The sequence below is a fragment of the Kosakonia sp. N21 genome (assembly GCF_050587465.1).
In the GTDB taxonomy this organism is placed as follows: Bacteria; Pseudomonadota; Gammaproteobacteria; order Enterobacterales; family Enterobacteriaceae.
On sequence record NZ_JBOBHR010000004.1, the window covers coordinates 342,021 to 399,691 of the forward strand.

Consider the following 57,671-nt stretch of genomic DNA (forward strand, 5'->3'; position numbering starts at 1 on the left):
AACATAACCGCCGTAGGCTTCAACAATCGCCTGATGCCCAAGGCAGATGCCGATAATCGGCAACTTACCGCGCATGCGGGTCAGCAGTTCCGGCATACAACCCGCTTCGGATGGCGCGCCTGGCCCAGGAGAGAGCATCAACACCGGATTTTTCATGGTTGCCAGGCGATCAATTAAGGTTTGCGCGGGGACATGGTTGCGGTAAATCACCACGTTATGTCCACTCGCACGCAGCTGATCCGCCAGGTTATAGGTAAATGAGTCGATATTATCGAGCAGCAGAATGTCAGCCATCAGAACGTCTCCTGTGCATGATGTGCGGTGGCGATAGCGCGCAGAACCGCGCGGGCTTTGTTGCGGGTTTCGTCGGCTTCAGACTGCGGCACTGAATCCAGCACCACGCCTGCGCCGGCCTGCACGGTGGCGATGCCATCTTCAACCCATGCTGAGCGGATAACGATGCAGGTATCCAGATCGCCGTGGGCGGTAAAGTAACCCACTGCGCCGCCATAACTGCCGCGACGTGCGCCTTCCGCCTGAGCAATCAGTTGCATCGCGCGGACTTTCGGCGCGCCGCTCAGGGTACCCATGTTCATACAGGCGCGGTACGCGTGCAGCACGTCAAGATCCGCGCGCAATTCGCCCACCACGCGGGAAACCAGATGCATGACATAGGAGTAGCGGTCGACCTTGGTCAGATCGGCGACATAACGACTGCCTGGGGTACAGATCCGCGCCAGATCATTACGTGCTAAATCCACCAACATCAGGTGTTCTGACAGCTCCTTGTGGTCGGTACGCATATCGAGTTCGATACGGCTGTCGAGATCGCGATCCAGGGAACCGTCCGGGCGACGCCCGCGCGGGCGCGTACCTGCGATCGGGTAAATTTCGATCTGCCGATTGTTGGCATCGTACTTCAACGAACTTTCCGGTGACGCGCCGAACAGGGTGAAATCATCGTCCTGCATATAGAACATGTACGGACTGGGGTTGCTCTTTTTCAGCACTTCATAGGCCGCCAGCGGTGACGGGCAGGGCAAGGTGAAACGGCGTGAAGGCACCACCTGGAAAATTTCCCCTGCGCGAATCGCTTTTTGCATTTCGCGCACCACCGAGCCGTACTCTTCATCGCTCTGGTTGGTATCACAGCGCATATGTTCAACGGTAACCACTGGTAGCGGCGGTGCGTCGAGATCCAACTGCTGGCGCAGCGCCTCAATACGCTGGGTCAGGCGGGCTTTCTCGCTGGCGGCGTCGCTGAACAGACTGCACTGGATGCGGGTTTGCTGTTTCTGGTGGTCGATCACCAGTAAGGTTTCTGCGAGATAGAAACAGTAATCCGGGCAGCGGCGGTCGTGGGTAAGGGCCGGTAAATCTTCAAAGCCGGCGACCAGGTCATAGGCAAACAGCCCGCCAAAAAACATCGCTTCGCGTTCATCGGCCGGCACCACCACCAGGTCCTGCAACAGGCGGAAGGCGTCAAAAACCGAGAGTGAACAGAGGCGGGCATCTTCATCAAGCAGCGTGCTGACAGGCGGGAAGCGCAGCTCACGTCCATCAGTGGAAATCGTATTTTCTACACCGGCCGGAAGCGCGGCATCCAGCAGGGGCAATAATGCTGCGCCGTTAGCGGTCAGGGCTCTGATAGTGACAGTGTCACCTAAAGCGGTAATTCGCAGTGCAGCATCGACCAGCAGCAGGCTTTTTAAATCATTTTTGCTGTCGATATCCGCAGACTCCAGCAGTAATGTTGCCGGGCGTGCGCCGCAGAGCTGGTGGAACAGCGCCGTTGGGTTACCCCGATAGGCGGCGTTGCTGGTCAGAAGTTCGAGTGCCGGTTTTTGCGTTTGCATAATCGCTCTCATTAATTTGTTCAAAAAAAAGCCCGCTGTATGAGCGGGCCGGGGTATCGGTATGCTGAATGCGCACGTGATCTCACAGCCCTGTCAGGGAGTGCGCCACCAACGATTAGCGGAGAAATGTGCATTCATTTTAGGATACCTTGTCGTGTGAACTTGCGTACTAGTTAACTGGTTCGGTGAGGGAATGTCAACCCTCGGATTCAGAAAAACATGGCGAACCGTTATGATATGGGACAAACAGTTATCCTGATAAATTAGCGGAGCCGCTTTGAGCGACACGAATTACGCCATTATTTATGACCTCCACAGCCACACGACGGCTTCCGACGGTCTGCTTTCCCCGGAACAACTGGTGCATCGCGCCGTCGACATGCGTGTGGGCACGCTGGCGATCACCGACCATGATTGCACCGACGCCATTCCTGCGGCGCAGGCAGAAATTGCCCGTGCGGGGTTAAACCTGCAACTGATTACCGGCGTGGAGATCTCCACGGTCTGGGAAAATCACGAAATTCACATTGTTGGCTTGAATATCGACATTGACCATCCGCAAATGCGCGACTTTTTGCAGGCGCAATCAGAACGGCGGTTGCAGCGTGCGAAGCTTATCGCTGAACGCCTGGAAAAGGCGCACATTGCTGGTGCGTGGGAAGGGGCACAACGCCTGGCGCAGGGCGCTTCGGTAACACGTGGCCATTTCGCCCGTTACCTGGTCGAAATGGGTAAGGCAAATACGATGGCTGACGTCTTCAAAAAGTACCTTGCCCGCGGGAAAACCGGATATGTTCCTCCGCAGTGGTGTACAATAGAACAAGCTATTGAAGTGATTCATCATTCTGGCGGAACGGCAGTACTGGCCCATCCCGGGCGTTATAACCTGTCCGCTAAATGGTTGAAAAGACTGCTGGCGCATTTTGCTCAAAGCGGCGGTGAGGCAATGGAAGTTGCCCAATGCCAGCAGGCTCCTAATGAACGTGCACAGCTAGCCCTTTATGCACGTCAGTTTGGTTTGCTGGCGTCGCAAGGATCGGATTTCCACCAGCCCTGCCCGTGGATCGAACTGGGGCGTAAGCTCTGGCTCCCTGCCGGGGTTGACGGTGTCTGGCAACGCTGGGAGCAGCCGCAGAACACCACAGAGAGGGAAGTATGAGTCAGTTTTTTTATATTCATCCGGAAAACCCGCAACCGCGCCTGATTAATCAGGCGGTGGACATTGTGCGCAAGGGCGGTGTGATCGTCTATCCCACCGACTCCGGTTATGCGCTGGGGTGCAAAATTGAAGATAAAAGCGCGATGGAGCGAATTTGTCGTATTCGCCATCTGCCGGATGGTCACAACTTCACGCTGATGTGCCGCGATTTGTCCGAACTCTCGACCTATGCGTTCGTAGACAATATCGCCTTTCGGCTGATCAAAAATAACACTCCAGGCAATTACACCTTTATCCTCAAGGGGACGAAGGACGTGCCGCGTCGTTTATTGCAGGAAAAACGCAAGACCATTGGTTTGCGTGTGCCGTCGAATCCGATTGCACTGGCCCTGCTGGAAGCGCTCAATGAACCGATGCTTTCAACCTCTCTGATGCTGCCGGGCAGTGATTTTACTGAATCGGATCCCGATGAAATCAAAGATCGTCTGGAGAAGCTGGTGGATTTGATCATCCATGGCGGCTATCTCGGCCAGCAGCCAACAACGGTGGTGGACTTAACGGATGATGCGCCGGTGGTGATCCGTGAAGGTGTTGGCGACGTTAAGCCTTTCTTATAGCGGCGCAAGTCGCTATACTACGCGGCCATTTCAGCGGCATTGCCGTACTGATGACCCTATTCGACGCCTGTGAAGGCGACACCTGAAGGATGCTCTATGAGCGAGAAACTACAGAAAGTGCTGGCGCGAGCTGGCCACGGTTCCCGCCGTGAAATCGAATCTATTATTGAAGCCGGCCGCGTCAGCGTGGACGGCAAAATTGCGACACTGGGCGACCGTGTGGATGTGACGCCGGGGCTGAAAATCCGTATTGATGGTCATCTCATTTCGGTCAAAGAGTCCGTTGAGCAGATTTGCCGCGTGCTGGCGTATTACAAACCGGAAGGTGAGCTCTGCACGCGCAACGATCCGGAAGGTCGTCCGACAGTGTTTGACCGTCTGCCGAAACTGCGCGGTGCGCGCTGGATCGCGGTAGGCCGTCTCGACGTCAATACCTGCGGTCTGTTGCTGTTCACCACAGACGGTGAACTGGCAAACCGATTAATGCACCCGAGCCGTGAAGTTGAGCGCGAGTATGCTGTGCGCGTGTTCGGCGAAGTTGATGACAATAAAGTGCGCGAACTGGCGCGTGGCGTGCAACTGGAAGACGGTCCGGCCGCCTTCAAAACCATTAAATTCAGCGGTGGCGAAGGGATTAACCAGTGGTACAACGTAACGTTGACCGAAGGCCGTAACCGTGAAGTGCGCCGCCTGTGGGAAGCGGTTGGCGTGCAGGTGAGTCGTCTTATCCGCGTTCGTTACGGTGACATTCCTCTGCCAAAAGGTCTGCCGCGTGGCGGCTGGACGGAATTGGATCTCGCGCAAACCAACTACCTGCGTGAGCTGGTTGGGCTGGAAGCGGAAACGCAGTCGAAAGTGGCGGTAGAAAAAGATCGTCGCCGCATGAAAGCCAATCAAATCCGTCGTGCCGTGAAACGCCACAGCCAGCCAGCAGGTAACCGCCGCGCTGCAGGTGGACGCACGAAGAACGATTAAAATAAAAAAGGGGCGAAAGCCCCTTTTTTGTTGCAGGAAACAGCAGTGAAAAACAGGGCGCGGTGTTAATAATCGATGCCGATTTGCGCTTTTACGCCCGCTTCGAAGGCATGTTTGACCGGGCGTAATTCACTGACCGTATCAGCAATTTCCAGGATATCCCGGTGACAACCCCGGCCAGTGATGATCACTGTCTGCGTCGCCGGGCGGTTAGTTAATGCCGTCAGCACTGTCTCCAGTGGCAGATAATCGTAGGCCACCATATAGGTCAGTTCATCCAGCAACACCAGATCAAGCTGCGGGTCCGCCAGCATACGCTCGGCATGTTGCCATACAGCGAGGCACGCTGCGGTATCGCTTTCGCGGTTCTGCGTATCCCACGTAAAACCGGTCGCCATGACCTGAAACTCTACGCCCAGCGGTTCCAGCAAGTTACGTTCGCCGTTTGGCCAGGTACCCTTAATAAACTGAATGACGCCCACTTTTTTGTTATGCCCAACCGCGCGGGTCGCGGTGCCGAATGCGGCGGTGGTTTTGCCCTTACCGTTGCCGGTGAAGACAATAATAATCCCACGCTCATCCTGTGCCGCGGCAACGCGGGCATCAACACGATCTTTTACCCGCTGTTGGCGCTGTTGATAACGTTCATCGCTCATTGTGACATTCCTGGTTTGCGCCCGGGCTGCGCATCAAAGCTCATACCCGTTTTGCGGCGGCTGTCATCGCCCATCAGCCACAGGTAAAGCGGCATGATATCGGCAGGTGTTTTTAGTTTTTGCGGATCTTCCGTCGGGAAAGCACTGGCGCGCATGTTGGTGCGTGTACCGCCTGGATTGATGCAGTTGACCCGTAACCGGTTCTGGTACTCCTCTGCCAGCACCTGCATCATGCCTTCCGTCGCGAACTTCGAGACGGCATACGCGCCCCAGTTAGCACGCCCTTGTCGCCCAACGCTGGAAGAGGTAAACACCAGCGAGCCACTTTCAGATCGCAGTAATAAAGGAAGCAGCGCCTGGGTGAGATAAAACGTGGCGTTAATATTGACCTGCATGACCTCATCCCAGACGGCGGGAACCTGCTCGCTCATCGGTGCGACATCGCCCAGCACGCCTGCATTATGCAGTACGCCGTCGAGGCGTGGCGCATCAGCGGCAATGGCCTCCGCCAGTTGTTGGCAGGTTTGCGGTGTGCAGGTTGCCATATCCAGCGTGAACCACTGCGCGTGCTGGCCTTCTTGTTCACGGATAGTCTGCGCGACCTGGCGCAATTTTTCTTCATTACGCCCCAGCAGGATGACGCTGGCGCCGTAACGGGCGTAAGTCAGGGCCGCTTCTTTACCGATACCATCGCTGGCACCGGTCACAAGAATGATTCGGTCGTTTAAAAGATCGCGTTGTGGCTGATAGTGCACGCTGTCTCCTCAGGCCCGGGCCTGTATTTCACATCATATGTTGGCTTTATGCCTTAAACAGAGGGGCATTTCAATCGGTCAAGCGGAGAGTTGGACAAGGTTTACGCCGCAGAGTCGTAAAAAATTCAGTCACATGCCGCAAAAGGTCAATCGCTTACGCGAGACGCGCCGAAAGGGCTCATGTACACTGGAGCGATTGTTGAGTGGTGTAATCGAGGTGGTACGCGTGGAATTACTGTCTGAATATGGTTTGTTTTTGGCCAAGATCGCGACCGTAGTTGTGGCGATTGCGGTGGTCGCGGTGCTTATTGTTAACCTGACGCAGCGTAAGCGCCAGCGGGGTGAACTACGGGTCACTCGTCTGAGCGATCAATATAAAGAGATGCAGGAGGAGATGTCCGCAGCATTGCTGGATGACCACCAACAGAAACAGTGGCAAAAAGCGCGCAAGAAAAAGCTGAAGCTGGAGGCTAAAGCGGCAAAAGCGAGAGCCAAAGCCGGGGAAGCGGATGAAAAAGGGAAATCCCGCGTTTATGTGCTGGATTTTAAAGGCAGTATGGATGCCGGCGAGGTTAGCGCCCTCCGTGAAGAGATCACGGCCGTGTTGACGGTAGCGAAGCCGCAGGATCAGGTGATTGTCCGTCTGGAAAGCCCTGGCGGCGTGGTTCATGGTTATGGTCTTGCTGCATCGCAGTTGCAGCGCCTGCGTGACAGGCAGATCCCGCTGACTATCGCCGTGGATAAAGTGGCCGCCAGCGGTGGCTATATGATGGCCTGCGTGGCGGATAAAATTGTCGCCGCGCCGTTTGCCATCATCGGCTCTATTGGCGTGGTTGCGCAAATCCCGAACTTTAACCGCTTCCTGAAAGGGAAAGAGATCGATATCGAACTGCATACCGCCGGGCAGTTTAAACGCACGCTGACGCTGTTAGGTGAAAACACAGAAGAAGGGCGGCAAAAATTTCGTGAAAGTCTGAACGAAACTCACGATCTGTTTAAAGGCTTCGTTAGCCAGATGCGTCCCGGTCTGGATATTGAAAAAGTGGCGACCGGCGAACACTGGTACGGTTCGCAAGCGCTGGAGAACGGCTTAATTGACGCGATTGGCACCAGCGATGAACTGCTGCTCGGGCTGCTCGAAGACCATGAGGTCATTGGCATTCGTTATCAACAGCGGAAGAAACTGATGGAGCGTTTTACCGGCAGTGCGACAGAGAGTATCGACCATTTGCTGATGCGCTGGTGGCAGCGAGGGCAAAAACCGCTTATGTAAACAAAAACGCGAGGCTTCGGCCTCGCGTTTTTGTTTAATCAATCAGATGATATTTTTCAGAGAGTTCGTGAGCTAAGTATTTGAACATATTAAATACCGCTGTGCTTTTCGCCGTCGGCAAACCCTGTTCATCCAGATAGTATTCACCGCTGAACACCAGTACACCGTTACGCTGGGTAACATTTGTGGCCTCTATACCGGCAAGGGTGTCTTCATGATCGCGGATAAGTTGATTAGCCAGTTCAAGCAGAGCCTGGCGGTCAATAGGCTGAGATGTACCTTGCATTTTTCTACTCCTTAAAAATTCTGTCAGTCTACGCCGGGCACCGCTCAGGAGCAAATTTTCCCTGTTTTTGCAATGGGTTTGCTCAGCGGTTGTGCTGGCGTGATTTGATTTTGCATGCTAATAAAGTTGCGTAACAAATTTTATCAGGTACAGTGTGACGCTTTCGTCAATCTGGCAACAGATTTGCTTGACATTCGACCGCAACATCGTCGTGCACCATCGCCATCAGGTTAAAAAGCCTGTCAGGTCAGTCACATAAACGCTTTGTTTAACGCGCCTGACTCAGCGTTGGGGTTGATATCCTGCGACGGCGCCGCTATATCTGTGAGGCGCTCCGGCAGGGGGTGTGAAGCAAAGTGCGATGTATTGCTGGAAGAATTTAATTAGGTAAAGGTGAATATGGGTAAAGCTCTCGTTATCGTTGAGTCCCCGGCAAAAGCCAAAACGATCAATAAATATCTGGGTAATGATTACGTGGTTAAGTCCAGCGTAGGTCATATCCGTGATTTGCCGACCAGTGGCTCAGCACCTAAAAAGAGCGCAGACTCAGCCTCCACCAAAACGGCTAAGAAGCCTAAAAAGGATGAACGTGGCGCTCTTGTCAATCGCATGGGGATCGACCCATGGCATAACTGGGAAGCGCAGTACGAAGTGCTTCCGGGTAAAGAAAAGGTCGTTTCCGAACTGAAATCCCTGGCGGAAAAAGCCGACCACATCTATCTCGCAACCGACCTTGACCGCGAAGGGGAAGCCATTGCATGGCACCTGCGGGAAGTGATCGGGGGTGATGAAAAGCGCTACAGCCGCGTTGTATTTAACGAAATTACCAAAAATGCTATTCGTCAGGCGTTTGAAACGCCAGGCGAACTCAACATCGACCGTGTCAATGCGCAGCAGGCGCGCCGTTTTATGGATCGTGTTGTGGGCTATATGGTTTCTCCGCTGTTGTGGAAGAAAATCGCCCGCGGTCTGTCGGCCGGTCGTGTGCAATCCGTTGCTGTGCGTCTGGTGGTTGAACGCGAGCGCGAGATCAAAGCCTTTGTCCCGGAAGAGTTCTGGGAAGTTGACGCGACGACGGCGACGCCGGGTGGTGATTCACTGCCATTGCAGGTCACGCACGAGGGTGATAAAGCGTTCCGTCCGGTAAATCGCGAACAGACCATGGCAGCCGTAAGCCTGCTGGAAAAAGCGCGCTATACCGTACTCGAAAGAGAAGATAAACCGACCAGCAGTAAGCCTGGCGCACCATTTATCACCTCTACACTGCAACAAGCGGCAAGCACGCGTCTTGGTTTTGGCGTGAAGAAAACCATGATGATGGCGCAGCGTCTGTATGAAGCAGGTTACATCACCTATATGCGTACCGACTCCACCAACCTGAGTCAGGACGCGGTGAGCATGGTGCGCAGCTATATTACGGACAATTTCGGCAAAAAATACCTGCCGGAACATGCCAACCAGTACGCCAGCAAAGAGAACTCTCAGGAAGCACACGAAGCGATTCGTCCTTCCGACGTCGGTGTCCTGGCGGAATCCCTGAAAGATATGGAAACCGATGCGCAGAAGCTTTATCAACTGATCTGGCGACAGTTTGTGGCCTGTCAGATGACGCCTGCGCAGTATGACTCCACCACGCTGACCGTGGGGGCGGGCAATTTCCGCCTGAAAGCCCGCGGCCGCATTTTGCGCTTCGATGGCTGGACGAAAGTGATGCCTGCGCTGCGTAAAGGCGATGAAGATCGCACGTTGCCGGCAGTGAATAAAGGCGACGAATTGTCGCTTGTCGAACTGACGCCTGCGCAGCACTTTACCAAACCGCCTGCGCGCTTTAGTGAAGCGTCTCTGGTAAAAGAGCTGGAAAAACGCGGTATCGGTCGCCCGTCCACCTACGCGTCAATCATTTCGACGATCCAGGATCGCGGCTATGTGCGCGTTGAAAACCGTCGTTTTTATGCTGAGAAAATGGGTGAAATCGTCACCGATCGCCTGGAAGAAAATTTCCGCGAACTGATGAATTACGACTTCACCGCTCAGATGGAAGACAGTCTGGACCGTGTAGCCAATCATGAAGCGGAATGGCGCAAAGTGCTGGACAGCTTCTTTGGCGACTTCTCCCGTCAGCTTGAACAGGCGGAACAGGATCCGGAAACCGGCGGTATGCGTCCGAATCAGATGGTGCTGACCAGCATCGACTGTCCGACCTGCGGTCGCAAAATGGGTATCCGTACTGCCAGCACCGGTGTATTCCTTGGCTGTTCTGGCTATGCATTGCCGCCGAAAGAGCGCTGCAAAACCACCATTAACCTGGTGCCGGAAAACGAAGTCCTGAACGTGCTGGAAGGCGATGATGCTGAAACCAACGCCTTACGTGCCAAACGTCGCTGCCAGAAATGCGGCACGGCGATGGACAGCTACCTGATCGATCCGAAGCGTAAACTGCATGTCTGTGGTAACAACCCAACCTGCGATGGCTACGAAATCGAAGAGGGCGAGTTCCGCATTAAAGGCTATGACGGCCCGATTGTTGAATGTGAGAAATGTGGTTCTGAAATGCACCTGAAGATGGGGCGTTTCGGTAAATACATGGCTTGCACCAATGATGAGTGTAAAAACACGCGTAAAATTCTGCGCAATGGCGAAGTTGCGCCGCCGAAGGAAGATCCGGTGCCGCTGCCAGAGCTGGAGTGTGAAAAATCGGATGCGTATTTCGTGCTGCGCGATGGTGCGGCTGGGGTGTTCCTTGCTGCGAATACCTTCCCGAAATCACGTGAAACCCGTGCGCCGTTGGTAGAAGAGCTGTTCCGCTTCCGCGATCGTCTGCCGGAGAAACTGCGCTATCTGGCCGATGCGCCGCAGCAGGATCCTGAAGGCAACAAGACAATTGTGCGTTTTAGCCGGAAAACGAAGCAGCAGTACGTTGCCTCGGAAAAAGACGGTAAAGCAACGGGATGGTCTGCGTTTTATATCGACAATAAATGGACTGAAGCTAAAAAGTAATAAATTTCAGTCACATACCCTCCAAAAGGCCGGCTATCCGGCCTTTTTTATTCCTCCATTATTATTCTTTGTTCGCTGCTATACACAGATGCTATAAATGATATAGTGGTTATAGCTATCTGCTTTTTTATTATGAAATCGTATTAAGCGATTACCCGTTTGCGTACTCCGGATGGTCTGTTATGAAATTACAACAGCTTCGTTATATCGTTGAGGTGGTGAATCACAATCTCAACGTCTCTTCAACGGCGGAAGGGCTTTACACCTCTCAGCCGGGTATCAGTAAGCAAGTCCGCATGCTGGAAGATGAACTTGGCATACAAATTTTTGCCCGCAGCGGCAAGCATCTTACTCAGGTCACCCCCGCAGGGCAGGAAATCATCCGTATTGCGCGTGAGGTGTTGTCCAAAGTCGACGCGATCAAATCGGTGGCAGGGGAACACACATGGCCGGATAAAGGCTCGCTGTATGTTGCGACCACGCATACACAGGCACGTTATGCGTTGCCTGGAGTGATAAAAGGCTTTATTGAGCGCTATCCCCGGGTGTCGTTGCATATGCATCAGGGGTCGCCGACACAAATTGCCGAGGCCGTTTCTAAAGGCAATGCGGACTTTGCGATTGCCACTGAAGCGCTGCATTTATATGACGATTTGGTGATGTTGCCATGCTATCACTGGAACCGTTCGATTGTGGTGACGCCCGATCATCCGCTGGCTGCCAGGCAGTCGGTGAGCATTGAAGAACTGGCGCAATATCCATTAGTGACCTATACCTTTGGTTTCACCGGTCGTTCTGAACTGGATACTGCCTTCAATCGCGCCGGTTTAACACCGCGAATTGTCTTCACCGCCACAGATGCAGACGTTATCAAAACTTATGTAAGGCTGGGGCTTGGCGTGGGTGTGATTGCCAGTATGGCCGTCGATCCGGTATCGGATCCTGACCTCGTGAAACTGGATGCGCACGAGATTTTCAGTCATAGCACGACCAAAATCGGCTTCCGCCGTAGCACCTTCTTACGCAGCTATATGTATGATTTTATTCAACGCTTTGCGCCGCATTTAACGCGTGATGTTGTCGATACTGCTGTTGCATTGCGTTCTAACGAAGATATAGAAGCAATGTTTAAAGATATTAAGTTGCCACAGAAATAATGACGAAGGGTATCTTCGGTATTGAAAAGATACGCTTAACTCTGCCCAAAGTTAAATTAGAATTATCATCATCTAATTTCTCAATCACCCGCACGGGTGATTGAGCTCACAATGCTAAGCCCGCACTGTCGCTAATTTGTGACAAAAATAGAAACTAAATTGCAGCTCTGCAAATTTCTCACTTCAATTATTTATTTCGGGTCAAAAGATTAAATCTTTCTTTGGAAATGGTGAGTAAATTCACTGGATTTTCGGCTAAAGTTCTTTTAGGATTTGTCTCAACCCATGATTAATTTTACCGATTGTTGGTGTTCAAAATGATAAGTGATGTCGATTGTACGAGGTTAGCAATGCCATCAGGAAGTGAAGAGCCGCAAAGGGACCCTGAGCTTAAGCGTAAAGCCTGGCTGGCGGTATTTCTTGGCTCTGCCGCATTTTGGGCAGTCGTTGCGTTATTGATCTGGAAATTCTGGGGTTAAAATGGCAATAGCAGGCCGATTCGAACCAGTGAAACATGTATGTCAACTTCATGACACGCCTACAAAAGCGAAAAAGAAACCTGTGACCACTATTCCTGCTTCATGGAAACTGTCGCCGCAGCAACAAGCTTTTATAGACGCCTTTGCAGAAGACACGACCAGGAAACAATAAATATATCATCAGAATAAACAGGGAGAATTATCTCTTTATTCTATGAATGGTCTTTTGTACTCATTGATTAATACACGGCATAAATGAATTGAGTAGTAACTCAGTTTTAATGAATAGATTTTCTGGTAATAGATTCATGCATAATGGTTACGGAATGAAATATTGGTCGTGGATGGGTGCGTTTTCTGTTTCTGTCCTTTTCTGGAGTGAGCTCGTTTGGATGTTCCTCCAGTAATCAAGTAATCTCCTGAAAAACCTCGCATCTGCGAGGTTTTTTTATTTCTGCTCCTGCCGTCCGCTTTTGCCGTATGTGGCAATTTGGGTTGTTATCAAAACGTTACGATAAGTTTGTGTTATCTTTAATTACAGACCCTGAAGACTATCAGGGCTTCCCAATCCCTGTGATTAAGGAGGAGCATATGTCGTCGACCCTACGCGAAGCCAGCAAGGATACATTGCAGGCAGAGAATAAAACCTGGCGCTACTACAGCCTGCCGCTGGCCGCAAAGGAACTTGGGGATATCTCGCGATTACCCAAGTCACTCAAAGTGTTACTCGAGAACCTCCTGCGCTGGCAGGATGATGATTCCGTAACGGAAGAAGATATTCGTGCTCTGGCGGGATGGTTGAAAACGGCCCATGCTGACCGTGAAATTGCCTATCGTCCGGCAAGGGTGTTAATGCAGGATTTTACTGGCGTGCCCGCCGTTGTGGATTTGGCGGCCATGCGTGAAGCGGTAAAACGCCTGGGGGGCGATACGGCGAAAGTGAACCCGCTTTCACCCGTCGATTTAGTGATTGACCATTCCGTGACTGTCGACCATTTCGGTGACGACGAAGCATTTGAAGAAAACGTGCGTCTTGAAATGGAACGTAATCATGAACGCTATGTTTTTCTGCGCTGGGGCCAGCAGGCATTCAGCCGTTTCAGCGTGGTACCGCCCGGCACCGGCATTTGTCACCAGGTTAATCTCGAGTATCTCGGCAAAGCCGTGTGGAGCGAATTACAGGACAAAGAGTGGGTCGCTTACCCGGATACGCTGGTCGGCACTGACTCACACACCACCATGATCAATGGTCTCGGCGTGCTTGGCTGGGGCGTGGGCGGCATCGAAGCGGAAGCTGCGATGCTTGGCCAGCCTGTTTCAATGCTGATCCCGGATGTTGTGGGCTTCAAACTGAACGGCAAATTACGTGAAGGGATTACCGCGACGGACCTGGTGCTTACCGTGACGCAGATGCTGCGTAAGCACGGTGTCGTCGGTAAGTTTGTTGAATTTTATGGCGATGGTCTGGACGCGTTACCGCTTGCGGATCGGGCAACTATCGCCAATATGGCGCCGGAATATGGCGCAACCTGCGGCTTTTTCCCCATCGATGGCGTGACGCTGGAATATATGCGGCTTAGCGGGCGCAGCGAAGAGCAGGTTGCGCTGGTTGAAGCGTATGCGAAAGCGCAAGGGATGTGGCGCAACCCAGGGGATGAGCCGGTGTTTACCAGCACACTGGAACTGAATATGCAGGATGTTGAGGCAAGTCTGGCGGGCCCCAAACGCCCGCAGGATCGCGTTGCACTCAGCGATGTTCCTAAAGCCTTTGCTGCCAGTTCCGAACTGGAACTGAACACCGCGCAAAAAGATCGGAAACCAGTCGATTATGTCCTGAACGGTCACCAATATCAGTTGCCGGATGGCGCGGTTGTCATCGCTGCCATTACCTCGTGCACCAACACATCAAACCCCAGCGTACTGATGGCTGCCGGTTTGCTGGCAAAAAAAGCGGTAACCCTCGGGTTGAAACGCCAGCCGTGGGTAAAAGCATCACTGGCACCGGGATCGAAAGTGGTCTCTGACTACCTCGCGCAAGCGCATTTAACACCGTATCTTGATGAGCTTGGCTTTAACCTGGTTGGCTACGGGTGCACCACCTGTATCGGTAATTCCGGTCCGCTGCCGGAGCCGATTGAACAGGCTATTCGCCAGGGGGATCTTACGGTGGGGGCGGTACTTTCCGGTAACCGTAATTTTGAAGGGCGCATTCATCCACTGGTCAAAACAAACTGGCTGGCATCACCGCCGTTGGTGGTGGCGTACGCGCTGGCCGGGAATATGAATATTAATCTGGCTACCGATCCGTTGGGGCACGATCGCAAAGGTGACCCGGTCTATCTGAAAGATATCTGGCCATCCAGCCTGGAGATTGCCCGGGCGGTTGAGCAGGTTTCGACAGAGATGTTCCGCAAGGAGTATGCCGAAGTCTTTGAAGGTACGCCGGAGTGGAAGGCGATTGAGGTTGAACGCTCGGACACCTACGGCTGGCAGAGCGACTCAACGTATATTCGTCTTTCGCCCTTTTTTGACGATATGGGGGCGCAACCTGAACCGGTCAAGGACATTCACGGTGCGCGGATCTTGGCCATGCTGGGGGATTCGGTGACCACCGATCATATTTCGCCGGCAGGCAGTATCAAAGCGGATAGCCCGGCAGGGCGCTACCTGCAAAGTCATGGCGTGGAGCGGCGCGACTTTAACTCCTACGGTTCCCGGCGTGGCAACCATGAAGTGATGATGCGTGGTACGTTCGCCAATATCCGTATCCGTAATGAAATGGTGCCGGGTGTGGAAGGCGGTATGACACGCCATCTGCCGGGGAGCGAGGTTGTGTCGATTTATGACGCCGCAATGCGCTACCAGCAAGAGGGAACGCCTCTGGCAGTGATCGCCGGTAAAGAGTATGGCTCGGGTTCCAGCCGCGACTGGGCGGCAAAAGGGCCGCGCCTGCTGGGTGTCCGGGTGGTGATTGCCGAGTCGTTCGAACGCATCCACCGCTCGAACCTGATTGGTATGGGGATCCTGCCTCTGGAATTTCCGCAAGGGGTGACGCGTAAAACGCTGGGACTAACCGGTGAGGAGAAACTCGACATCGTAGATCTGAGTGATATTCAGCCCGGCGCTGCATTACCTGTGACGCTGACCCGGGAGGATGGCTCACAAGAGGTGTTGCAGTGCCGATGCCGGATTGATACATCAACCGAACTGACGTACTACCGCAATGATGGGATCCTGCATTACGTGATACGCAATATGCTGAACTGAACAAAAAGGCCTGCAGATGCAGGCCTTTTTTACGCTGTTTGTTACACACTACTTCAGCAGGTGGCCCATTTTCTCGGCCTTGGTGTCGAGGTAATGGGCATTTTTCGGGTTACGTCCAACAATCAACGGCACGCGCTCAACAATATTGATGCCTGCTTCGGTGAGGATTTCAACTTTGCGCGGGTTGTTGGTCAGCAGACGCACTTCATCGACACCCAGGAGTTTGAACATATCAGCGCACAGGGTGAAGTCGCGCTCGTCGGCGGCAAAACCAAGCTGATGGTTTGCTTCCACGGTATCGTAGCCCTGATCCTGTAACGCATAGGCGCGGATTTTATTCAGCAGGCCGATGTTACGACCCTCCTGACGATGATAGAGCAGCACGCCGCGGCCCTCTTCGGCAATATGGTTCAATGCTGCTTCAAGCTGGAAACCGCAATCACAACGCAAGCTGAAAAGCGCGTCTCCCGTCAGACACTCCGAATGCACACGCGCAAGAACGGGCAACTGCCCGGAAATATCACCAAAGACAAGGGCCACGTGATCCTGCCCGGTTGCCAGTTCTTCAAAACCCACCATCAGGAAGTCGCCCCAGGGGGTAGGCAGTTTGGCTTCTGCCACTCGTTTAAGCTGCATGTGAATCTCCGGATTATGTTGGCGCACTGCGCACCTGTAGCCTGTTGGCCTTCTGTATAAACGTATTTTGCCACAATGCCCGCATCATCGCCTACTTGTGACCAACATATTGCAGCATAAGCGCACGAATACGTTGGTTCCTGCGGGAATGCCATTTTTCAGTTATGATTGTGACGCTTACATGAAAGGAGAAGACATGCTGTCAATTGCAAAACGAACAACGGCGGGGGCGGCGATTTTACTGATTATGCCGCTGGCAGTGTGGATCTCCGGCTGGAACTGGGAACCTGGTCAGTCGAACGCGTGGTTGCATTTTCTGTTCTGGATAACCGAAACGGTTACGCAACCTTGGGGGATAATCACCCATGGGGTGCTTTGCGCGTGGTTTCTCTGGTGCCTTCGTTTTCGCCTGAAGCCTGCGCTAATGTTGTTTGCCATTCTCGGCTGCGCAATTTTGCTGGGGCAGGGCGTGAAATCGTTCGTTAAGGAGCGAGTCCAGGAGCCACGTCCTTTTGTTATGTGGCTGGAAAAAACGCAAAATATTCAGGTTGATGAGTTCTATGCTCTAAAACGTAAAGCCAGAGGGGAATGGGTGAAAAGTCAGCTCTCCAGCCAGCATGATATTCCGGCATTTTTACGCAAACATTGGCAAAAAGAGACCGGTTTTGCCTTTCCGTCCGGGCATACCATGTTTGCGGCCAGTTGGGCCTTGTTGGGTGTTGGGCTGTTATGGCCGCGCAGACGCACCTGGACCATCGCGATTTTACTGGTGTGGGCAACAGGCGTAATGGGGAGCCGTTTACTCTTGGGGATGCACTGGCCGCGTGATTTAGTGGTGGCGACACTGATATCCTGGCTACTGGTGACGGTGGCAACCTGGCTGGCGCAGCGCCTCTGTGGGCCTTTAACACCGCCGGTTGAAGAAGTGCAGGAAATCGTCGAGCGGGACCAGGAACCTTGATTTTCGTAGGTTAGCCCCCAAATCAGAATTTAACGTCACGCATTACCATTTCGCGCCGGGCGCTAAAATGGTAGTTTATAGGGCTGGTTACTCGCAGTTGCCCATATATTCATCGCTCGGAACCACATAACGGGATGTAATGTGAAATATTTACTCATTTTCTTACTGGTGTTAGCGATTTTTGTCGTCTCGATTACGCTGGGTGCGCAAAACGATCAGCAAGTGACGTTCAACTATTTGCTCGCCCAGGGCGAATACCGCATCTCTACGCTGCTGGCAGTGCTGTTTGCTGCTGGGTTCGCGATCGGCTGGCTGATTTGTGGCCTGTTCTGGCTGCGTGTACGCGTTTCTCTTGCGCGCGCCGAGCGTAAAATCAAACGTCTTGAGCATCAGCTTATCCCTGCGACAGATGTTCCGGCTGCTACCGGCGCACCGGCAGTGAAGGAATAATATTCTATGCTGGAGTTGTTGTTTCTGCTGTTACCTGTCGCCGCTGCCTATGGCTGGTATATGGGGCGCAGAAATGCTCAACAGACAAAGCAGGATGAGGCGAACCGGCTGTCACGTGAATACGTCGCCGGGGTTAACCTTTTACTGAGCAACCAACAGGACAAAGCGGTCGACCTGTTCCTCGATATGTTGAAAGAGGACACCGGCACCGTTGAAGCGCATCTCACGCTGGGGAATTTGTTCCGTTCGCGCGGCGAAGTCGATCGCGCTATCCGTATTCACCAGACGCTGATGGAAAGCGCATCGTTATCTTATGATCAGCGTTTGCTGGCGGTGCAACAGCTTGGCCGTGATTATATGGCGGCCGGGATGTACGATCGCGCCGAAGATATGTTTAACCAACTGGTGGATGAAACCGATTTTCGCGTTAGCGCATTGCAGCAGCTATTGCAGATTTATCAGGCGACCAGCGACTGGCAGAAGGCCATCGATGTTGCTGAGCGACTGGTAAAATTAGGGAAAGATAAACAACGCACAGAAATTGCCCATTTTTACTGCGAATTAGCGTTGCAGCAAATGGGCAATGACGATATGGACAGAGCGATGGCGCTGCTGAAAAAAGGCGCCGCCGCCGATCGCGATAGCCCGCGCGTCTCCATCATGATGGGGCGGGTATTTATGGCCAGCGGGGATTACGCTAAAGCTGCCGACAATCTGTTACGCGTCATTGATCAGGATAAAGAACTGGTCAGCGAAACGCTGGAGATGCTGCAAACTTGCTACCAGCAATTGGGTAAAAATGATGAGTGGGCGGCATTTTTGCAGCGGTGTGTGGAAGAGAATACCGGTGCAACCGCGGAACTGATGCTGGCGGAGATTAAGGAACGACGCGAAGGCCCGGACGCGGCGCAGTTGTATGTAACGCATCAGCTTCAGCGTCACCCGACGATGCGCGTCTTCCATAAGCTGATGGATTACCACCTGAATGAAGCGGAAGAAGGGCGGGCAAAAGAGAGTCTGGCCGTGCTGCGTGAAATGGTTGGCGAGCAGATTCGCAGTAAGCCGCGTTATCGCTGCCATAAATGCGGCTTTACCGCTTTTACCATGTACTGGCATTGTCCATCCTGCCGCGCCTGGTCGACGGTGAAACCGATTCGCGGCCTCGACGGGCAGTAATTTTTTAAAAGTCCGCATTTTAGTTACAACATACTCATCTGTTTGATTCTATCAATGCGGCAACTGTGCCATTTCATTGTCTGGCAGGACTGAAATGGCCGCTGTCATTTACAACCCTGCGCAGGTAGAATGCTCGCCGTTTATTCATTTTGCGCCTGAGCGGGTGCCCTCATTTCAGAAGGTCTGATCATGACGTCTACTGCTTTCCCGACTTCCCGTGCTGTTACTGCTTCCCCGGTTGTCGTGGCTCTCGATTATGATAACCGTGACAAAGCCCTGGCGTTTGTCGACCGTATTGACCCTCGCGACTGCCGACTGAAAGTAGGCAAAGAGATGTTCACTCTGTTCGGGCCGCAACTGGTTCGCGAGTTACAACAGCGTGGTTTCGATATTTTCCTCGACCTGAAATTCCACGATATTCCTAACACCACGGCGCACGCAGTGAAAGCTGCCGCCGATCTGGGCGTATGGATGGTGAATGTTCATGCGTCTGGCGGCGCGCGCATGATGACCGCAGCAAAAGAAGCCTTGTTATCATTTGGCAAAGACGCGCCGCTGCTGATCGCGGTGACGGTATTAACCAGTATGGAAGCCAGTGACTTACTCGATCTTGGCATTCAGGCCACGCCCGCCGAACATGCTGAGCGGCTGGCAAGACTGACCCAGCAATGTGGTCTGGATGGCGTGGTGTGTTCCGCGCAGGAAGCGGTGCACTTTAAAAGCGTGTTGGGCCATGATTTTAAACTGGTCACGCCAGGTATCCGTCCGCAGGGAAGTGACGCCGGTGATCAGCGCCGTATTATGACCCCGGAACAGGCGCTGGCAGCGGGTGTAGACTATATGGTTATTGGTCGCCCGGTTACGCAATCCGCCGATCCGGCGCAAACCCTGAAAGCGATCAACACCGCGTTAGGTAAGGGGGCATAATGCGTGATGATAATAGTCGTCTGGTGTACTCGACAGAAACCGGGCGCATTGATGAGCCGAAAACGCAACCGGCCCGTCCTAAAGGCGATGGCATTGTGCGCATTCAGCGTCAAACCAGCGGGCGCAAAGGAAAAGGCGTGTGCCTGATTACCGGCATTGATGAAGATGATGAGTCGCTGGGTAAGCTGGCGGCAGAATTAAAGAAAAAATGCGGGTGTGGCGGGGCAGTCAAAGATGGCGTGATCGAGATACAGGGTGACAAACGTGATTTACTTAAGTCATTACTCGAAGCCAAAGGAATGAAAGTCAAACTTGCTGGTGGATAAAACAGAAAAGCCGTGGCAATGAACCACGGCTTTATTTTTATACCGGATAAAACTCAGACCTGAAAAGAAAGTATCGTTATTTTGCTGTAGTCGCCGTGTCGCTCACCAATTACTTACCAATCTGGTGGCCAATGATCCCACCGACAGCCGCGCCGCCCAGCGTACCGAGCGTACTACCGTCAGTCAGCACCGCACCGCCTAGCGCGCCCGCACCCGCACCGATGGCGGTATTACGATCGCGTTTAGACCAGTGACCACAGGCGCTCAGGGACATTGCCAGGGTAACTGCCAGTACTGCAGCGGCCATTTTTTTGCTTGTTAACATCATCATACTTTCTCCTGAATAATCGATTCACGGAAAGATATTCTCTTTAAGTATAGTCTTTGGGGGCTGCCTTAAAGCCATTCCGTGAAACCTTGCTGCGCAGGTGTAATACAATCACGTAAGTGATAGTCACTTCCTGTTATATCGCTAATATCAATTTTACGCCGCGGCTCGTTACAGGACAGGTAAATAGTCTTAATCACCAGGTCGGAATACTCTCAGATAAGAGGGGGTTAGCCCGCTTTCACGGGCTGAGGAATTTAGCGGATCGCGCCAGGTGCGACGATGTCGACAATCAGACCCGCTTGTTGCAGTTGGAGGTGGGCTTCGGCAGCGAGATGACTGTCGGTGATCACCCGCTGGAAGCGCGCAATCGGACCGAGGGTGTAAGGGTGTACTGCGCCGAACTTCGAGCTGTCTGTCAGGACAATGGCATCGCTGCCTTTTTCCAGCACGGCGTTAACAACATCGGTGCGCATCATATCGCGCCCGGTAAACCCCGTTTCCGGCAGCCAGCCATCAATACCGATAAACGCCTTACTGAAATGCACTTGCTGAATGTACTGACGCGTCAGCGGGCCCACCATACTTTCGCTTTTTTTCTGGTAAATGCCGCCGAGCAGAATCACTTCGGAAAGGGAATCTTTCAGCAAATGCGCAATATAGCTGCTGACCGTGATAATGGTGATATCTCGCTGCTCGCCAAGTTTACGCGCCAGCAGGGCATTACTGCTGCCATTCTCAATAAACACCGTTTCTCCCGGACTCACCAGCGAGGCGGCGAAGTCCGCCAGCTCCCGTTTTACGGTGTAATTATTCATCATGCGCGTTTCAACGTCGTCGCTGTCCAGCGGTACAGCAAAACCATGCATACGGCGCAGATAGCTCTGTTTTTCCAGCGTGTTCAGATCCTGGCGAATAGTGACTTCAGAGACACCGGTCATTCGCGCAAGATCCGCAACGCTGATCCGGCCTTTATCGATGACCGTCTGTAAAATAAGTTGTTGTCGGGAATTCATAGCCACAAATTTCTGATTGTTCGTCGAGAGGATGAAATCGCCATAACGGGCATCGCTTTCCTGGCTACCGCGTGATGGCGAAAGGAAGAAATTCAAATTTCCCAGGGCGTCTTAGGTGCACCGGAAGAAGACGTTTTGTCATTGTTGTCGGGATCTAATAATTCCGCTTTGAGAATTTCCAGGTTGCGAATGGCGGATTGATAATCCCCGGCAACCAGAATATCCAGCACGGTATCGATCCGGCTGGCAAGTTGCTTCACATCGATGTCTGCCATACCTTCACCTTAAAATCGAAAAATGAATAAATTCAATGATGCAGAAAACAGTGTAAAAAGAGAAGGGTAAAAAGCGAAATCTCAAAAACTTATAAGCACTCATTATATATTCGATAAGTGACATGCAGTCACCTGCGAGGGGATTAGGTTTGCACTCTTTGAAAGCAATGACGGTTATCAACCACGCTACGTACAAACTGTTTACTGATGATGAGCGCGTGATGAAACTTTCCTGCTCGCAGTCGCAAAACCGGCATGTCTCAACCGTTTCAGTCAAGCCAGTCAGGGCGTTTTTCGCGCCAGATAGCGCTTAAACCAGCGCTCGAATGCGGCAGCGGGCATGGGCTTAGCAAATAAAAATCCCTGCCGCTCGTTGACGCCGTTTTTGGTCAGAAAGGCGTCTTCTTTTGCACTCTCCACACCTTCAGCAATCACCTGCAGATTAAGCGCTTGCGCCACAGCGACAATCGCCCGCACCAGCGACTGGGATATCGGCTGTTTATGAATATCACGTACAAACGATTGATCGAGTTTGATGGCATCAAGGGGAAAACGCGCGAGTTGCGACAGAGACGAATAGCCCGTACCAAAATCGTCGAGGTGAACCTGTGCCCCCAGTTCGCTGAACTGATTAATTACCGACAGGGCGAGTTCTTCATTCTCAATCAGGCAGCTCTCCGTCAGCTCCACATCAATCGGGCAATAATCGAAGTTAACATCTTTCAGCGCCTGCTTAAGGTCGCTAAAAATCGACTGATCGGCCAGTTGACGCGCTGAGACATTCACCGCCACGCGCAAATGAATGCCTTTGTCTCGCCATTCCGCTACCTGGCGCACAACGTCAAGCATCACCCAGCGTCCTAACGGCACAATCAAACCAGACTCTTCGGCATAAGCGATAAAGTCCAGCGGCGGGATCAACCCGCGCTCGGGAGATTGCCAACGTACCAGTGCTTCGAGGCTACGAACTTCGCCGCGCCAGGTGATTTTCGGTTGATAGTGGATGACCAGTTGATTTTTTTCGAGTGCTTTGCGCAGGTTGGTATCGAGCCAGAGGTATTCAAATACCCGTTGGTTCATTTCCGGCGAGAAGACACAGAATTTACCGCGCCCGCTCTCCTTGGCGGTATACATGGCCGTGTCGGCATTACGGATCAGGCTTTCACGGTCGTTGCCGTGCTGTGGGGCAAGTGAAATCCCCAGCGAACACCCACTGTAAATCTCGATTAAGCCGATGCGAAAAGGTTGGCGTAAACGTGTCAGGATCCGCGATGCCATAGCCTCCAGCACGCTTTGAGATGTGTCGGTCGCCAGTATGATAAATTCATCGCCGCCAAACCGTGCCAGCACTTGCCCTTCATCAAGACAACTTAAAATTGTCAATGCCACGGCCTGCAACAGCTGATCGCCGAACATATGGCCATAGGCGTCGTTCACTTTCTTAAAGTTATCCAGGTCCAAATAGACGATGCCAACCTGTGTATCACCACGATGGGCAATAGCATCGCTGATGCGTTCCTGAATCGCATTGCGATTAGGTAAACCGGTCACGGTATCGGTGTTGGCTAAGAGGCGTAAGCGCTCCTGGGCATGGCGCTCTTCCGTAATATCCGTGCCGGAGCAGATAAGAAATATTTCGTTCTTACCGCTACCGCTATGGACGAATCTATTGCGGAACAGAAACAGGCGTTGTCCTTTGCGGGTTTTGATCCAGCGTTCGACTTCGTAGGGACCACCATTATGAAAAAAAGACGCGATACTGCGTTTCGATGCGGCTGCTTCACTACGACTCATGAATAATTTAAAGACGTTTTGCCCAATCACCTCTTGCTCTTTCATACCCGTGTATTCTTCGCTAAGGCGATTAAAACGCTGGATGTTGCCGCGACGATCGAGGATCACGATCACGGAGTTGGCTTCAGAGACCACTTGCTCAGCAAAAGAGAGCCCCTGCACCAGGTCACGGGCGACCGATTGGGTGTCATGCCACGCGGAGGCGCTGCCTGCCCACGCTTTGCGGCTGATTTTGCGTCCAACAAGATGTACCGACACGGCTTCGCCATACAAGACGATATTCAGGGTCAGGCTGGAGGTGATCACCGTCATTTCACGGATCTGTTCAGCCTGAGCATCGCTTAATGCCACCACCAGGCTGGCATCGGAACCTTCGTCCGGGGAAAAGTGCAGGGCGTTGCTATTGGCAGTCAATCGCCAGAACGGGCTGTTAGATCCCAGATAACGAAACAGCAAATTTTCTTCCTGTTCGTCTTTCATGTTCTCTCCCAATCCACGTGAAAGCGCAACCGGTACTCATTTAGCGATGGAGAACCACCTGTTAAAGACGGGGGAAACAGGCAAGAGCGTGTTGTTTCTTGTTATGTTGCACCGCGAAAACGCGTCTGTCAGTCAACCTGTCTGAAGGTTGCTAATCGCTTAAATACGCAGTGAACGCACAGTTGCCTGTGTTGTTATTGTGGTCGTTTTTGCAGATTTGTGTGAGGGAGGAGAAAAAAAATGCGTGGCGTATCGCAATCAAAAAAAGCGCCTTCCGGGTCAGAAAGGCGCTATGTAACGATGCCGTTAGATGGCAGGGCGGGCGATAACGCTGCGGGTTTCCATCCGGACTTCCGCAATGGTGACATCAATAACGTCAGTCACTTTGAATGCGGTTTCGCCTTTGATTTGCACGGTACCGCTCTCCTGGCTGCACACCAGTTCATCACGTACAGCATGAATAAACGGCGCCGGAATAAATGCGACCGCGCCATTATCCACCAGACGAACACGCATGCCGCCGCGGCTGACATCGATAATTTCCGCAGAGAACCGGGTATCGGTGCCGGCTTTGTTCTGCAGGAAGCGGGCATACAGCCAGTCGCCGACATCGCGCTCCGCCATGCGGTTAAGACGACGGCGCTCAGCCATTTGCACGGTTGTGTCATCCTGCGGGCGTTTTGGCGTTTCACCTTTAATAATGGCTTTCAGCAGACGATGGTTAACCATATCGCCATATTTACGAATCGGCGAGGTCCAGGTCGCGTAGGCTTCCAGACCCAGACCAAAGTGCGGGCCCGGTTCGATGCTGATCTCAGCAAAGGACTGGAAGCGGCGAATACGGCTATCAAGGAAGCCCGACGGCTGTGCATCCAGTTCGCGGCGCAGTTTACAGAAACCGTCCAGCGTCAGCACTTCTTCTGCATCAACATGCATGCCGTGCGTTTTCAGCATGGCCGCCAGTTGTTCGCTGTTAGCCGGGTCAAAGCCCATATGCACGTTGTAAATACCGAAGCCCAGCTTGTCGCGTAATACACGGGCGGCACAGATGTTGGCGGCGATCATCGACTCTTCAACGATACGGTTAGCCACGCGGCGCGGTTCCGCCACGATATCCAGCACTTCGCCTTTTTCGCCGAGGACAAAACGGTAATCCGGACGATCTTTAAACACCAGTGCGTGCGTTTGACGCCACCCAGCACGGAGCTGGCTTACGCGGTGCAGCAAACGGATTTGCGCAGCAATGGCGTCGCTCGGTGGCTGCCATTCACCGCTGTTTTCAAGCCAGTCGGAGACATCGTCATAGGCCAGTTTGGCTTTTGATTCGATGGTTGCGGCAAAGAATTCAATATTGCTGTCGATGGCGCCTTCGCTGTCCAGCGTCATACGGCACACCAGCGCCGGGCGAACTTCATTCGCGCGCAGGGAGCAGAGATCGTCAGACAGTTCGCGCGGCAGCATCGGGATATTAAAGCCCGGCAGGTAGTTGGTGAAGGCACGAATTTTAGCCGCGTCATCCAGCTTGCTGCCTTCGGCGATCCAGGCTGTCGGGTCGGCGATGGCAACCGTCAGTTGCAGTTTTCCGTCGCTTGTTTCTTCAACGTACAGCGCATCATCCATATCTTCAGTGCTGGCGCTGTCGATAGTGACGAAATCCAGTGCGGTAAGATCCACACGCTGCAAACCGTCATCCAGCATTTCGGTAGCAACGCCGTTCGGCGCTTCTTTTTCCAGATTGTGGCGTGCGAGCGTCACCCACCACGGTACAAAATGATCTTCTGCGAAGGTAATAAACTGCGTCAGCTCAGCGTAAAAACCGCGATCGCCTTTCAACGGATGGCGACGCATCTCGGCGACAGCCCAGTCGCCTTCTTTAAAATCGTGCTCAACGCCGCGGGCCGCGCGGCAGGGAATCGCGTCTTTCAGCAACGGATGGTCTGGCACGATAGAAAGACGGTCATCTTTCTTCTGCACTTTGCCGACAAAACGGGTGAGGAACGGTTCGACCAGTTCTTCAGGCTCTGCACTTTCGCGCTCTTTTTCACTGTGGATGACGGCAATGATCCGATCGCCATGCATCACTTTCTTCATTTGCGGCGGCGGAATGAAATAACTTTTTTGCGCATCGACTTCCAGAAAGCCAAAGCCTTTTTCCGTGCCTTTGACGACGCCTTCCGCACGCGGCGTCTGTGAGTGAAGTTGCTGTTTTAGCTGCGCAAGCAGCGGATTGTCCTGGAGCATAGTTATGTAGTTTCGTGGCCAAAAGAGCGGCTGACAGTTTTACGCGATTCTGCCTGTCGCAGCAAGCGCTCTTTCAGCAAAATCTGTACAGGCATAAGGGTAAGCTTACGCCACTGCGCCACACTCGCCGCGCATTTTACGCTGTCTGACCGAGCGCGATTTTCAGGCGGTTTAACCAGCCGCAGAGGGCGCACTCCGCCAGCAAGCTGACAACGGCGCGGCGGCTAAGATCCTGCTCAGTCATCAGCGAAAGTGACAGCGGGCTAAACCTGTCTGGCGTGCAGGTCAGCAACTGAACGGCCTGTATCAGCGCGCTTTCTTGCGCATTACCGGCGAACACGCGCTGTAACTCTCGCCCACCTTCACGCAGCGCCGATTCCCGTTGTGCACCGTCTTGCCAGCGACGTAACTGCTCAGCAAAACAGTGCTCGCTGCCATTAATCCGCGCAGTGTAAAGCGCCACCAATGCCGCGAGTTGCGCGTCGGGTCGCTGCTGCGCCACATGGTCTGTTATCTCGCCCAGCTCGTTAAGAATCAGGTGCTCGTGGGCCAGCAATGGCGCCAGTAACCGCAGCTCCGGTAAGGGTTGCCAGCGGGAAAGCGATTCCATTTGCGGGGCGCTGGCAATACGTAATTCCACCGGGTCGATACCGGCTTGCCACGGCGCTTCTGTCCGGGAAAAACGCTCCGCATCGGCTTCCTGCTGTGTATCCATACCCGGAATAAAACGCACCGGATGACCAAGAAGCGCCTGTAGCACAGCCACGATGCGGGCCTGGAAGGCAATAAACCCAATAATCTGATTGATCATCACCAGGTCGTACAACGACAGGCCCACTTCTTCGAGCTGCTGGCGCGCACGGGCGTCAATCACCGAGGGCGACGCCGCAAGTTGGCGGGCGTACTGGGTTATTTGCGCCAGTCGGTAGTTGCTTTCCCTTGATGAGTCCGGACCGGGTAACGGCGCAAGACGCGCAGCATAGTGGTTGCATAAACGCTGAACGCCAAATACCTGGGCGACGGTGAGCGCGGTACTGAGACGATCATAGGCGCTGAATGTCCGTAAGCGATTAACCGCTACCCGCTGAGGAAACAGCAATGAATAGAGTTTGCGTGCGGGGATAACGATGCTGTCGATGTCGGCTAACAGTTCATCCGGCAGAGTCAGATCGAGCAGGAAAGGGTCGTTTACAGTGGCCGCTTCGGGAACCAACGGTAGCGCGTGAGCCCGGCGGGCAGTTGACTGGGTTTCATGATACCAGTGGTTTTTGCCTGAAATCCGGCGTTGTTCCATGGTCGTTCCTTGGTCTGAAAGTGGCGATCCGGATACGACGTCAGGTCTGTTGCGCCGGATCTTTTTTGCTGCTTAATCCTGGCGTAAGGGGAGAGAGGGATGAAAGATTGTTAGGTGATAATAAATATCAGAATGGCATATCGAGGGAAAACGCCCCTTCAGAAGAAGGGGCGAGGGGCATTATTTGATTTCCAGCTCGTTCATGGCAGCGATGTTGAACCCGCCATCAACGTGAACCACTTCACCGGAGATGCCAGCAGAGAGGTCAGAGCACAGGAACGCAGCCGAGTTGCCCACATCTTCGATGGTCACCGTGCGGCGAATCGGGGTAACGGCTTCGCAATGCGCCAGCATTTTACGGAAGTCTTTGATACCGGAGGCCGCCAGCGTACGGATTGGGCCAGCGGAGATACCGTTAACGCGCACGCCTTCCGGACCCATCGCATTCGCCATATAGCGTACGTTGGCTTCCAGAGATGCTTTCGCCAGACCCATCACGTTGTAGTTCGGGATGGCGCGCTCAGCACCCAGATAGGAGAGGGTCAGCAGCGCAGAACCCGGATTCAGCATCTCGCGGCAAGCTTTTGCCAGCGCAACGAAGCTGTAGGAGCTGATGTCGTGAGCAATTTTAAAGCCTTCACGGGTAACAGCATTCACATAGTCGCCATCCAGCTGATCGCCCGGCGCAAAACCGATGGAGTGAACGAAACCGTCGAACTTCGGCCAGACTTTCGCCAGGTCAGTGAACAGGGCATCGATGCTTTCGTCTTTAGCAACGTCGCACTCCAGCACAATGCTGGAACCCAGCTGGGCGGCAAACTCTTCAACGCGGCCTTTCAGCTTGTCGTTCTGGTAGGTGAAAGCCAGCTCAGCGCCTTCGCGGTGCATAGCCTGCGCGATGCCGTATGCGATGGACAGTTTGCTGGCGACGCCAGTTACCAGAATGCGCTTACCGGAAAGAAAACCCATAGCTCTAATCCTTATATTCATTGTTGTGGCGATCGTCATCGTGTTCGGACGATCGTCGTTAAAACGCGGCGATTCTATCATGAGTCGCCGGATGAGTTAATCCGACCACTGAATCTATTGAATCAACGGTCTTTTCGCCATGCATCGGCTGTTAATGCCTCGCCAAAATGCCCGGCAATTAAGCGTTTTGTTAAATCATGCAGCGGGGACGCAAGCACATCGGCGGTACTGCCGCGCTCAACCACTTCGCCCTGGTGCATGACAAGAACCTGATCGCTGATATGTTTCATCATGCCAATGTGCTGGGTGACGTAAATATAAGAGATACCCTGTTTTTCCTGTAATTCCAGCATCAGATTGATTAACTGCGAACGCATCGACATATCCAGCGATGCCAGCGCTTCGTCCGCAATAATCACTTTGGGGCGCAGGATCAGCGCCCGCGCCAGCCCCAGACGCTGTTTCTGTCCTGGCGCCAGCATATGCGGATAGTAGCTCACATGATCCGGCAACAGTCCGACCATGCGCAGTGTTTCCAGAATGCGCTTGCGCCGCGCATCAGGGTCGAGATCGGTGTTCAGACGCAGCGGAAAATCCAGGATTTGCGAAAGACGCTGACGTGGGTTCAGCGATGTTGTCGGATCCTGAAAAATCATACGAATATGCTGGCTGCGAAACGTATAATCCCCGTAATGCAACGGTTTGTCGTCAATCACCAGTTCGCCGGAGCTGGGCTCCACCATCCCTGCCAGCATTTTGGCCAGCGTCGATTTTCCGGAACCGTTCTCGCCGATAATGGCCAGCGTTTGCCGCTCCCGCAGCGTAAAACTCAACGGTTTCACGGCCTCCACGGTCTGACGGCGGAACCAGCCGGTGCGATAACGGAAGGTTTTGCTCAGATTGCGGACTTCAAGCAAGGTCTCGACCATCTCACTCACTCTCCATATTCAGCGGGAAATGGCAGGCGTAAAGATGGTTTCTTGCCCCCGTAAGTCGGGGCTTCTCAATACATTTACGCTGGGCATAAGGGCAACGCGGCCCGAGGCGACAACCAATCGGCAACTGTTCGAGTAACGGAATCGCGCCTGGCATGGTGTTGAGGCGGCTTTTATGCGGCATAGCGCTGCCAAAATCGGGAATAGCGCGAATGAGCGCCTGAGTATAAGGGTGATGCGGCGTAACGATCAGCTCTTCGCTGGGAGCGGTTTCCACCGTTTGCCCGCAATACATCACGTTGATGCGATCTGCCCAGTTGCTGAGCATCTGCAAATCGTGGCTGATCAGCATAATCGTGGTGTTGTTATTCTGGTTAAGACGGGTAAGCAGACGGAAAATCTGCGCCTGGGTCGTCGGCTCCATGGCGTTGGTTGGCTCATCGGCGATCAGCAAACGCGGCTGGTTAGCCAGCGCAATGGCAATCATCACTTTCTGACATTCACCTTCCGTCAACTCGTAAGGAAAGCTGCGCATCGCATCTTTATGATCTTTAATACCGACGCGGTGCAGCAGTTCGATGGCGCGGCGTTTACGCCAGCCAAACCGTTGCAATAAGCTGCCTTTCCATGTCCAACGGGGGATATTTTGCATCAACTGCTTGCCGACGCGTTCCGACGGATCGAGACAGGATTGTGGCTCCTGGAAAATCATCGACACGTTATGACCCAGCAGCTTACGCCGCTCCCGCGCTGACAGGCGCAGCAAGTCGATATCATCAAAACGCATGCGGTCGGCGGTAACCCGCCAGTTCTCTTTAGTGACGCCGCAAATCGCTTTGGCAATTAAGCTCTTCCCGGAACCGGATTCTCCCACCAGCCCGCGAATTTCACCTTCGGCGAGGGTCAGACTGACGCGATCGACAGCTTTAACCCAGTTTTCACCGGTCTTCACTTCGATGGTCAGATTGCGGATATCAAGAAGCGGCATTATTCCACCCCCGCATTGATCGCGCGGCGAACACCGTCGCCGAGTATGTTCACCAGCAATACGCTGATCATAATGGCCGCGCCTGGCAGCATGACCGTCCACGGGGCCACATAAATCAGCTCCAGTGCGTCACCCAGCATTGCGCCCCATTCCGGGGAGGGAAGCTGTGCGCCCAGATCGAGAAAACCGAGGGCGGCAATATCGAGGATTGCCATCGACAGGGCGCGGGTGATTTCCGTGATCATGCCGGAGGTGATATTCGGCAACACCGCAAACCACAAAATATTCATCGTCGATGCGCCATCGAGTCGCGCGGCCACCACATACTCTTTCTCCAACTCGTCATGCACCATGCTGTAGACCGAACGCACCATGCGCGGCAGCAGCGCCAGCCAGACCGCAAACATGGCGTGGGAGAGGTGCGGGCCGGAAAAGGCCACCACAATAATGGCCAGCAGCAGCGTTGGCAGAGACAACAGCGTATCAAGAATGTGGTTTAACACTGCCGAGCGCAGACCGTGCGTCGCCCCGGCAAATACACCGAGTACCAGTCCGCACAATGTGGCAGCCAGTGTCACCAGAAATGCGCCGCCAACCGTGGGGGCCGCGCCGCTCAGCAGACGACTTAAGACGTCGCGGCCGAGATCGTCCGTACCGAGGAAGAAGGAAACGTCCCCGTAGCGCGACCAGGAGGGCGGCAGCAACTGATAACCGAGGAATTGCTGGTCAAGGCCGTAAGGCGCAAACCAGCCGCCGAACACGCACAGCACCAGCAGTGCGCCGCAACCGTACAGGCCGATCATCGCCGTGGTGTCGCTGTAGAATTTGCGCCACACGGTGCGCAACGCGCCAGGCGGGCGCTTTTCGCTGTAGACGCTATCGTAAGGCATACCATTCCTTATGTTTCAACGGGTTCGCCAGCGCGCCCAGAATATCGGAAATTACGTTAACGATAATCACCAGTGAGCCAATCACCATCACACCTGCGGAAATAGCCGCATAGTCCTGCTGGCGAATGGCATTGATCAACCAGCGGCCGAGGCCCGGCCAGCTAAAGACCATTTCGGTGATCATTGCCAGCGTCAACATGGTGGAAAATTGCAGACCCAGTTTTGGGATCACCGGTGGCAGGGCATTATGCAGCACATGGCGGCGCAGGATCGTTAACATTGACTGCCCACGCGTCGCCGCGGCTTTGATGTAGTTCTTATCAAACACCTCAATGGTGCTGATGCGCATCAGACGGATCACTTCGGTGGTTGGCGCGACCGCCAGCGTCAGCACCGGCAACACCATATGGCGCAGGGCGCTGATGATCATCTCTTCGCGCCACGGCGAGTCGGACAGCCAGGCGTCGATAATGGCAAAACCCGTAATGGTCTTCACTTCATACAGCAGGTCGAAACGCCCGGAAACCGGCAACCAGCCAAGATTAAGCGAGAAAAAGAGCGTCAACAGCAACGCCAGCCAGAAGACCGGAATCGAAAAACCGAGCAGGGCGATGGCGCTGATTAGCCGGTCCTGCCATTTACTGCGCATCACACCCGCCAGCATACCGACCGGGATCCCCACCAACAACGCAGAGCCAAACGCGAGAATGCACAGTTCCATGGTCGCCGGGAACACCTCTTTAAGCTGCCCGGCAATCAACTGACCATCAATGCTGGAAACGCCAAAATCCCAGTGCAGGAGCCCGTTAAACCAGAACACCCAGGCATTCCACAATGTCGCCCCCTGGAGTGGTGCATGCGGTGTGAAATAACTGAGACTGAACCCGATAAAGGTCAGTAAAAACAACGTCACCAGCAGCAGCAACAAACGGCGCAGGGTAAAAATAATCATGGCGGCGAGACCTCTTGTTTTTCCCGCGAGACTCCGGCAAAAGAGGCGCTGCCAAACGGACTCAGCACCAGCCCTTTAATATCGTAACGATAGGCCTGCAAGCGCAGAGATGACGCCAGCGGCAGCACCGGCAGCTCGCGAGCGAGGATTTGTTGTGCTTCGTCATAAGCATCAATACGTGCAGCTAACTGCTGAGAGGCCAGCGCTTTTTGCAGCACGTCGTCAAATTCGCGGTTACACCAGTGGGCAAAGTTCGTTTGCGAGGTAATGGCCGCACAACTGAGCATTGGGCGGAAAAAACTGTCCGGATCGTTACTGTCTGTTGCCCAACCCGACAGCGTTAAATCGTGGTTCATGTCCATCAGACGCGCTTCCTGGAAACGGCCTTCAACCGGGACGATCACCACTTTTACGCCGACCTGCGCCATATCCGCCTGAATAAGCTCGGCGGTTTTCAGTGGGCTGGGGTTCCACGCTTGCGAAGTGGTGGGGACCCAAAGCTGCAACGTCATATGTTCCAGCCCCAGCGCTTTCAGGCGTTCACGCGCTTTCGCCGGGTCATACTCGGTAATTTTTGCTTCGTTATCGTAAGCCCATGAAGCACGCGGAAGAATCGACGCGGCCGTTTCGGCAGTACCGTAATAGATCGACTGCATCAGCCGTTGGTTATTAATGGATAACGCTAACGCATGGCGCACGTCCGGGTTATTTAACGGCGGTTTGTCGGTATTAAAGGCAAGATAGGCGATGTTCATTCCCGGGCGCAGCGTCAGGCGCAGACGCGGATCATCACGCAGAATGGTCAACTGGCTGGCGGCTGGCCACGCCAGCACATCACACTCGCCGGTTAACAGTTTGGACAGGCGGCCAGTGCCACCGGAGCCCTGATCGACAACGACCTGCGGCATCAATGGCTTGCCGCGCCAGAACTTTTCGTGACGTTGTAACCGAATGTATTGCCCGGCGCGGTATTCATCCAGTTGATAAGGACCCGTGCCCACCGGCTGCCGGTCAATCAATTCCTGATGGTCGTCTTTCGCCAGTTGCGCAGCGTATTCCGCCGACATCACAGAAGCATAGTGGGTGGCCAGGTGCCATAAAAACGAGGCATCCGGTTTTTTCAGCCGGAACTCAACGGTACGGTTATCCAGCTTGCGTACGCTGTCGATGGAGTCAGCAAATTGCAGACTGTCAAAATAGGGAAAGCTGCCGCCGTTAACGTTATGCCACGGATGATTGCGATCGAAAATGCGCTGGAAGGTAAACACCACGTCGTCCGCATTCAACGCGCGGTGCGGGGTGAACCAGGCTGTGGTCTGGAAAGCCACGCCGTCACGCAGGTGAAAACGGTACGTTGCGCCGTTATCCAGCACTTCCCAGCTCTCAGCCAGCTCCGGCACCAGCCGATAGGTGTAGGGATCCACATCCAGCAGTCGGTCATAAAGCTGTGCCGCCAGCGTATCAACAATCAGACCGCTGCTCGCCTTCTGTGGGTTAAAGGTGCTGACCTGACCATTTACGCAGTAGACAAAGCCGCTATCGCGGATATCCGCGTCACGGGCTGGCGGTGCCGCAGCGTGCGTAATGCCTGTCGCCAGGCTCGCGGTCAATAACAGGGAAGAGAAAACCAGACGCATGATTTCTTCAACGATTTTAAATTCATGAGCAAAGTGTATCGCACTTGCCATAGCTTCGTACAAATGTCTGCTGACGACTGCTGTTATTGTCGGCGATTTCAGCTTATTTGATGCTTTTTCAGCAGCGCTCTCAGTTGGTGATAGGTCAAACCTAATAATTCTGCCGCGCGTTTTTGGTTAAATTTTGCCTGCTGCAAACTGGTTTCCAGCAGTTGCTTTTCCTGATCGTGCTGAAATTTGCGCAAATCCAGCGGCAATACGGGAGCGGCAGTTGTGCTTTGTTCCGTTTGTGGAGAGGTGGCACCCTCGCGGTTAAAGGGATCGAGGATAATAGTATCCAGCGGTGTTTCGCTGCTGCCGTGCCGGTAGACCGACCGTTCAACCACGTTTTTCAGTTCCCGGATATTGCCCGGCCAGGGGTAATGGAGCAGTACGTCGCGGGCGCGCTCGGTAAACCCCGGAAACAGCGGCAGCGACAGCTCACGGCACATCTGGATCGCAAAGTGATCCGCCATCAGCATGATATCACTCTGCCGACGGCGCAGCGGCGGTAGCAGCACAACGTCGAATGCCAGCCGGTCGAGGAGATCCGCCCGAAAGGTCCCGTCACGCACCATTTGCGGCAGGTCGGCATTGGTGGCGCAGACCAGCCGGACATTCACCTGCAGCGGCTGGCTGCCGCCAACGCGTTCCAGTTCGCCATATTCAATGACCCGCAGCAGCTTTTCCTGTACCAACATGGGCGCGGTGGCCAATTCATCAAGGAATAACGTTCCGCCATCGGCACGCTCAAAACGGCCCGGATGGCGTTTTTGCGCGCCGGTAAATGCGCCGGCTTCGTGACCGAACAGTTCCGAATCCAGCAGGTTTTCATTCAATGCCGCGCAATTAAGGGAGATAAATGGCCCCTGCCAGCGGGAGGAGAGAAAGTGCAGCCGGTTAGCAATCAGCTCCTTACCGGTACCGCGCTCGCCGATAATCAGTACGGGTTTATCAATTGGCGCCAGACGTGAAACCTGCTCCAGCACCTCAATAAAGCTATTGGCTTCGCCGAGCAGGTTATCCTTGTGTTCAGACATGATGAAATTCGCCACTTGTTGGTGTTATTAACCACTTTAGACCAAAAGAACAGAGCGGTAAAATTATTCGACTTGTTTTAAATCAATGAGATAAAAACTGGCACGAAGATTGTAATAGTCCCGTAGCAGGGCTGAGCCCGATTACAGAAATGAAGAGGAACTGACTATGGGTATTTTTTCTCGTTTTGCCGACATCGTGAACGCCAACATTAATTCGCTGCTGGAAAAAGCAGAAGATCCGCAAAAGCTGGTGCGCCTGATGATCCAGGAGATGGAAGACACGCTGGTGGAAGTGCGCTCTACCTCTGCCCGCGCGCTGGCGGAGAAAAAACAGCTGACGCGCCGGATTGAGCAGGCCGCGGCGCAGCAGGCCGAATGGCAGGAAAAAGCCGAACTGGCGCTGCGCAAAGAGAAAGACGATCTGGCGCGTGCGGCGCTGATCGAGAAACAGAAAGTCACCGCGCTTATCGATACGCTGGAGCAGGAGGTCACGCTGGTTGATGAAAGCCTGACGCGGCTGAAAAAAGAGATTGGTGAACTTGAAAATAAACTCAGTGAAACTCGCGCTCGTCAACAGGCACTGACCTTGCGCCACCAGGCGGCCAGCTCCTCGCGTGATGTGCGCCGCCAGCTTGACAGCGGCAAACTGGATGAAGCGATGGCGCGTTTTGAATCCTTTGAGCGCCGCATTGATCAAATGGAAGCCGAAGCGGAAAGCCACGGCTTTGGCAAACAGAAATCGCTGGATCAGGAATTTGCTGAACTGCGCGCGGATGACGAAATCAGTGAACAACTGGCGCAACTGAAAGCCAAAATGAAGCAGGATAATCAATAATAAACAGCGGCGGCATCAGAAGATGCCGCGCGTCATCCCTGTAAGGAGTACACATGAGCACGCTTTTTCTGGCTATACCCCTGACGTTATTCATCCTGTTTATTTTGCCTGTCTGGTTATGGCTGCACTACAACAACCGCACCTCGCGCGGCGAACTGAATCAGAGTGAGCAGCAGCGGTTAATGCAGTTATCAGAAGATGCAACGCGGATGCGTGAACGTATTCAGGCGCTGGAAGATATTCTTGATGCGGAACACCCGAACTGGAGAGATCGCTGATGGCTACCCTCGACCTTAATAAAAAATTGTGGCGCATTCCGCAACGCGGCAAAGTGGGCGGCGTGTGCGCGGGGATCGCGCAGTATCTGGATATTCGCGTCAAAATCGTGCGTATTCTGACCATCCTGGCAATGTGTTTCGGCCTGTTTTTTATCGTTGTTGCTGCGTATATCGTGCTGTTTTTTGTGCTCGATCCGCTGCCGGAGAATTATGCGGAAGGGGAATCCGTCCCCAGCAGTAGTGAGTTGCTTGATGCGGTGGATGCGCAACTTGCGGCGGGTGAGGCGCGTTTGCGGCAGATGGAGCGTTACGTTACCTCCGACACCTTTTCCCTGCGTAGCCGGTTCCGCCAGCTTTAAGAGGTAAAGCATGAATCATCGTTGGCAACAAACGGGTCGTAAAGTGACGCCAGCGCTGAAGGTCGCCGGCAAACTGGTGTTGCTCACGGCGCTGCGTTATGGCCCGGCTGGTGTGGCGGGCTGGGCGGTAAAATCCGTTGCCCGGCGGCCAGTGAAACTGTTGCTGGCCTTTGCGCTGGAGCCATTACTGAAACGGGCCGCCAGCCAATTTTCCCGCCGCTTTATGAACGACAAATGATCCTGCGGGGTCATTTGGCCTTTCGGTTGGTTGATAATCAGTAACCTGCCCACATCTCATACACTGTACCTATTGTTTTCACTTCAGGGCGACACACAATGGCGATGGATCGATTCAAGAACGAACTGAATGCGCTGGTGAACCGCGGTATGGACAGGCATTTACGCCTTGCGGTGACAGGCCTGAGCCGGAGCGGCAAAACAGCGTTTATCACTGCACTGGTTAACCAGCTTCTCTCCATTCACGCAGGCGCACGCTTGCCACTACTGAGTGCGGTGCGCGAAGAGCGCATTCTGGGGGTAAAGCGCGTGCCGCAACGTGACTTTGGCATTCCCCGTTTTACATATGATGAAGGGCTGGCTCAACTCTATGGCACACCGCCCGTCTGGCCGACCCCCACACGGGGTGTCAGTGAGATCCGTCTGGCGCTGCGTTTTCGTTCAAATGATTCGCTGATGCGCCATTTTAAAGAAACCTCCACGCTCTATCTGGAAATTGTCGACTATCCTGGCGAGTGGCTTCTGGATCTCCCGATGCTGGCGCAGGATTACCTGAGCTGGTCACGGCAGATGACGGGTTTGCTGCAAGGGCAGCGACAGGAATGGGCGGCAAAATGGCGGGCAAGCTGTGCCGATCTGGATCCGCTGGCCCCCGCCGATGAGAACCGGCTGGCGGATATTGCCGCCGCCTGGACTGAGTATCTTCACCAGTGTAAGCGTGAAGGGCTGCATTTTATTCAGCCGGGGCGTTTTGTGCTGCCTGGCGATATGGCGGGTGCGCCCGCGCTGCAATTCTTCCCGTGGCCGGATGTCGACAACGTGGGCGAAAGCAAACTGGCGCAGGCGGATAAACACACCAACGCGGGCATGCTGCGTGAGCGGTATAACTACTACTGTGAACAGGTAGTGAAAGGGTTTTATAAACATCACTTTTTGAAGTTCGATCGCCAGATTGTGCTGGTGGATTGCCTGCAACCGCTGAACAACGGGCCACAGGCCTTTAATGATATGCGTCTGGCCCTGACGCAGTTGATGCAAAGTTTTCACTACGGGCAGCGCACGCTGTTTCGTCGCTTGTTCTCCCCGGTGATCGACAAGTTGTTGTTCGCTGCCACAAAAGCCGACCATATCACGGTCGATCAGCACGCCAATATGGTGTCGCTGCTGCAACAACTCATTCAGGATGCGTGGCAGAATGCCGCGTTCGAAGGGATCAGTATGGATTGCCTTGGGCTGGCTTCGGTTCAGGCCACGCAAAGCGGGCTCATTGAGGTCAATGGCGAAAAGATCCCGGCATTGCGCGGTCGCCGGCTGAGTGATGGCACGCCGCTGACGGTTTATCCGGGCGATGTGCCTGCCCGATTGCCGGGCCAGGCGTTCTGGGATAAACAAGGCTTTAATTTCGAGGCCTTCCGGCCGCAAGTGATGGATGTTGACAAGCCGTTGCCGCATATCCGCCTGGACGCGGCGCTGGAATTTTTAATTGGAGATAAATTGCGATGAGCGAGCCGATCAAGCCGAGAATCGATTTCGCCGGGCCGCTGGATGCGGAGATCACGCCCTCCTTCAAAACCGCCCACACATTTAGTGATGCGCAGGCAGAGAAATTCGCGCCGGTTGCCGTCGAAGCATTAGCGGAAGAGGGGCCGGCGGAAGCGGTGGTCGAGGCTGCACTACGCCCGAAACGCAGTCTGTGGCGCAAGATGGTCAGCGCCGGGCTGGCGCTGTTTGGCGTCAGTGTGATCGGTCAGGGTGTGCAATGGACGATGAACGCCTGGCAGACGCAGGACTGGGTGGCGTTAGGTGGGTGCGCCGCCGGTGCGCTGATTATCGGGGCAGGCGTCGGTTCGGTCGCCAGCGAGTGGCGGCGTTTGTGGCGTCTGCGCCAGCGGGCGCAGGAACGGGATGAAGCCCGCTATCTGTTACACAGCCATGGTGCAGGGCGTGGTCGCGCGTTTTGCGAAAAACTCGCCCGCCAGGCCGGTATCGATCAGGCGCACCCGGCGTTGCAGCGCTGGTATGCCGCTATCCATGAAACGCAAAACGATCGCGAAGTGGTGACGCTGTATGCGCATCTGGTGCAGCCGGTACTGGATGCACAGGCACGACGTGAGATCAGTCGTTCCGCTGCGGAATCTGCACTGATGATCGCAGTCAGTCCACTGGCGATGGTGGATATGGCCTTTATCGCCTGGCGCAATCTGCGCCTGATCAACCGCATTGCCACGTTGTATGGCATTGAACTGGGCTATTACAGCCGCCTGCGTCTGTTCCGCCTGGTGTTGCTGAACATCGCCTTCGCCGGCGCGAGTGAACTGGTGCGTGAAGTCGGTATGGACTGGATGTCGCAGGATCTTGCGGCACGCCTTTCCGCCCGCGCGGCGCAGGGCATTGGCGCCGGGTTGCTGACGGCGCGTCTGGGCATCAAAGCCATGGAGTTGTGCCGCCCGTTACCCTGGCTGGAAGAGGATAAACCTCGTCTGGGCGATTTTCGCCGCCAGCTTATTGGTCAGCTAAAAGAGAGCCTCCAGAAGAGTAAATCATCTTCCCCCGCAGAGTAATAAACCGGCGCTGCGCGCTTAACTTTACAGCGCAGTGGCGGTTTTTCCGGCACGCTGTCAATATTTGTTGACAGGCATCTTCCTGCCAGCCGGGAAGTGGCTTATCATCCCTTCATTACGTCAATGAATAAGGGTGACTATTCCCATGCGTCTGGAAGTTTTTTGCGAAGACCGCCTTGGTCTGACACGCGAGTTGCTGGATCTGCTGGTGTTGCGCAGTATCGATTTACGCGGGATTGAAATTGACCCTATCGGGCGAATTTACCTCAATTTTGCGGCGCTGCAATTTGACGCATTCAGCAGCCTGATGGCGGAGATACGCCGTATTCCGGGTGTCACCGATGTGCGCACCGTGTTGTGGATGCCATCTGAGCGAGAACACCGTGCGCTGAGCGCATTGCTGGAAGCGTTACCGGAACCCGTTCTCTCGCTGGATATGAAAAGCAAAATCGAACTGGCCAACCCCGCCAGTTGTCAGCTTTTTGCGCAGGACATTGATAAATTACGTAATCACAACGCGGTACAGCTTATCGCGGGTTTTAACTTTCAGCGCTGGCTGGAAGGTAACCCGCAAAACTCTCATAACGAACATGTGGTGATCGGCGGGCAAAATTTCCTGATGGAAATCACGCCGGTGCATCTGGAAGGGGAAACCGGCGAACCGATGCTGACTGGCGCGGTGGTGATGCTGCGTTCGACCGTGCGTATGGGGCGGCAGTTGCAAAACATCAGCCAGCAGGATGTCAGCGCATTCAGCCAGATCGTTGCCGTTAGCCCGAAAATGCGTCATCTCATCGATCAGGCGCGCAAACTGGCGACCCTGACGGCGCCGCTGTTGATCACCGGCGATACCGGTACCGGCAAAGATCTGCTGGCGCATGCCTGCCATCTTGCCAGCCCACGGGCCGCGAAACCCTACCTGGCGCTGAACTGCGCGTCGATTCCGGAAGAGTCTGTGGAGAGTGAACTGTTTGGTCACGCGCCGGAAGGGAAAAAGGGCTTTTTCGAACAGGCCAACGGTGGCTCCGTACTGTTGGACGAGATTGGCGAAATGTCGCCGCGGATGCAGGTCAAGCTGCTGCGTTTTCTCAATGACGGTACGTTTCGTCGCGTGGGCGAAGATCATGAAGTGCATGTCGATGTCCGCGTGATCTGCGCGACCCAGCGCAATCTGGTTGAACTGGTGCAAAAAGGCATGTTCCGGGAAGATCTCTACTATCGGCTGAATGTTCTGACGCTGAACCTGCCGCCGCTGCGCGACCGCCCTCAGGATATTATGCCGCTGACCGAACTGTTTGTTGCCCGCTTTGCCGATGAACAAGGCGTGCCGCGCCCGAAACTGTCGCAGGATTTGAATCAATTACTGAGTCGCTATGGCTGGCCTGGCAACGTACGTCAGTTAAAGAACGCCATTTATCGGGCGCTGACGCAGTTGGAAGGTTACGAGCTGCACGCGCAGGACATCCTGTTGCCGGATTACGATGCCGCAACGGTGCCGGTGGGTGAAGATGCTATGGAAGGGTCGCTGGACGATATTACCAGCCGTTTTGAGCGCTCAGTGCTGACTCAGCTTTATCGTAACTATCCCAGTACGCGCAAACTGGCAAAACGGCTGGGGGTGTCACATACCGCCATTGCCAATAAGCTGCGGGAATACGGGTTAAGCCAGAAGAAAGGCGACGAGTAGCAAAGCTGAAAAATGAATGAAAAAGCCTCCGAATGGAGGCTTTTTTAATGCACCGGGCAACAGGTTACGCTTTGAGTACATCCAGTGCGGCCGTGTAATCCGGCTCGGTAGTGATTTCATTCACCAGCTGGCTGAACACAACGTTGTCGTTTTCATCAACGACCACGACTGCGCGAGCCGCCAGACCTTTCAACGCGCCTTCGGCGATGCCCACGCCATAGTCCGCCAGAAACGACTGGCCGCGCAGGGTTGAAAGCGTGATGACATTGCTCAGGCCTTCAGCGCCGCAAAAACGGGACTGGGCAAACGGCAGATCGGCAGAAATACACAACACGACCGTGTTGTTCATTTCGGTCGCTAACTGGTTGAATTTACGAACAGAAGCAGCGCACACGCCGGTATCAATGCTCGGGAAAATGTTCAGCACTTTACGTTTGCCAGCGAACTGAGCCAGTGTGACGTCGGACAGATCTTTAGCCACCAGAGTGAAAGCTTTGGCTTTGCTACCAACCTGGGGAATCGCGCCGGCAACGGGAACCGGGTTGCCCTGGAAATGAACGAGTTGTGACATAGATATCTTCCTGTTTACAAATAGTTAACGTCATCGATAGTGTATGCCATCCACAGAGAACACGGCAAACCAATTTTCGTATCTATACTGGTTTACAGTGCTGCAGAGGAGTGAGGAATGCGAACCGTTAAAGTGTATGAGGAAACCTGGCCGCTGCATACACCGTTTGTGATTGCGCGAGGCTCCCGCAACGAAGCGCGAGTGGTGGTGGTGGAACTGGAAGAAGATGGCATCAAAGCGGTGGGGGAATGTACGCCGTACCCACGCTATGGGGAGAGCGAAGCCTCGGTGATGGCACAAATCATGACCATCGCGCCGCAACTGGAAAATCGTCTTACCCGTGACGATCTGCAAACCATGCTGCCGGCAGGCGCTGCGCGTAACGCAGTGGATTGCGCGCTGTGGGATCTCGCTTCACGTAAAGCGGCGATGACGCTGGCGACTTACACTGGCGTCACATTGCCGCACACCCTCGTTACGGCGCAAACCGTCGTGATTGGTACGCCGGAACAGATGGCCGCCAGTGCGGCTGCGCTGTGTGAGAAGGGGGCGCAGTTACTGAAAGTGAAGCTCGACGATCATTTGATCAGTGAACGGCTGGTGGCGATCCGTGCCGCGGCACCCAACGCGACCTTGATCGTTGATGCGAATGAATCCTGGCATAGTGAAGGCCTGGCGGCGCGGTGCCAGCTTCTTGCCGATCTCGGCGTGGCGATGCTGGAACAGCCGCTCCCCGCGGGTAAAGATGATGTGCTTGCCAACTTTATTCATCCACTGCCGATTTGTGCGGATGAGAGTTGCCACACGCGAGCAAGCCTGCCCGCGTTACAGGGGCGCTATGAGATGGTGAACATCAAGCTTGATAAAGCAGGTGGGCTGACCGAAGCGTTGGCGCTGGCCGATGCGGCTGTTGAGCAAGGGTTTGCGCTGATGCTGGGCTGTATGATCTGTACCTCGCGCGCCATTAGCGCGGCGCTGCCGCTGGCTAACCGGGTGCGCTTTGCCGATCTCGATGGCCCCACCTGGCTGGCGGTGGATGTCGAACCGGCATTGCGCTTTACCACCGGAGAGCTTCACCTTTGAGGATCCCAGTGCAGTAACGCCGTCATTGCGGCGAGGTATTTTTCGCTGGCATCATCGGCGGAAATCGGTGGGAATTCAACGGTAATACAGTGCAGGTCAATGTCTGCGCACCAGCTACCAAATGACCCCGGCGTTTCGTAACCGACGCTGGTCACCAGCGGGAGAGAAAAACGGGTGGATAACCACTGCCCAAGGGGGCTTTCACGCGGATCTTCCACACAGGCCAGCGGATCGTGAAAGGTGACCACCCAGGCGGGGTGAATGCGATGAATCAATTGACATAGCGCCTGCGTTTCGGGTTCGGAGCCGGGCGACTCGCCGGTTAACAACACCACATCGCGTGCTTCTGCTGCGCTGTTCCAGCGGTAGACCGTTTCGCCCGCTTTCCAGTTCGCAGCAGGGAAGTTGCGATTGAGATCGACACCGTTGGCGTTGGCCCGCAAACCGAGCTGGCAGCCGTCGGGATTGACCGCCAGCACTACATGATGGTGGCGTAGCTCGGGTGTCAGCGTGCGTAAAGCGCAGGAGAGCGTCACGATAGAGGCGTTTTCATCGCCATGCGTCCCGGCAATGATCAGGCCGCTTTCGCGGGTCGCCGTCGGCGCAGGAAACCACAGTAACGGCGCGCCCAGCTGCGAGTGGCCAAACTCTTCACTACGGTGGGCAAACGCGCCGCGCTGTGGGCGTGGTCGTGTGGCAGGCATAAGCGTCCTTTTTCAGTGGTGGCCTTAGAGCAAGTGTAAACACAAAGCGGGGCGAGGCAAATCATGCCACGCCGGTTAAATTGCTGTCCATCATCAATGTTTCTCCTCTCGCCGTTTGCATTCCTTCGTTTTAAAACAAATAATTACCTAATCTTTCGCCGGGAATGACATATTACAAGGGGATCCCATGACGCATCGACTTTCCATGCTGAGCTGCGCGCTCTGGCTGTGCGGTTTTTCTTCCGTTTCACTGGCCGCAGATGTGCCGCCGGGAACGCAACTGGCGGCAAAACAGGAACTGGTTCGGCATATTAAAGATGAACCGGCAACGCTGGATCCCGCCAAAGCGGTCGGCCTGCCGGAAATTCAGGTGATCCGCGATCTGTATGAAGGCCTGGTTAACCAGAATGAGAAGGGCGAAATTGTTGCTGGCGTGGCGTCTAAATGGCAAAGCAGCGATAACCGCATCTGGACCTTCACGCTGCGTGATAATGCGAAGTGGTCAGACGGTACTCCCGTTACCGCGCAGGACTTTGTTTACAGTTGGCAGCGGCTTGTTGACCCGAAAACCACCTCGCCGTTCGCCGGTTTCGCTGCCCTGGCGGGGATTGCAAACGCTAAAAACGTCACCGACGGTAAAATGACGCCGGACCAGCTTGGCGTCAGCGCCGTGGATGCGCGCACCTTGCGGGTGCAACTGGATAAACCGCTGCCGTGGTTCCCCAGTTTAGCGGCCAGTTTCGCCTTCTACCCGGTACAGAAGGCCAATGTTGAAAGCGGTGCGGATTGGACGCGTCCGGGTAATCTGGTGGGGAATGGCGCGTATGTGCTGGTCGATCGTGTGGTCAATGAAAAACTGGTGCTCGAACCGAATAAACAGTACTGGGATAATGGCAAAACGGTGATCCAGAAGGTGACCTTTGTGCCGATCAACCAGGAGTCGGCCGCCACCAAACGCTATCTGGCGAACGATATCGACATTACCGAGTCGTTTCCGAAAAACCTCTATCAAAAATTGCTGAAAGACATTCCGGGGCAGGTCTATACGCCGCCGCAGTTGGGCACGTATTACTACGCGTTTAACACCCAGAAAGGGCCAACCGCCGATGCACGAGTACGTCTGGCGCTGAGTATGACCATTGATCGGCGCATCATGGCGGAAAAAGTTCTGGGTACCGGTGAAAAACCGGCCTGGCGTTTTACACCGGATGTGACGGCCGGGTTTGAACCGCAACCGTCGCAAATCGAGCATATGAGCCAGGCGGAACTGAACGCACAGGCAAAAACGCTGCTACAGGCGGCCGGATACGGGCCACAGCGTCCGTTGACACTCACCCTGCTGTATAACACTTCCGAAAACCACCAGAAAATCGCCATCGCGGTGGCATCGATGTGGAAAAAGAATCTTGGCGCAGAGGTGAAGTTGCAGAATCAGGAGTGGAAAACCTACATCGATAGCCGCAACAGCGGGAATTTTGACGTGATCCGCGCATCATGGGTAGGGGACTACAATGAACCCTCTACCTTCCTCTCCGTGTTAACCTCCACCAGCAGCAGCAATATTGCGCGTTTCAACGATGCGGGTTACGACAAAGTGCTTAACCAGGCGTCGCTGGAAACCAACGCCAAAGCGCGTAATGCGGATTATAACGAGGCGGAGCACATCATTGCAGAGAAAGCGCCGATTGCGCCAATCTATCAATACAGCAATGGGCGTTTGATCAAGCCGTGGCTCAAGGGCTATCCGATTAATAATCCGGAAGATGTTGCCTATACGCGCACGATGTATTTGCTGAAACACTGACAAAAAAATCCCCTTACATCACGGGAAGTAAGGGGAAACTCATTGATTACGGAATGGTTCCTGTCTAAGCAGGAGTACATTAATTTTACTTAAGGAATGTGAAGGCACAATGGAGGAAATAAGGAGACAATATCGTTACAATTTGCGATCTGCTTGTTCCTTCAGTAAAAAAAAGCCCGCTACATTGAGCGGGCAAAAAATACTGGAAGCAATGTGAGCAATGTCGTACCAAATACCCGACTGATTCACTCAGGTATTTGGTGTTGAGAAAGATAATCTTTATCATTTGATGCTGCAACCCCTTTTTTCGTGCGGATGACGGTTTTACCGCTCCCAGCCGTCTCTTTGCTGATGTAAAGCCACCGCCTTTACGATTTTGGTCAAAAAACAAGCATACAATTGTGCTATAGTGGTGAGGTTTTCATCACCTACGAGGACATTATGGAGAGTGAATTAGACCCGACCCGACTGGCTATCGAGTATCTGCGTCGTGATAAAAGCGCATTGACCCCGGCTGAGTACTTAAAAAAACTCAAACAGCTCAGGCTGGAGTTCGAGGATTTGCTTACGCTGTCGCACACGGAACTGAAAGAAGAGATCGATTTTGCCTGGCGGCTGGGTATCCACTAATTTAACGCAAGGCTGTCATTCAGCGAAAAGATGCGCCCGCAGCACGGGCGCTTTTATTTTGCCTGCGTTCAGGCGGCAAGCACCTGGTTGCGGCCATTATTCTTCGCGCGGTACAGCGCTTCATCCACCCGTTTAAACAGCGTATCCAGGCTTTCATTTGGCAGATGGCGGGCAACGCCAATGCTGACGGTGAAACCCGGCAGACCCGGCATGGTGATACTGGCAACAGCCTGACGTACCGCTTCCGCTACCTCTAATGCGGCATCAATGGACGTGTGGGGCAGTAAAAGCAGAAACTCCTCGCCGCCCCAGCGAAACACATGATCCCCGCTACGGCAGGTCGCTTCAAGGGTACGCGCCAGGGCGATAAGTACCTCGTCGCCACGCTGATGGCCGAACTGGTCGTTGATATGTTTAAAGTGATCGGTATCCACCAGCAATAACGAGAAATCCGGCGAGTCAGGCTGGCTTTGTTCCGCGAAGTGGTAAAACTGCCGCCGATTGAGCAGACCGGTCAGCGCATCCCGGTGCGCTGCGTATTCCAGCTCCTGCTCAAGGCGTTTTTGCTCAGTAATATCATGAATGATGCACAGCATCAGCCGCTCGCCGTAAATCTCAATCGGCCCGGCGTAGGTCTGAACGTGCCGCGTGGAGCCATCTGCAAGCTGGTGGATAAAATTTAACGGCTTATGCCCGCCCGGTAGCCGGGAGATTTCCGACATAATTGGCAAAACGCTACGCCCAAGGGTATTGATTTCCCAGGTGTGTTTCTGGCACATCGCTTCGCGATCGTAGCCATAAAAATGCAGCGCCGCGAGATTGGCATCAACGATTTTGCCATCGCGGGCCGTATCGATAAGCAGCATGGGTGCGGACGTCGTATAAAAGAAGCGGGCGTAAAAACCTTGTTTACGTGGTTGATAAGCCGCCGCACGGCTGGTTTTAGGGATAGTGGGCGTCAGACCGTAAATCCCTTCGAAGATCAGCACGCTGCCAACATCATCCAGTTCACGCAGTGAGGCCCGGCAACTGAGGCTGGTCTCTTCTGAGACCGGGCCGATGCTCCAGATCTCGACCACCTCATCCTGGTTTTGCAAACCGGGCAGATACATTGACAGGCTGTGTTGCGCATAGGCCGAGTAGGTTCCATTGCGCATTTCACTGAGTGTGCGGCCCGCCGCCAACTTTTTCGCCTTTTTATTGGCAAACAGTAACGCTTCCGTATCGGGGATAATCACCCACACCGGGGTGTCAAGAATATCCAGGGCTTCCAGGTGATGTTTCAGCATCGCTACTCCCCGTATTGCGCACGTTGCCAGCTTGCAACAGGTATATCATCGCGGCAATGTTATTACTTCATTGCAACATACCTGAAAAATAAGATGTTATGCAGGTTTTTTTTGTGACGCCTCTGAACATTCCAGTGATAAAGCAAACGTTTTCTGATGGAGCAGCGCTGAGATTTTTTCAACGGGTAAGGGGCGGGCAAAGAGAAAACCCTGCATGTACGAACATCCGAGGTGGGTCAGTAGCGCATGTTGTTCCTGTGTTTCAATGCCTTCCGCTACCACGTGCATATTCATGGAGTGGGCGATATCGATAATGGTCGAGACGATTTTGACATTCCGGCTGTTATCGCGAATGTCTTTCACAAAACTTTTATCGATTTTCAGTTCCGTTGCGGGGAGTTTTTTCAGCATCAGCATATTGGAATAACCGGTGCCAAAATCATCAATGGCCACGGTGATCCCCAGTTGTGAAAACTGGTTCAATAACTGCACGCTACGATCGATATTTTTAAGCGCCGTATTTTCTGTCACTTCCAGTGTTAACTGCGTCGGGTCGATATGATAACGCACCAGCGAGTCAGTAATCAGATCGTAAATGTCATGCTGTTCAAACTGTGTGGGAGAGAGGTTGATTGCCAGCTTAAGCTGCGTGAACCCCTGATTGTTCCAGTGGTGCAACTGGCGGCAGGCGGCATCGATGACCCAGTGGCCAACGGAAACAATTAACCCGGTTTTTTCCAGCAGCGGCAAAAACACGCCCGGCAGTAAAATTCCATGCTGCGGGTGACGCCAGCGCAGCAGCGCTTCGAAACCGCACAGCGTATGGCCCGGAGCGGTGTATTGCGGTTGATACCAGAGTTCAAACTGATTTCGCGACAGCGCCTGCGACAGATCCTGTAAAAAGAGGGGGGCTTCGGCGGTTTTTTGCGCCATCGCCGTGTGATAAATCGCCCAACCGTTACGTCCCTCCTGCTTAACGCTGTACATCGCCGTGTCGGCTTTTAATTTCAGTTCATGCGCCGTTTCACCGTGTTCGGGAAAGTAGCTCACGCCGGCGCTGAGCGAGACATTAATGACATGGCTCAGTTCATAGAAAGGATGCTGGATTGTCGTCACCATACGGCGTATCAGCGTTTCAACCTCTGCTTCGCTGGTGTCAGGCACCAGCAAGGTGAATTCGTCGCCGCCAAGGCGCGCCAGCGACATTTTCTGACTCAGGCAGGCGGAAAGCCGCGTGGCAACGGCCACTAACAACCGATCGCCGATGTGGTGCCCCCAGGCATCATTCACCAGTTTAAAACGATCCAGATCCATATAAATCAGGGCAAAGGTAGTCTGTTCTTCTTTTGCGCGGTTAAGACAGTTCTCCAGCAGGATATCGAGCTGAACACGGTTCGCCAGCCCGGTCAGTGCGTCGTAATACGCCTGTTTTTCCAGTTGTTGATTCAACTGGCGCAAACTGTTGGTCAGGCGGGATGTGCGCAGCTGAGAGTCAATCATGGAGATAAACAGCATGATGCCGAAGATCACCAGCGTCGTGGTAGCAACCCACAGCGATAAACCCAGTTCACCCACGCCTGCGCTCATCAGGTGCAGTGCATGACCGCGCACAATGATTCCGGATCCATCGTTACTGAATGTCGCGCCGCTCATACCGGTGTAATGCACGGCGCAAATCGACATACCCATAACAAACGCGGCGAAAACACGGTTGATAAAGACACTGTGCATATTTTGCCGCAGGCTGAAAGCCAGCCACAATGCAGCGCCTGCGCTGAAAAAAGCGATAACGATGGAGAGCAGGACGCGTGCAATATTCCAGTAAATCGTCACAAACCCCATCATCGCGGCCATGCCGAGGTAGTGCATCGCCACGATGCCCGTGCTCAGAAGCAGCGTGGCAAGCAGCAGATGTTTTTTGGGTAAGGGATTGCTACTGACTGAAATATTGATGGCCAGCGTCGCCGCCAATAAAGCAACCAGGAAAGAGAGAATGGTTAACGGCAGGTCGTAATGCATCATCATGGGGATTTTCATCGCCAGCATCCCGACGAAATGCATCGACCAGATACCCATGCCCAGCGTGGCGCCGCCAGCAATACGCCAGAACAGGGCAATCCGCGGCTCAGATGACATGACTTTCCCGGCGCTATCCAATGCAACAAAAGACGCAATGAACGCCACTAAAAAAGAGATGCCGATCAATATGGGGTCCCACGAAACATAGAGCATCATGCAATCCACACGGACAAAAGTTGTTAACTAATCCTGGCACTAATTTTAGCAGCTAACCTGATGAAATTAATGGTCACGCTCGCTTTATTATTGCAGGTGCGAATTAACTAATTCTGCAAGTTACTTTATTAATCGGCCGGAAGGAAAATAACATTAAATAAAATGAACGGTTTAAGCATTATTTAAATGCATTCAAAAGTGCTACGCCGGAAAAAAGGAACACCAAGGTGGTTAATTCTATATGATATATTTTAGTTTCAGCGCAGGTATTTTTAGTGCAATCCAATGTGTACCACTGGCTTCTGGTGCTGTTTCAGGTTTATTGTGCTGGATTAGCTTAAATCACGGCAATTAAAGGGTGAACATCTTGCTGCATCAGTTTCACCGTGTAAAAGTGGAATACGGATGCTATAAGGATCATAACCCCTCCTGGTGTTTTCGTTGGTGTCATTATGTTAAAGAATATTAGTGTAAGAACATTTATTATTTTATTCATGATTGTCACTTTCATAATTATTGAAATGCTAGTGATCGTCATCGCAAAAAATAGCGTGTTGTTTGTTGCTACCAGCGTCGTTTCACTCACTTCCCTGGGGTTATTGTGGCTATATATGACATATTATTTAGTCACGCCAATTAACACCGTTAAGAAAAGCATTGAAGAGGTAACCTCCGGAAATCTCTCGATTGTTATTCCGGAGTTCGGTAATAACTGCGCCGGACGACTGATTCCTGGCATTAACAGTCTGGCCCGCAGTATTGCGGCACTGGTCAAAGAAATTCGATCATCCTCGGATTCCGCATTGGAGCTGTCGGCACAGCTGGCCGACCGTAGCGAAGAGCTTTCCGTGAAAACCGAACAACAATCTGCCTCTCTGGTGCAAACGGCTTCCAGCATGGAAGAGATGGCATCAAGCACCAAAAATAACGCCGACAATACCCGGCTGGCCAGTAGCCGGGCAAAAGAGGCCAGTGCAAGCGCCCTGAAAGGCGGGACGTTAATGGGCCAGGTGGCGCAGAATATGCAATCCATTACCGACTGCGCCGACCAGATGACGGAAATCATCTCCCTTATTGACGGCATTGCCTTCCAGACCAATATTCTGGCGTTGAACGCAGCGGTCGAGGCCGCGCGGGCTGGCGATCATGGTAAAGGTTTCTCGGTGGTGGCGGAGGAAGTCCGCAATCTGGCACATCGCAGCGCCGAAGCTGCGAAAAACATCAAGACGCTGATCGCCGTAACGACCAACAACGTGACGCAAGGGGCTGCGGTTGTGGGTGAAGCCGAGCAGAACATGCATGATATTGTTTCCGGGGCCAGCGTGGTCAGTAAATTGATGGATGAGATTGCCGTTACCACCCTGCAACAAGAGAAAGGCATTTCACAAATTACGCTGGCGCTGGCTGAACTGGAACAGGTCACGCAGAGTAACGTGACAATGGTGGATGAGCTGGCAGGCTCTTCCGATGTCCTGAAACATCAGGTTGAGGAGTTACAGCACCGTACCGGTAAGTTCCGCCTTGAGGCAGGAGGGCGCACTGTGGCGACGCCTCCGGCGGATAAGCGGCTTGCTCCGGCACCGGCTGCTGTGCCCGCGGTGGGTAATCAGGAAAATTTCTGGCACTCGTTCTGAAACGGAGTGCTGTCAGACCTGGCCCGGTTCACCGGGCCTTTTTGTTTTGTGCAAAAATTTGTTAACAAATTCAGCGTGATGATTGCTTAACGCTTCCATACGGCTAGACTGACAAACAACACCATGTTGATTGTGGAGGCGCTGTGGAAGCCATAACAGGAACCGATGTAAACGTGCCGGATGCCGTCTTTGCATGGCTGCTGGACGGAAAAGGCGGGGTAAAACCGCTGGAAGATAATGATGTCATTACCCAGCGTACGCCGTGCTGGGTGCACCTCAATTACACAAATCCGGAGAGCGCCCAGTGGCTGGCATCGACGCCAGTATTGCCAAACAGCGTGCGCAATGCGTTGTCGGGCGAAAGCATGCGGCCCCGGGTGAGCCGCATGGGAGAGGGGACGCTGATCACGCTGCGGTGTATCAATGGCAGCACCGATGAGCGACCAGACCAGTTGGTGGCCGTGCGCCTGTATATGGACGAGCGGATGATCGTCTCGACGCGTCAGCGTAAGGTCCTGGCGCTGGATGATGTCGTTAGTGAGCTTGAGGAAGGCACCGGGCCTGTTGACTGTGGCGGCTGGCTGGTGGACGTTTGCGATGCGTTGACCGATCACGCCAGTGAATTTATTGAGTCGCTGCATGACCGAATTATCGATCTCGAAGATAATCTGCTCGACCAGCAAATTCCGCCGCGCGGTATTCTGGCGCTGCTACGCAAGCAGTTGATTGTGATGCGCCGCTATATGGCGCCGCAACGCGATGTTTTTGCCCGTCTCGCCAGTGAACGGTTGCCGTGGATGAACGACGATCAGCGCCAACGGATGAAGGATATCGCGGAGCGGTTAGGCCGCGGGCTGGATGAAATTGATGCCTGCATTGCACGTACGGGCGTCATGACCGATGAGATCACTCAGGTGATGCAGGAGTCGCTGGCGCGCAGAACCTATACCATGTCGTTGATGGCGATGGTGTTTTTGCCCAGTACGTTTTTGACCGGGCTTTTTGGCGTAAACCTGGGGGGAATTCCCGGTGGTGGGTGGCATCTTGGCTTCTCACTATTCTGCCTGATGTTGGTCGTGTTGATCGGGGGTGTTACCTGGTGGTTGCGGCGTAGTAACTGGCTGTAAAATTTAACCTTTTTAACAAAAAACGAACATAAAAACACCATGTAACTTGCGCCAGGTCAATATATGACATACCTATTCAGGGCAATATTTCTCTCGCAGGTGAATGCAACGTCAAGCGATGGGCGTTGCGCTCCATATTGTCTTACTTCCTTTTTTGAATTACTGCATAGCACAATTGATTCGTACGACGCCGACTTAATGAGTCGGCTTTTTTTTTGCCTCCGCGCCATGAGCTTCTACCTTTAAGGTGTTATCTGTCCTTTATGGAGGTCAATATGTCGCATCTTACCTTAGTGAATCCCTCGGACTCCTTGCCCACCGATCCGATTCCGGTCGACCCGGTGCCGGTTCCCGATCCGATCCCGCGTCCGCAGCCGTTGCCAGACCCGCCGCCGGATGAAGAACCGATTAAGTTGTCGCGTTAAGCGGGCAGATCTGAGAGGATACGCGCCTGCTGAACGTAAGCCTTTTACCACGAGAATATACTGTGACCGCTTTTTCAACGTTGAATACTCTGCCCGCAGCCCAGATCGATAATCTTAATGAACTGGGCTATCTCACCATGACACCGGTACAGGCCGCCGCGCTGCCCGCCATTCTCGCCGGAAAAGATGTGCGCGTGCAGGCAAAAACCGGAAGCGGTAAAACAGCGGCGTTCGGCCTGGGTCTGTTACAGCATATTGACGCCAGCCGCTTTCAGACGCAGTCACTGATCCTTTGCCCGACGCGTGAACTGGCCGATCAGGTCGCCAGCGAACTGCGCCGTCTGGCGCGATTTATGCCGAACATTAAAGTGCTGACGCTGTGCGGCGGGCAACCTTTTGGCGCACAGCGTGATTCGCTGCAGCATGCGCCGCACATTATTGTCGCCACGCCCGGTCGTCTGCTGGATCACCTGCAAAAAAACACCGTGTCGCTGGATAACCTGCAAACGCTGGTGATGGATGAGGCCGATCGTATGCTGGATATGGGGTTCAGCGATGCTATTGATGAGGTGATCCGCTTTGCGCCGGTCACACGTCAAACCCTGTTGTTCTCCGCCACCTGGCCGGAAGCGATTGCGGCGATCAGCGGCCGTGTACAGCGCGATCCTCAGACCATCGAAATCGACACCGTTGATGCATTGCCAGCGGTGGAACAGCAATTCTTTGAAGTCTCTCGCCAGGGCAAAATTGGCCTGTTGCAAAAACTGCTCAGCGAGCATCAACCCGCATCCTGCGTGGTGTTCTGCAACACCAAAAAAGATTGCCAGGAGGTGTGTGATGCGCTGAATGCCGCAGGTCAGGATGCTCTGGCACTGCATGGTGATCTGGAACAGCGCGACCGCGACCAGACGCTGGTACGTTTTGCCAATGGCAGCGCCCGCGTGCTGGTCGCCACCGATGTGGCGGCGCGTGGCCTGGACATTAAATCGCTTGAGCTGGTGGTCAACTATGAGCTGGCGTGGGATCCGGAAGTCCACGTTCACCGCATCGGGCGTACTGCGCGTGCGGGAAACAGCGGTCTTGCCATCAGCTTATGCGCGCCGGAAGAGGCGCAGCGCGCCAATATTCTCAGTGAAATGCTGCAACTGAAGCTGAACTGGCTTACGGCTCCGTCAAACGTCAGGATCGCGCCGCTGGAAGCGGAGATGGCGACGCTGTGCATTGACGGCGGTAAGAAAGCCAAAATGCGTCCGGGGGATGTGCTCGGTGCGCTGACCGGGGATATGGGGTTAAACGGCGAGGATATCGGCAAAATTACCGTTCACCCGGCTCACGTTTACGTCGCGGTACGCCAGAGCGTGGCGCGCCAGGCATGGAAACAGTTGCAGAACGGGAAAATCAAAGGCAAAGCCTGTCGTGTACGGTTACTGAAATAAACCGGAAAGCCTCTCTGACCGACAAATCAGAGAGGCCGGATGATTACTTCACCTCAATAACGTTAAGTCGCAGCTCGTCCAGTTGCGCATCGTCATCTTCCGGCTGCCAGCCTGCGGGCTGCAGCGGGATCTCTTCCCGGTCGAACGCCAGATCGCCGCCGTTCACCACTTCAGAGCCGTGGTTGATCCCTTTAAAGTCGAACAGATTAATGTCGCTCAGGTGTGACGGCACCACGTTCTGCATCGCGCTGAACATGGTCTCAATCCGGCCCGGATAGCGCTTATCCCAGTCGCGCAGCATATCGGCAATCACCTGACGCTGCAGGTTTGGCTGCGAACCGCACAGGTTACACGGAATGATCGGGAACCCTTTGGCCTGCGAGAAACGCTCAATGTCTTTTTCGCGGCAGTAGGCCAGCGGGCGGATCACGATGTGTTTGCCGTCATCACTCATCAGTTTGGGCGGCATGCCTTTCATTTTGCCGCCATAGAACATATTCAAAAACAGCGTTTGCAGGATATCGTCACGGTGATGCCCCAGCGCGATTTTGGTCGCGCCAAGTTCGGTCGCGGTGCGATACAGAATACCGCGGCGCAGACGGGAGCAGAGCGAGCAGGTGGTTTTCCCCTCTGGGATCTTCTCTTTAACGATGCCGTAGGTGTTTTCTTCTACAATCTTGTACTCAACACCGAGCGTGTCCAGATATTGCGGCAGAATATGTTCCGGAAAACCGGGTTGTTTCTGGTCGAGGTTCACCGCCACCAGCGAGAAGTTGACCGGCGCGCTCTGTTGCAGGTTGCGCAGGATCTCCAGCATCGTGTAGCTGTCTTTACCGCCGGAAAGACAGACCATGATGCGATCGCCTTCTTCAATCATATTGAAGTCAGCAATGGCTTCGCCCACGTTACGACGCAGGCGTTTTTGCAATTTGTTCAGGTTGTATTGTTCTTTTTTGTTAATTTCTTGATTTTGCGACATGAAAAAGGCTCAATTCCGGTTTTTAGCGCCAGCCGGTACGGCACCGCTGACAGACATACGCTATTAGGGCAGGATTGTAGCAATGATTTGCGCCGGAGGCAGGCTTTTATCACGCGGCAGGAAAGAAGGCGGTGTGGATCCACCGCAATGAGAAAGGGATTATTCCGCCATGGCCTGAAACGCATACTCTTTTTCTACCCGGCAAATTCGGGTTGTAAAAGAGTGGTACCACTTTTCCCGTCCGGTTTTCTGGGCCATCAAATGTTCGGCATTCATTTTCCAGTTTTTAATGGCATCCAGTGAATCCCAGTAAGAGACGGTGATCCCGACTTCTTCGCGGGCGGAATCGACGCCCAGAAATCCCGGTTGCTGCACGGCAAGCGCCATCATTCGGTCAGACATCTCGCCATAACCGTCGTCGACGGCAGTGCGTACAGACGTAAAAATCACAGCGTAATAGGGGGTGGGGTGCTGAAACGTTGACATTGCGACTTCCTGAAATGAGTGGGTTAACGCCCTTATCCTGGCAGGAACTGACGGGTCTGACAGCTACCTTTTCAGGCGAGTTTCTTTTCCGGAAATTTGCCCTTAACCACGCCATCATAAAAGCGACCTTTGGACACTACCGTCAAAAACACCGAGAAGATACGTTCCGGCACATCGCGATACTGGTAAATGCTGTTGTCGTGAAAACGAATTTCGAGGATGCGGTTCAGGCTGTCATAACCTACAGAAGCGATTCGTGACGATGTAACGGAATGATGATGCATAAACGTCGCTCCTTGCAGGTGGCATGAATGCTGATTATTAGTCAGCTTTTTGCCGCTGTCATGCGAAATCCGTGCGTTAAAAAAGCCACCGGCGTTAACCGGTGGCTTTTTATACTCTGGCGGTTACTCCGCCTGGTTTTTCTCTGCTTTTCCGGCCAGTTGCGCCAGGAAGTCATAGCGTTTTTGCAGGTCAGCCGCGGCATCTTTCCACAACTGCTCCGCCACCTCCGGCTGTTGCGCGTTCAGGCGACGGAAGCGCTGTTCATTCAGCAACGTCTCCGCCAGTGCGTCTGATGGCGGGCGGGAGTCTAATGCCAGCGGAATTTTACCTTCGTCTTCACGGCGTGGATCGTAGCGGTACAGTGGCCAGAAGCCGGTGGCGGTGAGCTGGCGCATCTGATCATGACTCAGCGCCAAATCATATCCGTGCTCTTCGCAAGGGCTGTAGGCGATGATCAGCGACGGGCCAGGGTACGCCTCTGCTTCCTGAATGGCTTTCACCGTCTGGTTGAGCTGCGCGCCGAGCGAAATCTGCGCGACATAGACATGACCGTACATCATCATGCTGACGCCAAGATCTTTCCGCGCCTTACGTTTCCCGTGCTCGCCAAACTTGGTTACCGCACCCAGCGGCGTTGCTTTGGAGGCTTGCCCACCGGTATTGGAGTAACACTGGGTATCCAGCACCAGAATATTGACGTTTTCGGTCAGGCTCATCACATGATCCAGACCGCCAAAACCGATGTCATAGGCCCAGCCATCGCCGCCGATAAGCCAAATCGATTTCTCAACCAGCGCATCCGCATCCGTGAGCAACTGCTGCGCGCCATCGACATGCGCCAGCGCCGCGCGTAATTGCGCAACTTGCTCGCGTCTGACCTCCGGTGTGGCCTCCGCGTGCAGCGCCGCATTCAGTTCAGCCGGAAGGGCATCCGCGAACTGATCGACCAGCCGCATAACGCGCTGGCGATGCTGATCGACACTGAGACGGAAACCCAGTCCGAACTCGGCGTTGTCTTCAAACAGTGAGTTCGCCCACGCCGGGCCGCGACCATTGGCATCGGTGGTGTAAGGCGTGGAGGGCAGGTTACCGCCATAAATCGACGAACAGCCAGTGGCGTTGGCGATCATCATCCGGTCGCCATACAGCTGCGTCAGCAGCTTGATATACGGTGTTTCACCACAGCCAGAGCAGGCGCCGGAGTATTCAAACAACGGCGTGATCAGCTGCGAGGTACGAATATCGATGCGCTCCAGTGTGTTGCGATCGATTTCCGGCAAGTTGAGGAAGAAATCATAATTCACTTTCTCTTCTTCAACATGCTCAAGGCGCGACATCATATTGATGGCCTTGATTTCCGGGTTCTGACGATCTTTCGCCGGGCACACTTCAACGCACAGGTTACAGCCAGTGCAATCTTCCGGCGCCACCTGCAATACGTATTTCTGTCCACGCATATCGCGGGATTTCACATCCAGCGAATGCAGGCTATCTGGCGCACTTTCCATTGCCTGCGGCGAAACCACTTTGGCGCGAATAGCCGAGTGCGGGCAGGCGGCGACACAGTGGTTGCACTGGGTGCAGAGATCTTCTTTCCAGATGGGGATCTCTTCGGCGATATTGCGTTTTTCCCAGCGGGTGGTGCCCACCGGCCAGGTGCCGTCCGGCGGCAGAGCAGAGACCGGTAACGCATCGCCAAGACCGGCCAGCATTGCCGCCGTGACGGTTTTCACAAAGTCCGGCGCAGCATCAGAAACCACCGGTGGACGATGCGCGCTGGTCGGGTCGACGGCTTGCAGCGGAACGTTGAACAGAGACTCGCGCGCCAGCGCCAACGCCTGCCAGTTACGCTCCACCAGTTCCTGACCTTTACTGCTGTAGCTTTTGGCAATCGCCCCTTGCAGTTCCGCCAGTGCGCTGTCACCCGGCAACACCTGGGTGAGATGGAAGAACGCCATCTGCATCACGGTGTTAATACGCGCCGCCAGACCGCATTCGCGGGCAATTTTCGCCGCGTTAATGACATAGAAGCGGGCGTTTTTCTGGTTCAGCACCGCCTGGACTTCCTGCGGCAGGCGCGACCACACTTCGTCCGCGCTGTAAGGCGTATTCAGCAGGAAGATGCCGCCGGGTTTCAGGCGTTCGGCCATCTGGTACTTATCAATAAACTGTAACTGGTGGCAGCCGACGAAATC

56 protein-coding genes and 1 other annotated feature (2 of these 57 cut by a window edge) are annotated in these 57,671 nt (G+C 53.9%); of the genes, 29 read left to right on the forward strand and 27 right to left on the reverse strand.

The annotated features are described in order from the left end of the window. Positions 1-294: the 5' end (the start) of a bifunctional anthranilate synthase glutamate amidotransferase component TrpG/anthranilate phosphoribosyltransferase TrpD gene (gene trpD / locus ACQ3G7_RS11870; protein ID WP_430889939.1), read on the reverse strand. Its footprint begins 1,302 nt before the window's first position; 294 of the gene's 1,596 nt are visible here — the first part of the coding sequence; its start codon is at positions 292-294; its stop codon lies off the left edge, out of view. Further along, complete coding sequence (locus ACQ3G7_RS11875) at positions 294-1,856, reverse strand: anthranilate synthase component 1 (protein WP_430889940.1); 1,563 nt, start codon at positions 1,854-1,856, stop codon at positions 294-296. Before ACQ3G7_RS11875 ends, trpD begins: the two co-directional genes overlap by 1 nt. A 22-nt stretch (positions 1,857-1,878) precedes the next feature. Next, positions 1,879-1,973, reverse strand: a sequence feature (Trp leader region). A gap of 160 nt (positions 1,974-2,133) precedes the next feature. Between ACQ3G7_RS11875 and rnm the strand changes: the two genes are divergently transcribed. The 3 genes from rnm (at position 2,134) to rluB (ending at position 4,607) form a co-directional block, all read left to right on the forward strand. Further along, positions 2,134-3,015 carry an RNase RNM gene (gene rnm / locus ACQ3G7_RS11880; RefSeq protein WP_430889941.1) on the forward strand — a complete coding sequence of 294 codons (882 nt, stop codon included), beginning with the start codon at positions 2,134-2,136 and terminating at the stop codon, positions 3,013-3,015. Next, on the forward strand, positions 3,012-3,632 hold the full coding sequence (locus tag ACQ3G7_RS11885; protein WP_263100678.1) for an L-threonylcarbamoyladenylate synthase: 621 nt from the start codon (positions 3,012-3,014) through the stop codon (positions 3,630-3,632). Before rnm ends, ACQ3G7_RS11885 begins: the two co-directional genes overlap by 4 nt. 96 nt (positions 3,633-3,728) lie before the next feature. Then, positions 3,729-4,607 (forward strand): 23S rRNA pseudouridine(2605) synthase RluB, encoded by an 879-nt coding sequence (gene rluB / locus ACQ3G7_RS11890; protein WP_430889942.1) that lies wholly within the window; start codon positions 3,729-3,731, stop codon positions 4,605-4,607. A gap of 65 nt (positions 4,608-4,672) precedes the next feature. Here the strand turns inward: rluB and cobO are convergent, their stop codons facing one another. Then, positions 4,673-5,263 (reverse strand): cob(I)yrinic acid a,c-diamide adenosyltransferase, encoded by a 591-nt coding sequence (gene cobO / locus ACQ3G7_RS11895; protein ID WP_430889943.1) that lies wholly within the window; start codon positions 5,261-5,263, stop codon positions 4,673-4,675. After that, positions 5,260-6,018 carry a YciK family oxidoreductase gene (locus ACQ3G7_RS11900; RefSeq protein ID WP_430889944.1) on the reverse strand — a complete coding sequence of 253 codons (759 nt, stop codon included), beginning with the start codon at positions 6,016-6,018 and terminating at the stop codon, positions 5,260-5,262. Before ACQ3G7_RS11900 ends, cobO begins: the two co-directional genes overlap by 4 nt. 226 nt (positions 6,019-6,244) lie before the next feature. Between ACQ3G7_RS11900 and sohB the strand changes: the two genes are divergently transcribed. Further along, on the forward strand, positions 6,245-7,291 hold the full coding sequence (gene sohB, locus ACQ3G7_RS11905; RefSeq protein ID WP_430890131.1) for a protease SohB: 1,047 nt from the start codon (positions 6,245-6,247) through the stop codon (positions 7,289-7,291). Positions 7,292-7,325: 34 nt separating this feature from the next. Here the strand turns inward: sohB and ACQ3G7_RS11910 are convergent, their stop codons facing one another. Beyond that, positions 7,326-7,577, reverse strand: coding sequence for a YciN family protein (locus tag ACQ3G7_RS11910; protein WP_263100683.1), 252 nt, complete (start codon positions 7,575-7,577; stop codon positions 7,326-7,328). Positions 7,578-7,976: 399 nt separating this feature from the next. Between ACQ3G7_RS11910 and topA the strand changes: the two genes are divergently transcribed. From topA to acnA, 6 genes are all read left to right on the forward strand, one after another. Then, positions 7,977-10,574, forward strand: a complete 2,598-nt coding sequence (topA, locus tag ACQ3G7_RS11915) for a type I DNA topoisomerase (protein WP_430889945.1) — start codon at positions 7,977-7,979, stop codon at positions 10,572-10,574. A gap of 182 nt (positions 10,575-10,756) precedes the next feature. After that, the gene (gene cysB / locus ACQ3G7_RS11920; RefSeq protein WP_088237632.1) at positions 10,757-11,731 is read left to right on the forward strand and encodes an HTH-type transcriptional regulator CysB; all 975 of its coding nucleotides are present in this window, start codon (positions 10,757-10,759) and stop codon (positions 11,729-11,731) included. A gap of 317 nt (positions 11,732-12,048) precedes the next feature. Continuing rightward, complete coding sequence (locus ACQ3G7_RS11925; protein ID WP_082794169.1) at positions 12,049-12,210, forward strand: YmiA family putative membrane protein; 162 nt, start codon at positions 12,049-12,051, stop codon at positions 12,208-12,210. 1 nt (position 12,211) lies between these two features. After that, complete coding sequence (locus tag ACQ3G7_RS24785) at positions 12,212-12,382, forward strand: YciX family protein (RefSeq protein ID WP_496353754.1); 171 nt, start codon at positions 12,212-12,214, stop codon at positions 12,380-12,382. A gap of 136 nt (positions 12,383-12,518) precedes the next feature. After that, entirely contained in the window at positions 12,519-12,617 is a 99-nt protein-coding gene (ymiC, locus tag ACQ3G7_RS11930) for a small membrane protein YmiC (RefSeq protein WP_430889946.1), read from the forward strand. A 184-nt stretch (positions 12,618-12,801) separates the two neighbouring features. After that, complete coding sequence (gene acnA, locus ACQ3G7_RS11935) at positions 12,802-15,477, forward strand: aconitate hydratase AcnA (RefSeq protein ID WP_430889947.1); 2,676 nt, start codon at positions 12,802-12,804, stop codon at positions 15,475-15,477. A 48-nt stretch (positions 15,478-15,525) separates the two neighbouring features. Here the strand turns inward: acnA and ribA are convergent, their stop codons facing one another. Continuing rightward, positions 15,526-16,113, reverse strand: coding sequence for a GTP cyclohydrolase II (ribA, locus tag ACQ3G7_RS11940; protein WP_061496194.1), 588 nt, complete (start codon positions 16,111-16,113; stop codon positions 15,526-15,528). A gap of 196 nt (positions 16,114-16,309) precedes the next feature. Between ribA and pgpB the strand changes: the two genes are divergently transcribed. The 5 genes from pgpB to yciH all read left to right on the forward strand — a co-directional run bounded on the left by pgpB (position 16,310) and on the right by yciH (position 19,953). Further along, on the forward strand, positions 16,310-17,074 hold the full coding sequence (gene pgpB, locus ACQ3G7_RS11945; RefSeq protein WP_430889948.1) for a phosphatidylglycerophosphatase B: 765 nt from the start codon (positions 16,310-16,312) through the stop codon (positions 17,072-17,074). A 141-nt stretch (positions 17,075-17,215) separates the two neighbouring features. After that, positions 17,216-17,524 (forward strand): LapA family protein, encoded by a 309-nt coding sequence (locus ACQ3G7_RS11950; RefSeq protein WP_263100688.1) that lies wholly within the window; start codon positions 17,216-17,218, stop codon positions 17,522-17,524. Between the two features lie 6 nt (positions 17,525-17,530). After that, a complete protein-coding gene (lapB, locus tag ACQ3G7_RS11955; RefSeq protein WP_430889949.1) occupies positions 17,531-18,700 on the forward strand; it encodes a lipopolysaccharide assembly protein LapB in 1,170 nt (389 codons plus the stop codon). A gap of 189 nt (positions 18,701-18,889) precedes the next feature. Beyond that, entirely contained in the window at positions 18,890-19,627 is a 738-nt protein-coding gene (gene pyrF, locus ACQ3G7_RS11960) for an orotidine-5'-phosphate decarboxylase (protein WP_430889950.1), read from the forward strand. Beyond that, positions 19,627-19,953, forward strand: a complete 327-nt coding sequence (yciH, locus tag ACQ3G7_RS11965; protein ID WP_430889951.1) for a stress response translation initiation inhibitor YciH — start codon at positions 19,627-19,629, stop codon at positions 19,951-19,953. The genes pyrF and yciH overlap by 1 nt, the downstream gene beginning before the upstream one ends. Before the next feature lie 109 nt (positions 19,954-20,062). Here the strand turns inward: yciH and osmB are convergent, their stop codons facing one another. From osmB to pspF, 13 genes are all read right to left on the reverse strand, one after another. Then, a complete protein-coding gene (osmB, locus tag ACQ3G7_RS11970) occupies positions 20,063-20,281 on the reverse strand; it encodes an osmotically-inducible lipoprotein OsmB (RefSeq protein ID WP_430890132.1) in 219 nt (72 codons plus the stop codon). Between the two features lie 257 nt (positions 20,282-20,538). Next, on the reverse strand, positions 20,539-21,297 hold the full coding sequence (yciT, locus tag ACQ3G7_RS11975; protein WP_263100692.1) for a DNA-binding transcriptional regulator YciT: 759 nt from the start codon (positions 21,295-21,297) through the stop codon (positions 20,539-20,541). Positions 21,298-21,389: 92 nt separating this feature from the next. Further along, entirely contained in the window at positions 21,390-21,572 is a 183-nt protein-coding gene (gene yciZ, locus ACQ3G7_RS11980; protein ID WP_061496180.1) for a protein YciZ/DeoL, read from the reverse strand. Positions 21,573-21,854: 282 nt separating this feature from the next. Beyond that, complete coding sequence (pdeR, locus tag ACQ3G7_RS11985; RefSeq protein ID WP_430889952.1) at positions 21,855-23,846, reverse strand: cyclic di-GMP phosphodiesterase; 1,992 nt, start codon at positions 23,844-23,846, stop codon at positions 21,855-21,857. Positions 23,847-24,152: 306 nt separating this feature from the next. Beyond that, on the reverse strand, positions 24,153-26,087 hold the full coding sequence (locus ACQ3G7_RS11990; RefSeq protein ID WP_430889953.1) for an exoribonuclease II: 1,935 nt from the start codon (positions 26,085-26,087) through the stop codon (positions 24,153-24,155). A gap of 136 nt (positions 26,088-26,223) precedes the next feature. Then, entirely contained in the window at positions 26,224-27,381 is a 1,158-nt protein-coding gene (locus ACQ3G7_RS11995) for a CMD domain-containing protein (RefSeq protein WP_430889954.1), read from the reverse strand. Positions 27,382-27,561: 180 nt separating this feature from the next. Continuing rightward, positions 27,562-28,350, reverse strand: a complete 789-nt coding sequence (gene fabI, locus ACQ3G7_RS12000; RefSeq protein WP_263100696.1) for an enoyl-ACP reductase FabI — start codon at positions 28,348-28,350, stop codon at positions 27,562-27,564. A gap of 122 nt (positions 28,351-28,472) precedes the next feature. After that, entirely contained in the window at positions 28,473-29,279 is an 807-nt protein-coding gene (sapF, locus tag ACQ3G7_RS12005) for a putrescine export ABC transporter ATP-binding protein SapF (protein ID WP_263100697.1), read from the reverse strand. Position 29,280: 1 nt separating this feature from the next. Continuing rightward, on the reverse strand, positions 29,281-30,273 hold the full coding sequence (sapD, locus tag ACQ3G7_RS12010; protein ID WP_263100698.1) for a putrescine export ABC transporter ATP-binding protein SapD: 993 nt from the start codon (positions 30,271-30,273) through the stop codon (positions 29,281-29,283). Then, positions 30,273-31,163 carry a putrescine export ABC transporter permease SapC gene (gene sapC / locus ACQ3G7_RS12015; RefSeq protein ID WP_430889955.1) on the reverse strand — a complete coding sequence of 297 codons (891 nt, stop codon included), beginning with the start codon at positions 31,161-31,163 and terminating at the stop codon, positions 30,273-30,275. Before sapC ends, sapD begins: the two co-directional genes overlap by 1 nt. Beyond that, positions 31,150-32,115 (reverse strand): putrescine export ABC transporter permease SapB, encoded by a 966-nt coding sequence (sapB, locus tag ACQ3G7_RS12020; protein WP_263100700.1) that lies wholly within the window; start codon positions 32,113-32,115, stop codon positions 31,150-31,152. The genes sapC and sapB overlap by 14 nt, the downstream gene beginning before the upstream one ends. Continuing rightward, positions 32,112-33,752, reverse strand: coding sequence for an ABC transporter substrate-binding protein SapA (sapA, locus tag ACQ3G7_RS12025; protein ID WP_430890133.1), 1,641 nt, complete (start codon positions 33,750-33,752; stop codon positions 32,112-32,114). Before sapA ends, sapB begins: the two co-directional genes overlap by 4 nt. Positions 33,753-33,850: 98 nt before the next feature. Further along, complete coding sequence (pspF, locus tag ACQ3G7_RS12030; RefSeq protein ID WP_430889956.1) at positions 33,851-34,846, reverse strand: phage shock protein operon transcriptional activator; 996 nt, start codon at positions 34,844-34,846, stop codon at positions 33,851-33,853. A 151-nt stretch (positions 34,847-34,997) separates the two neighbouring features. Here pspF and pspA point away from each other — a divergent pair, with 151 nt between their 5' ends. The 7 genes from pspA to tyrR all read left to right on the forward strand — a co-directional run bounded on the left by pspA (position 34,998) and on the right by tyrR (position 40,788). Then, positions 34,998-35,666, forward strand: coding sequence for a phage shock protein PspA (pspA, locus tag ACQ3G7_RS12035; protein ID WP_263100702.1), 669 nt, complete (start codon positions 34,998-35,000; stop codon positions 35,664-35,666). Positions 35,667-35,719: 53 nt separating this feature from the next. After that, positions 35,720-35,944, forward strand: coding sequence for an envelope stress response membrane protein PspB (gene pspB / locus ACQ3G7_RS12040; protein WP_061496157.1), 225 nt, complete (start codon positions 35,720-35,722; stop codon positions 35,942-35,944). After that, positions 35,944-36,303 (forward strand): envelope stress response membrane protein PspC, encoded by a 360-nt coding sequence (gene pspC / locus ACQ3G7_RS12045; RefSeq protein ID WP_430889957.1) that lies wholly within the window; start codon positions 35,944-35,946, stop codon positions 36,301-36,303. The genes pspB and pspC overlap by 1 nt, the downstream gene beginning before the upstream one ends. 10 nt (positions 36,304-36,313) lie before the next feature. Next, a complete protein-coding gene (gene pspD / locus ACQ3G7_RS12050) occupies positions 36,314-36,541 on the forward strand; it encodes a phage shock protein PspD (RefSeq protein ID WP_430889958.1) in 228 nt (75 codons plus the stop codon). Positions 36,542-36,645: 104 nt separating this feature from the next. Continuing rightward, on the forward strand, positions 36,646-38,043 hold the full coding sequence (locus ACQ3G7_RS12055) for a YcjX family GTP-binding protein (protein ID WP_430890134.1): 1,398 nt from the start codon (positions 36,646-36,648) through the stop codon (positions 38,041-38,043). Continuing rightward, the gene (locus ACQ3G7_RS12060) at positions 38,040-39,101 is read left to right on the forward strand and encodes a TIGR01620 family protein (RefSeq protein WP_430889959.1); all 1,062 of its coding nucleotides are present in this window, start codon (positions 38,040-38,042) and stop codon (positions 39,099-39,101) included. The genes ACQ3G7_RS12055 and ACQ3G7_RS12060 overlap by 4 nt, the downstream gene beginning before the upstream one ends. 145 nt (positions 39,102-39,246) lie before the next feature. Beyond that, complete coding sequence (gene tyrR / locus ACQ3G7_RS12065) at positions 39,247-40,788, forward strand: transcriptional regulator TyrR (RefSeq protein ID WP_430889960.1); 1,542 nt, start codon at positions 39,247-39,249, stop codon at positions 40,786-40,788. Positions 40,789-40,852: 64 nt separating this feature from the next. Here tyrR and tpx read toward each other — a convergent pair whose 3' ends face one another. Beyond that, on the reverse strand, positions 40,853-41,359 hold the full coding sequence (gene tpx, locus ACQ3G7_RS12070) for a thiol peroxidase (protein WP_263100707.1): 507 nt from the start codon (positions 41,357-41,359) through the stop codon (positions 40,853-40,855). Positions 41,360-41,476: 117 nt separating this feature from the next. Between tpx and ycjG the strand changes: the two genes are divergently transcribed. Then, positions 41,477-42,442 carry an L-Ala-D/L-Glu epimerase gene (gene ycjG, locus ACQ3G7_RS12075; protein ID WP_430889961.1) on the forward strand — a complete coding sequence of 322 codons (966 nt, stop codon included), beginning with the start codon at positions 41,477-41,479 and terminating at the stop codon, positions 42,440-42,442. Here ycjG and mpaA read toward each other — a convergent pair. Beyond that, the gene (gene mpaA, locus ACQ3G7_RS12080) at positions 42,433-43,146 is read right to left on the reverse strand and encodes a murein tripeptide amidase MpaA (protein ID WP_430889962.1); all 714 of its coding nucleotides are present in this window, start codon (positions 43,144-43,146) and stop codon (positions 42,433-42,435) included. The two genes, ycjG and mpaA, sit on opposite strands and share 10 nt — an antisense overlap. 187 nt (positions 43,147-43,333) lie before the next feature. Here mpaA and ACQ3G7_RS12085 point away from each other — a divergent pair, with 187 nt between their 5' ends. Beyond that, entirely contained in the window at positions 43,334-44,950 is a 1,617-nt protein-coding gene (locus ACQ3G7_RS12085) for a peptide ABC transporter substrate-binding protein (protein ID WP_430889963.1), read from the forward strand. Between the two features lie 441 nt (positions 44,951-45,391). Next, positions 45,392-45,580 (forward strand): YdiH family protein, encoded by a 189-nt coding sequence (locus ACQ3G7_RS12090; protein ID WP_061496138.1) that lies wholly within the window; start codon positions 45,392-45,394, stop codon positions 45,578-45,580. A gap of 68 nt (positions 45,581-45,648) precedes the next feature. Here the strand turns inward: ACQ3G7_RS12090 and ACQ3G7_RS12095 are convergent, their stop codons facing one another. Both ACQ3G7_RS12095 and ACQ3G7_RS12100 read right to left on the reverse strand, forming a co-directional pair. Continuing rightward, positions 45,649-46,869 carry a GGDEF domain-containing protein gene (locus tag ACQ3G7_RS12095; protein WP_430889964.1) on the reverse strand — a complete coding sequence of 407 codons (1,221 nt, stop codon included), beginning with the start codon at positions 46,867-46,869 and terminating at the stop codon, positions 45,649-45,651. Between the two features lie 96 nt (positions 46,870-46,965). Beyond that, positions 46,966-49,101 carry an EAL domain-containing protein gene (locus tag ACQ3G7_RS12100; protein ID WP_430890135.1) on the reverse strand — a complete coding sequence of 712 codons (2,136 nt, stop codon included), beginning with the start codon at positions 49,099-49,101 and terminating at the stop codon, positions 46,966-46,968. A gap of 455 nt (positions 49,102-49,556) precedes the next feature. On the opposite strand from ACQ3G7_RS12100, the gene ACQ3G7_RS12105 reads away from it, so the two are divergent. The 4 genes from ACQ3G7_RS12105 to dbpA all read left to right on the forward strand — a co-directional run bounded on the left by ACQ3G7_RS12105 (position 49,557) and on the right by dbpA (position 53,726). Next, complete coding sequence (locus ACQ3G7_RS12105; protein WP_430889965.1) at positions 49,557-50,738, forward strand: methyl-accepting chemotaxis protein; 1,182 nt, start codon at positions 49,557-49,559, stop codon at positions 50,736-50,738. 143 nt (positions 50,739-50,881) lie between these two features. Then, complete coding sequence (zntB, locus tag ACQ3G7_RS12110) at positions 50,882-51,865, forward strand: zinc transporter ZntB (protein WP_430889966.1); 984 nt, start codon at positions 50,882-50,884, stop codon at positions 51,863-51,865. A gap of 275 nt (positions 51,866-52,140) precedes the next feature. Beyond that, on the forward strand, positions 52,141-52,290 hold the full coding sequence (gene ynaL, locus ACQ3G7_RS12115) for a proline-rich small protein YnaL (protein WP_430889967.1): 150 nt from the start codon (positions 52,141-52,143) through the stop codon (positions 52,288-52,290). A gap of 62 nt (positions 52,291-52,352) precedes the next feature. After that, a complete protein-coding gene (gene dbpA, locus ACQ3G7_RS12120; protein ID WP_430889968.1) occupies positions 52,353-53,726 on the forward strand; it encodes an ATP-dependent RNA helicase DbpA in 1,374 nt (457 codons plus the stop codon). A 43-nt stretch (positions 53,727-53,769) separates the two neighbouring features. Here the strand turns inward: dbpA and ttcA are convergent, their stop codons facing one another. From ttcA to nifJ, 4 genes are all read right to left on the reverse strand, one after another. Further along, positions 53,770-54,705, reverse strand: a complete 936-nt coding sequence (gene ttcA, locus ACQ3G7_RS12125) for a tRNA 2-thiocytidine(32) synthetase TtcA (RefSeq protein ID WP_430889969.1) — start codon at positions 54,703-54,705, stop codon at positions 53,770-53,772. Positions 54,706-54,864: 159 nt separating this feature from the next. Then, positions 54,865-55,191, reverse strand: coding sequence for an antibiotic biosynthesis monooxygenase family protein (locus ACQ3G7_RS12130; RefSeq protein WP_263100718.1), 327 nt, complete (start codon positions 55,189-55,191; stop codon positions 54,865-54,867). Between the two features lie 71 nt (positions 55,192-55,262). Further along, the gene (locus tag ACQ3G7_RS12135) at positions 55,263-55,475 is read right to left on the reverse strand and encodes a KTSC domain-containing protein (protein WP_061496124.1); all 213 of its coding nucleotides are present in this window, start codon (positions 55,473-55,475) and stop codon (positions 55,263-55,265) included. A 123-nt stretch (positions 55,476-55,598) separates the two neighbouring features. Then, positions 55,599-57,671: the 3' portion of a pyruvate:ferredoxin (flavodoxin) oxidoreductase gene (gene nifJ / locus ACQ3G7_RS12140; RefSeq protein WP_430889970.1), read on the reverse strand. Its footprint extends 1,452 nt past the window's final position; 2,073 of the gene's 3,525 nt are visible here — the last part of the coding sequence; its start codon lies off the right edge, out of view; its stop codon occupies positions 55,599-55,601.

Coding starts and splice junctions, on each gene's coding strand:
- ACQ3G7_RS11995 (WP_430889954.1), bottom strand. CDS start 27,381: ATGGAACAACGCCGGATTTCAGGCAAAAACCACTGGTATCATGAAACC.
- ACQ3G7_RS11925 (WP_082794169.1), top strand. CDS start 12,049: ATGATAAGTGATGTCGATTGTACGAGGTTAGCAATGCCATCAGGAAGT.
- ymiC (WP_430889946.1), top strand. CDS start 12,519: ATGCATAATGGTTACGGAATGAAATATTGGTCGTGGATGGGTGCGTTT.
- rluB (WP_430889942.1), top strand. CDS start 3,729: ATGAGCGAGAAACTACAGAAAGTGCTGGCGCGAGCTGGCCACGGTTCC.
- topA (WP_430889945.1), top strand. CDS start 7,977: ATGGGTAAAGCTCTCGTTATCGTTGAGTCCCCGGCAAAAGCCAAAACG.
- lapB (WP_430889949.1), top strand. CDS start 17,531: ATGCTGGAGTTGTTGTTTCTGCTGTTACCTGTCGCCGCTGCCTATGGC.
- ACQ3G7_RS12055 (WP_430890134.1), top strand. CDS start 36,646: ATGGATCGATTCAAGAACGAACTGAATGCGCTGGTGAACCGCGGTATG.
- ribA (WP_061496194.1), bottom strand. CDS start 16,113: ATGCAGCTTAAACGAGTGGCAGAAGCCAAACTGCCTACCCCCTGGGGC.
- ACQ3G7_RS12130 (WP_263100718.1), bottom strand. CDS start 55,191: ATGTCAACGTTTCAGCACCCCACCCCCTATTACGCTGTGATTTTTACG.
- mpaA (WP_430889962.1), bottom strand. CDS start 43,146: ATGCCTGCCACACGACCACGCCCACAGCGCGGCGCGTTTGCCCACCGT.
- ACQ3G7_RS12105 (WP_430889965.1), top strand. CDS start 49,557: ATGTTAAAGAATATTAGTGTAAGAACATTTATTATTTTATTCATGATT.
- pdeR (WP_430889952.1), bottom strand. CDS start 23,846: ATGAAAGACGAACAGGAAGAAAATTTGCTGTTTCGTTATCTGGGATCT.
- ACQ3G7_RS12100 (WP_430890135.1), bottom strand. CDS start 49,101: ATGCTCTATGTTTCGTGGGACCCCATATTGATCGGCATCTCTTTTTTA.
- pspD (WP_430889958.1), top strand. CDS start 36,314: ATGAATCATCGTTGGCAACAAACGGGTCGTAAAGTGACGCCAGCGCTG.
- yciH (WP_430889951.1), top strand. CDS start 19,627: ATGCGTGATGATAATAGTCGTCTGGTGTACTCGACAGAAACCGGGCGC.
- sapA (WP_430890133.1), bottom strand. CDS start 33,752: ATGCGTCTGGTTTTCTCTTCCCTGTTATTGACCGCGAGCCTGGCGACA.
- pgpB (WP_430889948.1), top strand. CDS start 16,310: ATGCTGTCAATTGCAAAACGAACAACGGCGGGGGCGGCGATTTTACTG.
- ttcA (WP_430889969.1), bottom strand. CDS start 54,705: ATGTCGCAAAATCAAGAAATTAACAAAAAAGAACAATACAACCTGAAC.
- pyrF (WP_430889950.1), top strand. CDS start 18,890: ATGACGTCTACTGCTTTCCCGACTTCCCGTGCTGTTACTGCTTCCCCG.
- pspC (WP_430889957.1), top strand. CDS start 35,944: ATGGCTACCCTCGACCTTAATAAAAAATTGTGGCGCATTCCGCAACGC.
- pspA (WP_263100702.1), top strand. CDS start 34,998: ATGGGTATTTTTTCTCGTTTTGCCGACATCGTGAACGCCAACATTAAT.
- osmB (WP_430890132.1), bottom strand. CDS start 20,281: ATGATGTTAACAAGCAAAAAAATGGCCGCTGCAGTACTGGCAGTTACC.
- ACQ3G7_RS11875 (WP_430889940.1), bottom strand. CDS start 1,856: ATGCAAACGCAAAAACCGGCACTCGAACTTCTGACCAGCAACGCCGCC.
- sapC (WP_430889955.1), bottom strand. CDS start 31,163: ATGCCTTACGATAGCGTCTACAGCGAAAAGCGCCCGCCTGGCGCGTTG.
- tyrR (WP_430889960.1), top strand. CDS start 39,247: ATGCGTCTGGAAGTTTTTTGCGAAGACCGCCTTGGTCTGACACGCGAG.
- ACQ3G7_RS12085 (WP_430889963.1), top strand. CDS start 43,334: ATGACGCATCGACTTTCCATGCTGAGCTGCGCGCTCTGGCTGTGCGGT.
- cysB (WP_088237632.1), top strand. CDS start 10,757: ATGAAATTACAACAGCTTCGTTATATCGTTGAGGTGGTGAATCACAAT.
- ACQ3G7_RS12090 (WP_061496138.1), top strand. CDS start 45,392: ATGGAGAGTGAATTAGACCCGACCCGACTGGCTATCGAGTATCTGCGT.
- cobO (WP_430889943.1), bottom strand. CDS start 5,263: ATGAGCGATGAACGTTATCAACAGCGCCAACAGCGGGTAAAAGATCGT.
- sapB (WP_263100700.1), bottom strand. CDS start 32,115: ATGATTATTTTTACCCTGCGCCGTTTGTTGCTGCTGCTGGTGACGTTG.
- yciT (WP_263100692.1), bottom strand. CDS start 21,297: ATGAATTCCCGACAACAACTTATTTTACAGACGGTCATCGATAAAGGC.
- sapF (WP_263100697.1), bottom strand. CDS start 29,279: ATGGTCGAGACCTTGCTTGAAGTCCGCAATCTGAGCAAAACCTTCCGT.
- ACQ3G7_RS12060 (WP_430889959.1), top strand. CDS start 38,040: ATGAGCGAGCCGATCAAGCCGAGAATCGATTTCGCCGGGCCGCTGGAT.
- ycjG (WP_430889961.1), top strand. CDS start 41,477: ATGCGAACCGTTAAAGTGTATGAGGAAACCTGGCCGCTGCATACACCG.
- sapD (WP_263100698.1), bottom strand. CDS start 30,273: ATGCCGCTTCTTGATATCCGCAATCTGACCATCGAAGTGAAGACCGGT.
- ACQ3G7_RS11885 (WP_263100678.1), top strand. CDS start 3,012: ATGAGTCAGTTTTTTTATATTCATCCGGAAAACCCGCAACCGCGCCTG.
- acnA (WP_430889947.1), top strand. CDS start 12,802: ATGTCGTCGACCCTACGCGAAGCCAGCAAGGATACATTGCAGGCAGAG.
- ACQ3G7_RS12135 (WP_061496124.1), bottom strand. CDS start 55,475: ATGCATCATCATTCCGTTACATCGTCACGAATCGCTTCTGTAGGTTAT.
- pspB (WP_061496157.1), top strand. CDS start 35,720: ATGAGCACGCTTTTTCTGGCTATACCCCTGACGTTATTCATCCTGTTT.
- ACQ3G7_RS24785 (WP_496353754.1), top strand. CDS start 12,212: ATGGCAATAGCAGGCCGATTCGAACCAGTGAAACATGTATGTCAACTT.
- tpx (WP_263100707.1), bottom strand. CDS start 41,359: ATGTCACAACTCGTTCATTTCCAGGGCAACCCGGTTCCCGTTGCCGGC.
- fabI (WP_263100696.1), bottom strand. CDS start 28,350: ATGGGTTTTCTTTCCGGTAAGCGCATTCTGGTAACTGGCGTCGCCAGC.
- ACQ3G7_RS11910 (WP_263100683.1), bottom strand. CDS start 7,577: ATGCAAGGTACATCTCAGCCTATTGACCGCCAGGCTCTGCTTGAACTG.
- ACQ3G7_RS11990 (WP_430889953.1), bottom strand. CDS start 26,087: ATGCTCCAGGACAATCCGCTGCTTGCGCAGCTAAAACAGCAACTTCAC.
- ynaL (WP_430889967.1), top strand. CDS start 52,141: ATGTCGCATCTTACCTTAGTGAATCCCTCGGACTCCTTGCCCACCGAT.
- ACQ3G7_RS12095 (WP_430889964.1), bottom strand. CDS start 46,869: ATGCTGAAACATCACCTGGAAGCCCTGGATATTCTTGACACCCCGGTG.
- yciZ (WP_061496180.1), bottom strand. CDS start 21,572: ATGGCAGACATCGATGTGAAGCAACTTGCCAGCCGGATCGATACCGTG.